The organism is Stenotrophomonas sp. YJH_SMC_48-3 (assembly GCF_059369375.1).
The window spans coordinates 1-56901 of the sequence record NZ_JCAFSQ010000015.1 but is presented as its reverse complement, the minus strand read 5'-3'; the positions used below and the strand labels follow the sequence as shown (position 1 = coordinate 56901).

Genomic DNA, 56901 nt, shown 5'->3' with positions numbered 1-56901 from the left:
CGCGTTGAGCGATTCACGGCGTGCCTGGCTGTGATCGCGCCAGCCATCGGTGCGGAAGTGATTGGCGGCGATGTTGTAGTCCAGTACTTGGCCGGCCCCCTTCAGCTGTGCACCGACGCTCAGCGTGTTGTCGGCACCGGCGCTGAGCCGCAACCGCCACGGGTCGCCGGCCTGGCCCTGTTCGCTCCAGACCTGCAGCACGCCCCCGGAGGAATTGCCGTAGAGCGCGGAAAACGGCCCACGCAGCACCTCGATGCGTTCGGCACCAAGCAGACTGGCATGCGACAGCTGCCCTTGGCCATCGGGCATGGTTGCAGGGACCCCGTCGATCAACACCCGTACCCCGCGCACCCCGAAGGTCGAACGCGCGCCGAAGCCACGGATCGACAGCTGGGTGTCCTGGGCGAAGTTCTGCCGGTCGCGCGCCAGCAGACCGGGTACCCCAGCCAGCGCTTCGGACAGCTGCGCGCCGGTGCCAGCGCGGCTGGCATCGATCCAGACCGTGTCCTGGCTGGCCGGCAGCGCGAACGGGTCGATGCCCGGCACCCGTGCAGCCTGTACCTGCACCGCCGGCAGGGCGGTGGGCGCAGGCGCGGCCATCACCGCCCAGGGCGACAGCAGCAGGGCGGAAAGCGGCAGGCTACGGCGGCGTGCGGCAGTTTTCATGATTCAGGTTGATGGGTCGGGCGGCAACGCACGCCATGGTACGGGGCCGTGGATGACGATGGCGGCGGCCAGCCCCCGGCAGGCTTTGTTACGATGGGCTGTTTCCGGCCGAAACGCCGCAGACCGCGTAGCGCACTTCCTCCCCCTTTCCGTCTACCGAACGAGTACCGCCGTGTCCTTCTTTGCAAACGTGGAACTGGTCCCAGGCGACCCGATCCTGGGCCTGACCGAGGCGTACAACGCCGACAGCCGCCCGACCAAGGTCAACCTGGGTGTGGGCATCTACTACGACGAGAGCGGCCGCATTCCGCTGCTGCGCGCCGTCAAGCAGATCGAGCGGCAGCTCGCCGCTGAAGCCAAACCGCGCGGCTACCTGCCGATCGATGGCCTGCCGGCGTACACGCAGGCCACGCGTGAGCTGGTGTTCGGCAAGGATTCGCCGCTGCTGGCCGCTGGCCGCGTGACCACCGCGCAGACCGTTGGTGGCAGCGGTGCGCTGCGCGTCGGCGCCGACGTGCTGAAGAAGCTGCTGCCGCACGCCACCGTTGCGCTGAGCAACCCGAGCTGGGAAAACCACCGCGCCGTGTTCAGCGCGGCCGGCTTCGAGGTGCTGGATTACACCTACTTCGATCCGACCACCCACGGCGTCAACTTCGACGGCCTGCTGGCGGACCTGGGCAAGCTGGAAGCCGGCACCGTGGTGCTGCTGCACGCCTGCTGCCACAACCCCACCGGTGCCGACCTCACGGTCACCCAGTGGAAGCAGGTCGCACAGCTGCTGAAGGACCGCCAGCTGTTCCCCTTCATCGACATGGCCTACCAGGGCTTCGACAAGGGCATCGAGCAGGACGGCGCAGCAGTGCGCATCATCGCCGAAGCCGGCATCGACAGCTTCATCGTCGCCAACTCGTACTCCAAGTCGTTCTCGCTGTATGGCGAGCGCGTGGGTGCGCTGTCGATGGTGGCGCCGACCGCCGCTGACGCCAAGGCCGTGCAGTCGCAGGTCAAGCGCGTGATCCGCACCATCTACTCCAGCCCATCCACCCACGGTGCTGCGCTGGTGGCCGGCGTGCTGACCCACCCGGAACTGCGCGCGATGTGGGAGCAGGAGCTGACCGAGATGCGCGAGCGCATCCATGCCCTGCGCCAGGGCCTGGTCGAGAAGCTGGCCGCTGCAGGTGCCCCGCAGTTCGGCTTCATCAACGAGCAGGCCGGCATGTTCTCCTACTCCGGCTTGAGCCGTGAGCAGGTCGAGCGCCTGCGCGACGAGTTCGGCATCTACGCCGTCGGCACCGGTCGCATCTGCGTGGCCGCGCTGAACCAGAACAACCTGGAATACGTCGCCAAGGCCGTGGCCACCGTCGCCAAGGGCTGAAGCGACCGCTTCGGGTGTTCGAAGACAGAGGCGCCGAAAGGCGCCTTTGTTTTTGGGTCGCGGTCTCTGTAGAGCCGAGCCTGCGCTCGGCTTGTGCGGCATGAAGGACGAAGAGCAGCCGAGCGCGGGCTCGGCTCTACAGAAGGAAGGCGCCACGAGCGCAACGCATCTGGAAACGATTACGCCTTCCCGCGCTCACGCACGCCCCCGCCATACGGGCGACAATAGGCGTTTTCCCGCTGCCGAGACCTGCCCGCCCATGTCCCGTACTTCGTTGACCCGCTTCCTGATCCAGGAACAGCACGCCGGCCGCATCAATGCCGACCTGCGCCAGCTGATCGCCGTGGTGGCCCGCGCCTGCACCAGCATCTCCATCGCCGTCAGCAAGGGCGCCCTCGGTGGCGTGCTCGGCGATGCCGGTACCGGCAACGTGCAGGGTGAAGCGCAGAAGAAGCTGGACGTCATCAGCAACGAGATCCTGCTTGAAGCCAACGCCTGGGGTGGCCACCTCGCCGCCTGCGCCTCGGAGGAAATGGACCACAGCCAGCCGGTGCCGGACATCTATCCGCGCGGTGATTTCCTGCTGCTGTTCGACCCCCTCGATGGCAGCTCCAACATCGACGTCAACGTCTCCGTCGGCACCATCTTCTCGGTGCTGCGTTGCCCGACCAATGTCGAACTGCCGGGCGATGACGCCTTCCTGCAGCCGGGCAGCAAGCAGATCGCCGCTGGCTACTGCATCTACGGGCCCAGCACCCAGCTGGTGCTGACCGTCGGCCATGGCACCCACGCCTTCACTCTGGACCGCGAGAAGGGCGAGTTCGTGCTGACCACCGAGAACATGCAGATTCCGGCGGCCACCCAGGAATTCGCCATCAACATGTCCAACCAGCGTCACTGGGAAGCGCCGATGCAGGCCTACGTCAGCGACCTGCTGGCGGGCAAGGAAGGCGCGCGCGGCAAGAACTTCAACATGCGCTGGATCGCCAGCATGGTGGCCGACGTGCATCGCATCCTGACCCGCGGGGGCATCTTCATCTACCCGTGGGACAAGAAGGATCCGTCCAAGGCCGGCAAGCTGCGCCTGATGTACGAGGCCAACCCGATGGGCCTGCTGGTCGAACAGGCCGGCGGTGCCGCCTCGACGGGCCGTGAGCGCATCCTCGACATCCAGCCCGACCACCTGCACCAGCGCGTGCCGGTGTTCCTGGGTTCGCGCGAGGAAGTGGCCGAAGCCGTGCGCTACCACCACGCGCACGACGACGCACAGGGCTGACGGCCTATCGCCTGACAGACGTCATGGCAGTTCGATGACATGACCGTGGGGTGACACCAAGGGCGGCAAACGGCACCATCAAGCCGTTGCCGCCTAAGGAATGCATGCATGCACGAGCAGGGCCCGGTCGATTTCATCGAAGTCATCCACAACGCGGTCCCCAGCGAGGTCTGCGCTGCGATCGTCGAGCGCATGCGCGCCGCACAGGGGCTGCAGCCAGGTGCGGTAGGCAGCGGCGTATTCCCGGAACTCAAGCACAGCAAGGATCTACGCATCAGCGGCCTGGACGGCTGGCGGGATGTGGACCATCAGCTGCAGCACGCGGTGTTCAACGGCCTGCTGACTTATCTACGCCGTTATCCACAAGCATTGATCGCGCCGCTGATGTTGCAGATCCAGGACAGCAACGGGCAACCGCGACGCCTGTCTGCCGAGGACTTCCCCGACATGCCGCCGCAGCAGCTGGCCGATCTGGCCCGTACCTGCCTGCGCCCGGGTGCGATCAACCTGCAGTGGTATGCGGCTGGCGAGGGCGGTTACCCGTACTGGCACTGCGAGCTGTACCCGAAGGACCCGCAGGCCGAGACCCTGCACCGGCACGTGCTGTGGACGCTGTACCTCAACGACGAGTTCGAAGAGGGAGAAACCGAGTTCCTGTTCCAGGGACGGAAGATCGCACCGCGCACCGGCAGCCTGCTGATTGCGCCGACGGCGTTCACCCATACCCATCGGGGCAACAGGCCGCAGGGTGGGGACAAGTTCATCGCCACCAGCTGGATCCTGTTCCAGAGTGCGCAGAAGTTGTTTGGGGGAGGGTGAGGGCATCGCGCCCCTTCCGACTGAAGCCGGTATCCAGGCAAGTTCGTTATGCCGTCGGTGGATTACCGGGCCTCAGGAGAGCAGTAGTAGTCGCCGCCCCTGTCCGAGTCCCAGTAGGTTCCTCCACAGAGCTTCACCGTACTGCCCCTTGTCGTCAGCTCTGCCGAGCGCGCCAGGCGATCCTCGCAGAAGACCATCAATCTGTAATCGCGCTGCCGTTTGTCTTTCTGCAGTCGCCACCGCTTCTCTGCGGCTTGTTTGATGAAGAAAGCGGCGATCTGCTCTGGATCAGATTCGAGTTCAGCGTCGAAGACGGCCCCCAGGAACGTGACCTTCGGTAAGAACGTAACGTTCGTGGGATGGACCCCTGAAGGGAGTTCAAAGGTATCGGTGGCAGCGCGCAGTTCTGCTTCTGTAGGCTTTCCGGTCCAATCGCCACGTCCGATGGATCCAAACATTGAAAGATAAGTACCGCTTGTCAGGGCCGCAATGACAGTGCACAGGAGCAGATGGCGCAACGGTACCTTTTTCAAGGCCCATTCCCCGACTGTCGTTGTTCGTCGCAACTTGAATCCCGCAAGGCCTCAGTCGTCTTTGCCCCGTGCACCGGATCATGGATGCTCGACGGAGCGAGGGGCTTGCGAGGACGACGGCGATACAGGATCCCTCCCGCTGCCCCACCAAATATGGCAGTGCCGAGGCCGAGCAGCTCTTCGCTGCCTAGCGAATCCGCTGACAGCAATTTGGCCACCGTCAGTAGAAGAAAGTTCCATGGGAGCATCCACAGGAACGCGATGCCCAGCCAGTAGATGAACTTCATTTCATGCGCTCAAGGATCCGGAAGCGTCGACTCGACCCGGTAGGCGGAGCTGTTCTGCATCCATGATGCTGAACTCCCCTCTCCCCAGTCCCCGCCTTTGCTGCGGATTGTTACCGTTGCGTGGCGCTGCGGTCCAGAGTTCTAGAACAGACTGCCCTGCGGTGACTCTTTCTTTGGCGGCAACGGCTTCTGGAACCGGCTGCAATCCAGCTTCGGCCAATGGCTGTTCTGCGCATTGAAGCCCAGCCGCTTGCGTGCCAGCTTGAAGCGGTTGCTCAACAATTCCGCATACACACCCTGGCCACGCATGCGCGTCCCGAACTGGCTGTCGTAGTCCTTGCCGCCACGCAGCTGCTGGATGGTGCTCATCACATGCGCGGCACGATCGGGATGATGGGTGTCCAGCCAGTCGCGGAACAACGGCGCCACTTCAAGCGGCAGGCGCAGCAGCACGTAACCAGCGGTACTGGCGCCAGCGTCGTGCGCAGCCTCCAGCACGGCTTCCAGTTCGCTGTCGTTGATCCACGGGATCACCGGCGCCACCATCACACCCACCGGAATGCCCGCTTCATGCAGGCGCTTCATCGCACGCAGCCGTGCATGCGGCGCCGACGCGCGTGGCTCCAGCTTCGCGGAGAGATGCGGGTCCAGCGAGGTCACCGAGAAATGCACGCTGACCAGGTTCTCCGCCGCCAGCGGTGCGAGCAGATCAATGTCACGCTCGACCAGCGCGTTCTTGGTGATCAGCGAGAACGGATGCTTGGTTTCCAGCATCACTTCGATCAGCTGGCGAGTCAGTTTGAACTTGCGCTCGATCGGCTGGTACGCATCGGTGTTGATGCCCAGCGCGATCGGCTGCGGCACGTAACCCGGCTTCGACAGTTCCTTGCGCAGCAACTGCGGCGCATTGGTCTTGGCGAACAGCTTGGTTTCGAAGTCCAGGCCCGGCGACAGGTTCAGATAGGCATGAGAGGGTCGCGCGAAGCAGTAGGAACACCCATGCTCGCAACCGCGGTACGGGTTCACCGACTGGCTGAAACCGACATCCGGCGAGGTGTTGCGGGTGATGATGCTGCGTGCAGTCTCGGCGCGTACTTCCGTGCGCAGGCGCGGGGCGAGGAATTCCTCGCTCTCATCGACCGCCCAGCCGTCGTCCACCGCCTCGCTGACGGTGCTTTCAAAGCGCCCGGCAAGGTGGGACGTGGAACCTCGGCCCTTGATCGCGATACCCATTGCGGCAGATTACGCCGCAGCCGTCTCAATGGCTGCGACGGCTGCCTGAAGGGTTCAGGGCAAGTCTGAGCCGAGCGTGGGCTCGGCTCTCCAGTGGATACGGATACCTTTTGTAGAGCCGAGCCTACGCTCGGCTGCAATACATCAAAGCAGCGCCAAGTACCCGCGCACGGTTGCATCCAACCCGTCATACAGCGCCTCGCCGATCAGCGCGTGGCCGATGGACACCTCCAGCACGCCCGGCACATGGGCCAGGAAATCGCGCAGGTTGTCCTGCGACAGGTCGTGGCCGGCGTTGACGCCCAGGCCCACCGCCTGCGCCCGCCGCGCCGCAGTGGCGAACAGTTCCAGCATCGCCGCAGCGTCGCCGGCCGCGTGCGCTTCGGCGTAGGGGCCGGTGTACAGCTCGACACGATCTGCACCGACTTCGGCGGCCTGCTCCAGCAGCGGATTACCGGCGTCGACGAACAGGCTGACCCGGCAACCCATTGCTTTCAGTTCGGCCACCAGTGGTCGCAGCCGCTCGGCATCCCGCTCGAAGTCGAAGCCATGGTCGGAGGTGATCTGTCCATCGCCATCCGGCACCAGCGTCGCCTGCGCCGGGCAGGTCTGCGCGCACAGCGGCAGCAGGCCTGGGTAGCCCTCGCGCGGCGGCGCGAATGGATTGCCTTCGATGTTGAATTCCACGCCACGCGCACGGGTCAACGTGGACAGCGCCAACACGTCCTCGGCGGTGATGTGGCGGCGGTCCGGTCGCGGATGCACGGTGATGCCATGCGCGCCCGCATCCAGGCAGGCCTGGGCGGCACGCACCACGTCCGGTTCGGCACCACCGCGCGAATTGCGCAGGACGGCGATCTTGTTGACGTTGACGCTGAGCTGGGTCATGGAACGGGACTACTTGGAAAGAGGGGATGGATCGTGGTCGATGGGGTCTTCATCACGGCGGGCCTGGGCCTGCTCACGCAGGCGGCGCAGTTCTTCGGCATCGACCAGCGTGGACGGATCGCGCTGCAGATCACCGAAGCGGGCCACGTAGCGGCCACGTACCCAGGCCAGCAGGAAGGCGAGGGCGGCCAGCAGGCACAGGCTCATCAGCCCGGCGCTGGGAGTCTTCAGCGCGAAGGCGAAACAGCCCAGCGCCAGCAGCAGGTACAACCAGTACATAGTCGGGCTCCCCGGGTGATCGCCGCAGTGTAGCGCTGCGTCAGAGCAGCGGCGAGGCCAGCCGGGCGAAGGCCTCGGGCAGGCGGTGCAGCCACAGCGAACGGCCGGCCTGGTCGTGCACCCGCGTGGAACGGTCGAATTCGCCCTGCAGCAGTTCGGCCAGGGCAGCCACCCGGTCACGGTCGCTGATCATCATCGACAGCTCGAAGTTGAGCCGGAAGCTGCGGTGATCGAAGTTGGCGCTGCCGACGATGCAGACATCATCATCGGCGATGAAGGCCTTGGTATGCAGCATGCGCGGGCCGTACTCGTAGATCTTCACCCCTGCGTGCAACAGTTCATCGAAGTAGGAGCGGGCGGCCTGGGTCACGAACCAGGAATCGCTCATCTTCGGTACCAGCAAGCGCACATCCAAGCCGCCGAGTGCAGCCGAGGTCAGCGCCATCCGCGCCGCTTCACCCGGCACGAAATACGGTGTGACCAGCCACACGCGCTCGTGCGCTTCCTGGATCGCCGCCACATGCAGGCGATGGATCGTTTCCCAGCCCGAGTCCGGGCCGGAGACCAGCACCTGGGCGTTGATCGCACCGTCACCGCGCAGCGGCATGTCGGCTGGCCACAGGCGGGAGATGTCCATGCGCGAGGGATCCTGCCCGCTGGCGTAGAGCCAGTCCTCGGCAAATACCAGCTGCAGGCTGCGCACTACATGGCCGCGGATGCGCATGTGCAGGTCGCGGTAGGCATCCGCCCTGCGGCTTTCATCCTCGTCGTCGGTGATGTTGATGCCACCGGTGAACGCCAGCCGGCCGTCGACGATCACCAGCTTGCGATGGGTACGCAGGTTCAACCAGGGGCGCTTGAACGGCTTCAGCAGCTGCCGTGGGTGGAACCAGATCGCTTCACCACCGGCGTCGAGCAGCGGCTGCAGGAAGCGGCGGGGCAGGGCCGAAGAGCCCACGGCGTCGAGCAGCAGGCGAACCTGCACGCCGGCCTGTGCGCGTTCCACCAGCGCGTCACGCAGGGCGGTGCCGGCATGGTCCGGGTTGAAGATGTAGTACTCCAGATGCACGTGGTCGCGTGCCTGTGCGACGGCCTCAAGCAGCGCCGCGTAGGTCGCCGCGCCGTCCACCAGCCATGTCACTTCGGTGGCGCTGCTCGGCGCAAGCCCGGTCGTGGCCTGGGCGATCTTGGCCAGCTCGGTGCAGTCGGCGTCGGGTGGGCAGACGTCGCTGTAGTGCTCCATGCCCGACCGCGCGCGGCCACGGCGCAGACGCTGCCGCTTCACCTTCTGCGGGCCCAGCAGGTAGTAGATGAACAAGCCGAGGTAGGGCAGCAGCGCCAACGACAGGATCCAGCTCAGCGTGGCGACCGGCTCACGCTTCTGCAGCATGATCCAGCCGGTCAGCGCGAGCAGGTACAGCAGGTAGGCCACCGCCAGGATCGAGCCAAGGTGGGCGATGCCGTCGAGCCAATGACGCAGGGAGTCGAAGAGGGCGAGCATCCGCCGATCATAGCGGTCCAGGCCGGCAGGCATAAAAAAAAACGCCCCTGTCTCCAGGGGCGTCTGCAGTCGCGTCATGACTGTTGTGTTGCGGTGTAGCGATTACTGCTGCACAAAACCGATCTTCTTCATCTGAGCGTTCTTCGCAGCGGCCAGAACCTTGGCCATCACGTCGTACTCGGAATCCGGGCTGGCGTCGATGCGCAGTTCCGGCTGGTTGGTCGGGTCACGCTGGACCTCCTGCTCCATCCGCTGCTGCAGCTCACTGGTATTGATCGGGCTGTTGTTCCACGAGACCTGGTTGCTGGCGTCGATCTTCAGTTCGATCGGCGGCGGCGGTTCGACCAGCTGCGGCGGTGGGTTGAGCACGCGCTGCGGCAGGTCCACGGCGATCGGGTACGTCATGATCGGCGCGGTCACGATGAAGATGATCAGCAGAACCAGCATCACGTCCACGAGGGGCGTGACGTTGATGTCTGCCATGGGGCCCTTGCCACCACCACTACTGAATGCCATGGCTTATTGCCCCTTTTCTTTGGTCGCGACGAAGCCGACGTCAAGCATGCCCTGCTCCTGCGCGACCTTGGTCAGGTCGTTGATGACACGCATCTTGGTGGTGCGGTCACCACGCAGGTTCAGCGGCGGCTGCGGGGTCTGCTGGGCGGCGGTCGCCAAGCGCGACTCGAGAGTCTGCTTGTTGATTTCTTCGTCGTTCCAGTAGATCGAGCCGTCTTCCTTGACTGCCAGGGTGATCGGTCCGGAACGCTTTTCAGCGTCTTCCGGCTTCTGGATCAGGTTGGCTTCCGGCAGATCCACCTTGACCTTGTGGGACATCAGGGGCGCCGTGATGATGAAGATGATCAGCAGCACCAGCATCACGTCCACGAGGGGCGTAACGTTGATGTCGGCCATGGGGCCGCCGCTGTTACCACTACTGAAAGCCATAACGGGCTCCGTCTAGATCTTGGTGACTACTTACGTTCGTCGCTGGGTGACGCGCGCCGCAATCAGCGGACGCGCGAGCCGGTGGCGAAGAAGTCGTGCAGGTCGTGCGCGAAGGTATCGAACTTGCTGATGGTCGCGCTGTTGATCTTGCTGAAGAAGTTGAAGGCGAACACGGCCGGGATCGCGACGAACAGACCGATCGCGGTCATGATCAGCGCTTCACCCACCGGGCCGGCAACGGCGTCGATCGAAGCGGAGCCGGTGGCACCGATCTTGATCAGCGCGCCGTAGATGCCCCACACGGTACCCAGCAGACCGACGAACGGAGCGGTTGCACCGACGGTGGCCAGCAGGGTCATGCCCGACTGCAGCTTGTTGCTTTCGCGGGTCACGGCCTGACGCAGGGCGCGGTCGACGAACTCCGAACGGCTCAGGTTCTCACCCACGCCGCCGGTGGCGCCGCCTTCAGCGCGCTGGTGGTGGGCAGCCGCCTGGGCAGCGTCCAAGGCGATCTTCGAGAACGGCTCGGAAGCCGGCTGTTCTTCCATCGCACGGATGGCGTCCTGCGCGTTCGGGGTGTCCCAGAACAGGCTGACGACGCGATCGGCGGCGCTCTTCAGGCGGGTAGCACGGAAGATGTTGATGACGGTCCAGTACCAGGACATGGCCGACATGACGACCAGGGTCAGCAGCACGACCCAGGAAACCGCGAAATCACCCGGCTTGGTGGTCATTTCGTGGATCAGGTGCTCGAAGCCCATCTGCGACAGGGCGTTGGACGGATTGCCCCCGGCAGCAGCGGCGATGAAAATTTCCTGCAGCATGACGCTTACCTTTGTTGTGTGTGGTGATAAAGGGTGTAGCTAAGCTAAACAATCGAACCGGGAGCGGGGGTGGCCGGCGGCCACCCGGGCGCATCAGTTCAGCGCAAAGTTGACCGGAACGCGAACGCGACCTGCCGTCTTCTTACCGCCTGCTTCAGCGGCGTTGAAGCGCCACTTGCGAGCCGCTTCCATCGCAGCACGGTCCAGGTCGCGGTTACGGCTGGACTTTTCCACCGTGACATTGGTGACGTTGCCGCTGGCATCGACATCAATGATCAGGATCACTTCGCCCTGGATACCCGCGCGGAAGGCTGCCGGCGGGTAGCGCGGCGGATTCATGGCCTTCGACGAGATGTCCACGCTGGCCTCGATCGAGGTCGGCGGTGCCGGCGGTGCCGGCGGCGACGGCGGGGTGACGATGTCGTTCGGGCGCGGCTCCGGCACGTCCACGACCGGCGCCTGCGGCGGCGGCGGGACCGGCGACGGCTTCGGCGGCGACAGATTCTTCACCGGCGGCGGTGGAGTATCCGTCGGCGGCGGCGGCGGCGGCGGCGGGGGCGGCGGCGGCGGTGCGTCGACGATGGTCACCATGACGTTGCGCTCCTTCTCCGCAACGGCCTTGGGAGCCACGGCGGGAATGAGGAGCATCATGAAGGCGGCCAGATGCAGGGCAATTACAAACGCGATGCCGACGATGCGAGGCCAGCTCAGCCCCTTGTCATCGGGTTGTTCGTACCGGTGAACGACTAGTTGTTCCGTCATGCGCCAAGAGCTCAATAGTGGGGCCGGGATGCCGGGGGCGGAATCCCTGATCAGCGGTGCATGACACCGCAGGAACCTCCAAGCTTATACCAATCCTGAGCGCCTGCGCATCAACTGTGCAGGCATTCAGGCGTTATTCCTACTTACTTCAGGTTGATGATTTTCTTGGCATCAGCCTGGTTCTTCACACCCTTCGCCAGCGCCTGCTGGGCGGCCTGCTTGGCCTCCGGGATACGACCTTCGGCATGCAGGACGCGTGCCAGGTTCAGGTAGGTCTCACCGTCCTTGGACAGCGGGGCAGCCTTCTGCCACGCATCGATCGCCTGCGGCACCTGGTCGGAGTAGTAGTAGGACTGGGCCAGCGCCAGGTAGACCTGGTAATCCGGCTTCAGGATGCCCTTCTGCAACCCTTCGTTGATGACCGCGATGACGTCCTTTTCCTTGTGTTCGGTGTTGGCATAGATCGAGTACAGCTGCTTGTACTCGCGCTCTTCGGTGAGCTGGCCGCTGCTGCGCAGCTTGTCCATCACCGCGGCGGCCTTTTCCATCTGGTCGGCCTGCATGTACATGCTGGCCAGATTCAGCTGGGCCTTCTTGTCGTTCGGGTTCTTGGCGGCCAGAGCCTCGGCTTCCTTCACCGCTTCGCCGGACTGGCCGGCTTCGGCGAGGGCCGCCATCAGCAGCTGGTTCCAGTTGTCCTTCGGTTCGGTGGCACCGGCGATGGCCTGCTTCAGCACCGGGATCGCTTCCTGGTAGCGCTCCAGCTGGTACAGCGCCTGGCCCTTGGCGATCAGCTCTTCCGGCTTGGTCGACTTGCTCTCGGCGAAGTACTTGTCCAGGGTCGCCAAGCCTTCGGCGGTCTGGTCTTCCTGCAGCTGCAACTGGCCCAGCATCAGCATGGACTGGAAGTGGCCGTTGTTGTCCAGGCCGTTGAACTGCAGGACCTGCTTCAGGTAGGCAATGGCAGCCGGGGTATCGTCGGTCTGGTAGGCAGCCTGCGACGCCAGCTGCGCGGCCAGCGACTTGTCATACTCGTTCGCGGCGCTGTCAGCCAGGATCGCGTCGGCCTGCGTGCGCGTCTCCGGGAACTTTTCCTTGTTGTAGCTGTCAATCATTTTCTGAAGCTTGCTGCCCAGCTTGGCCGATGCCTTGACGGTCGGCTCCTGGCGGGTCGCGTTGGGGTACAGCGCTTCGGCCTTGGCCTGCTTGCCGCCGCGGTTGCCACGCTCGGAGGAACGCGAGGATTGCGCGAAGGCATCAGTGACCACGGCGCCGGTCAGGGCGGTCGCGACGAGGACGGAAAGCACAGCTTTGTGGTTACGGAAAATCATCGTTCACCTCGATCGAACCGCCGGATAGCGGCAAAGTCGGACTGTCAGAAAAATCTGAGCCGCCAAACGTATCAGAAACAGATGGCGTGAGAAATCGTTTTATGTGCTGCAATACAGCATAGAACTGCGCACTCATCCGCACTTTGGCCGCAGCCCGGCGGCCTGCGCCTGCTGGTAGACCGGCGTCAGCCCCGGCGCATCGCGCCGCAGTTCCTGGATGCGGTTGGCCGGATCAGGGTGGGTGGACAGCCACTGCGGGCTGCGGCCACCACTGGCAGCCATCATGTTCTGCCACAAATCGACCGCCTGCGCCGGGTTGAAGCCGGCCTGGGCCATCAGTCGCTGGCCGATTACGTCGGCCTCACTCTCCTGGGTGCGCGAGCCGGGCAGCAGGAAGGCCGCCTGCGCGCCCATTCCGCCAAGCTGGTTGACCGTGCTGGCGGCACCTTCACCGTACGCCGCACCGGCCAACGCACCGAGCACGGCCAGTCCGGTCTGTGCGCCCATCTGGCGGGTGATGCGCTCTTCGTGGTGACGGGCAATGACATGCCCGATTTCATGGCCGATTACGGCAGCCAGCTGATCCTGGTTCTTGGCGACGGTGAAGATGCCGGTGTTCACGCCAACCTTGCCACCGGGCAGGGCAAAGGCGTTGGGCTCCTTGTCGACGAACACGGCCGTCTCCCACCGTACGCCACGGTATTGAGGCGGCAGCTGCGCGACCAGAGCGTTGACCACGCACTGCACATAACCGTTCTGGCGGCCGTCGGTGCTGATCTTTTCCTTCTGCTTGGTTTCGGCGAACGCCTGTGCGCCGAGCTGGTCCAGCTGTGCCTGCGACACACCGCCCACCATCTGCCGGCGGCCGGTAGGGGAGGTCGTGGTCGCGCAGGCGCTGACCAGGGTGGTGATGACAAGGGCCAGCAGCAGTTGTTTCATGGGTCCACCCCCGTGTTCATATGCGCAGTGTGTAGCGTAGCGGCTTAATCTTTCGTCAAGCGGACACGGCGTTACGTTGCCCCGAAAAACACAAGCGCGGCAAGCGCCACGCCGTTGTTCAGGGCGTGCGCGGTGATCGCGGCCCAGAGCGTGCCGGTGCGCTGGTACAACCAGCAGAACGCGGCGCCCATGCCGCCATAGACCAGCCACAGCTGTGCGATTTCGGCCGGGCCGTTTGCACTGGTGCCAGGGATTTCATGGATCAGGGCGAAAGCAAGGCTGCTCAGTACAACACCCAGCCACGGGCGCCCCGCCTTCCACAGGCGTCCAAACAGCACGCGGCGGAACAGCAGTTCCTCGTAGGCCGGTGCCAGTACCACCGCGAACAGCATCAGGAACAACGGGAAGCGCGCGATCGCGCTCTGCATCAGCGCCAGGTTGGTGGGGACCGGTTCGATGCCGAACTGCTTGGCCAGGAAGGCGATACCGTTGCTGCCCAGCACGATCAGGGTCGCCACCAGCAGGGTCCAGCCCCAGGTGGAGGGGCGGCGCAGTGCCTGGCGCGACGCATGACGTTCGGCGGCGTTGGCCGGCCGTCGCCAGAAGTACAGCAGCAGCGCGGCGCCGCCGGTGGCAAACAGCGCCATGAGAATCTGCGCAAGTGCGCCGGGCTGGCCCAATGACGCCGCCACCGAACTGGCGTCGGGTGCGCCAGCGCCGGCCTGCGCGGTCGCGTAACCGACCACCACGCCACGGTACAAGCCCCACAGCACGCCGCTGATCAGGCTCAGGCCGAACAACGTGACAGCGGCGATGCCCAGGTCGATGAAGAACCCCGCCAACGGCGAAACCGCACGCGGCGCGACAGAAGACGGCGGAACCGGGGGCGGAGCGGAAACCGGGGCGGATGCGGACATCAGGTACCTGCGTTCAAGAGTCGAAAGCCGGCGCGCCTCCCCGCGCGCCGGCCGTGTCCGGATTGTGTCAGATATCCAGGTTTGCGACCTTCAGCGCATTGTCTTCGATGAAGTCGCGACGCGGTTCGACGACATCGCCCATCAGCGTGCTGAAGATCTGGTCGGCAGCGACAGCGTCTTCGATGCGCACCTGCAGCAGTCGGCGGGTCTCCGGATTCACCGTGGTGTCCCACAGCTGCTCCGGATTCATTTCACCCAGGCCCTTGAATCGCTGGATCTGGCGGCCGCGCTTGGCCTCCTCGAGCAGCCAGTTCTGTGCCTTGGCAAAGCTGTCCACTTCGATCGACTTGGCGCCGCGGGAAATGGTGGCGCCTTCGCGGATCAGGCCGTGCAGCAGCTTCGAGGCTTGATGGATCGCGCGCAGTTCGCCGCTTTCAAACGCCGACATCGGCAGCACCTGGACGTGCTGTTCGCCCATGTGGCGACGGGTCACCAGCACAGCGGCCGGGCGCTCGTCGTTGGCTTCCTGCAGTTCCAGCGTAAAACGCGGGCTGCCCAGGCTGCCCTGGTTGAGCCGCTTGGCAAGTCCATCCAGCCCTTCGCCTTCACCCGCACTGCGCAGGCTCTCCAGGTCCATCGGCACGAAATCGACCAGCGCTTCAAGCAGGTTGCGGTCGTAACGATGTGCGTTGCGCTCGATCGAATCCAGCGCGGCCGCGTAGGCCAGAAGCAGCTTCTCCAGCGCAAGGCCTTCGATGCCCGGTTCGCCGGTGGCCGGCACCAGCGTGGCGTTTTCCACCGCGCTGCTGGCCAGGTAGCTGTCCAGCGCCGGGTCGTCCTTCAGGTACAGCTCCTGCTTGCCCTGCTTGATCTTGTACAGCGGCGGCAGGCCGATGTAGACGTAACCGCGCTCGATCAGTTCCGGCATCTGACGGTAGAAGAACGTCAGCAGCAGGGTGCGGATGTGAGCGCCGTCGACGTCGGCGTCGGTCATGATGATGATCTTGTGGTAACGCAGCTTGTCCGGGTTGTACTCGTCGCGGCCGATGCCGGTGCCCAGCGCGGTGATCAGCGTACCGACCTGGTCGGAGGACAGCATGCGGTCGAAACGCGCGCGTTCCACGTTGAGGATCTTGCCGCGCAGCGGCAGCACTGCCTGGTTCTTGCGGTTGCGGCCCTGCTTGGCCGAACCACCTGCCGAGTCACCCTCGACGATGAACAGTTCGGACAGCGCCGGATCCTTTTCCTGGCAGTCGGCCAGCTTGCCCGGCAGGCCGGCGATATCCAGCGCGCCCTTGCGGCGGGTCAGGTCGCGGGCCTTGCGCGCGGCTTCACGCGCGCGCGCGGCGTCGACGATCTTGCCGGCGATCGCCTTGGCTTCGTTGGGGTTTTCCTGCAGGAACTCTTCCAGGCGCGCACCAAAGGCGTTTTCCACCGCCGGACGCACATCGGAACTGACCAGTTTTTCCTTGGTCTGGCTGGAGAAGCTCGGGTCCGGCACCTTCACCGACAGCACCGCGATCATGCCTTCGCGCATGTCGTCGCCGGTCAGGTTGATCTTGGCCTGCTTGGCGATGCCGTTCTGCTCGATGTAGTTGTTGAGCACGCGGGTCAACGCACCGCGGAAACCGGCCAGGTGGGTACCGCCGTCCTTCTGCGGAATGTTGTTGGTGAAGCAGTACATCGTCTCCTGGTAGGAGTCGGTCCACTGCAGCGCCACCTCCACGACGATGCCGTTGTGCTCGCCAGTGACCGAGATGACGTTCGGATGCAGCGGGGTCTTCAGCTGGGCCAGATGCTCCACGAAGCTGCGGATGCCGCCTTCGTAGTGGAAATCATCGCGACGGCCATCACCACGCTCGTCGGCAAGGACGATCTTGACGCCGGAGTTCAGGAACGACAGCTCGCGCAGGCGACGGGCCAGGATGTCGTAGTGGAATTCCACGTTGTCGTGGAAGGCGACGGTCGACGGCCAGAAGCGCACCGTGGTACCGCGCTTGGTGGTGGTTTCCAGCTTGGCCAGCGAGGTCACGGCGGCGCCGTTGCTGAACTCCTGCTGGTAGTGGAAGCCGTTCTGGAACACATCCACCACCAGCTTCTGCGACAGCGCGTTGACCACGCTGACGCCGACGCCGTGCAGGCCGCCGGAAACCTTGTAGCTGTTGTCGTCGAACTTGCCGCCTGCGTGCAGGACCGTCATCACCACTTCGGCAGCGGACACTTCGCGACCAAGCTTGGCGCTCATCTGCTCGTGCTTGCCGGTCGGAATGCCACGGCCGTTGTCGGACACGGAGACCGAGCCATCGGCGTGGATGGTCACTGCAACGTGGTCGGCGTGGCCGGCCAGCGCCTCGTCGATCGAGTTGTCGACCACCTCGAACACCATGTGGTGCAGACCGGTACCGTCATGCACGTCACCGATGTACATGCCGGGACGCTTGCGGACAGCCTCCAGGCCTTCCAGGGCCGTAATGCTGTTGGCGTCGTAGTTGCCGTTGTTTGCCGGGGTGTTCTGTTCGTCGCTCATTGCGCTTGCCGTAGGCTCCGCAGGTCGGCCACCGCGTGGAGCGGTGTGCCGAGAATGAAAGGATTCCAACCCGAATTATACCAGCCGGGGTCGAGCGGCCCTGGTGTGCCCACTATGGCACAGCCACGATCTGTGCATGTTCCACGTGGAACCGGGCAATATGGGTCAGCGCCTGCAGCGCTGCCGGGGTTTCGGTGGCAGTGACAAAGATCTGTGCCGGTCCGCTGAGCAGGCGCTCCAGTACCCGCGCCTGGTGGGTGCGATCCAGCTCCGAAGCCAGATCGTCGAGGGCAATCACCGGCCACTCGCCGCGCTGCTCTGCGTAGTCCTCGGCCTGTGCCAGCAGGCACGCCAATGCCGTCAGCTTGGCTTGGCCGCGAGAGAGCGCGTCACGACCGGGAATGCTGTGGAAATCCACGCTCCAATCGGCCCGGTGCGGCCCGACCGAGGTGTAACCGGCCTGGCGGTCACGTTCCCGTGCCAGAAGCAGGGCATCGGCCAGAGGAAGCTCATGCCGACGCCACCCCGCACTGAGTTCCAGGCCCTGGATGCCGAGCTGCGGCGCCAGGCTGGCAGCCAGCGCCACGGTGCGCTGCTGCAAGCGCTCCAGGTAGTGCTGGCGACGACTGGTCAGCGGTTCTCCGGCCTCGGCGAGCTCATGATCCCAGGTATCGAGCATCCGTGGCGGCCCGCCTTGCTTGAGCAGGGCGTTGCGCTGCTTCAGCGCCCGGGAGTAGCGGCGCCACAAGGACAGAAAATCCGGTTCCACGTGGAACAAGCCCCAATCGAGGAAGCGGCGGCGGGGTTCGCCACCACCACTGACCAGTGCGTGGCTTCCGGGCTCGAACGTCACCACGGCCAGTGCTGCGCAGAGATTGCCCAGCTGCGCGACATCTTCCCCGTCCAATCGCCCCTTCCAGTCCTGGCCACTGTGGCGCAACCCGGCCTTCCGGCGGTGCGGCGGGTGGTTCGCGCGTTGTTCGTCCCATTCGACGAAGATTTCCAGGGCTTCCTGGCCCTGGCGCACCAGACCATCGCGTACCCGGCCTCGGAAGCTCCGCCCATACGCCATCAGATGCAGGGCTTCGAGCACGCTGGTCTTGCCGGCACCGTTGTCACCGGTCAGCAGGTTCAATCCCGGCTGGGGCGACAGGTCCACTGCACTGAAGCGACGCAGTTGATGCAAGGCGAGGCGGCGGATCTGCATGGGGCGCGAAAGACCATCCGCACGAGGCGGTAGAGGGGCAGGGAATCCATCAGCTTACTGCATCGGTCAAGCCGGGCGCGGTGGCAGGCCGGTCGAGCCGAAGGTGCAGCTTCTGCACCCATCGATGGACGCGTTCCACGTGGAATGCGGATGACGCGCTCGCACGTTCCGGGCTGCAAAGGCCCGAAATTTCTTCAAATCTGCGCGAGGTTCCAGCGTCCAGGCCCTCGGATTTCGCCGATTTCGCGAGCACTGCAGGGCCGCCCGCTGGACACCTCGCGGGTGGCTCCGACGGATGACCCCGCCGATTCCTTCAAATCTGCGATCCGATGCCTTGGAGGGTTCCACAGATTTCAAGAAATTCAGGACGCTCGTTCCACGCTGTCCACAGCAGGAATGTATGACTTATACACAAGGTATGGGCAATCTGTGGATAAAAAAGCCCTTTTGTTAAGCGCTCAAAACTATCCACAGGTTCCCCCCCAGCCCGAGGACCCTCTATACAGGGGGTTTCAGACTCATAAACTCCTTAAAAAACAACTAGATAATACATTTTTCCACGAAATCTGGCTCTACCATCACCACCACGCTTTAGATTTATACCCAGATTTAGAAGCTAGGATTTCCCCAAATTGCCCCCGAGCCGGTCTGTGGACAGTGCCGTTTGCAGAAGCGCAGGACCTCCTCCAGGAAGAGGATCTGCTGCTTCCAGCAGTGAAGATCAGGACAGCGAAGTGGGATATGCGAAGAACTCGCTGCCAGAACCCCAAAAACATGGAGCCCGACGAGCACTGCAAGGCGCCCCCCCAGGGTCCTGGATCCTGAGTTGCTTCGAGCAAGCGAGATCGAGTTGGTCTGGAGCCAAGCAGGGCGCGTCCGGACTTTCTCCGATCTGTTTCGACAATGCTCCACGTGGAACATAAAAAAACGCCCGGGAGGTCCCGGGCGCTTCTGGGTTCCACGTGAAACAGCGTTTCCGTCAGAGACGCAGCGGCATCACCACGTGGCGCGACTTCTCGCTGCTGGACTCACGCACCAGCGCCGAGGAGTTGGAGTCGCGCAGCTGGATGATCACTTCCTCGTCGCGCAGGGCGGAGAGGGCATCCAACAGGTAGTTCACGTTGAAGCCGATGGCCAGATCGCTGACCGTGGTGTCGGCCTCGATCTCTTCCTGGGCTTCTTCCTGTTCCGGATTGTGCGCGCTGATCTTCAGGTTGCCCGGCGAGACTTCCACGCGAATGCCGCGGTACTTCTCGTTGGACAGGATCGCAGCGCGCTGCAGCGAGGCACGCAGGGCTTCGCGGTCCACCTTCACTTCGCGGTCGGCGCCGATCGGGATCACCGCTTCGTAGTCCGGGAAACGGCCATCGATCAGCTTCGAAGTGAAGGTGACATCGTCGCGCTTGACGCGGACGTGGCTACGGCCAACTTCCAGCTCGATCTCGCGATCGCCGCTTTCCAGCAGGCGCTGCAGCTCGGTCACGCCCTTGCGCGGCACGATGATCTGGCGCTTGGAACCGCTGGGCTTGGCCAGGTCGGTTTCGCAAAGGGCCAGGCGATGACCGTCGGTGGCGACGGTGCGCAGCGCATCGCCGCGCAGGTCGAACAGCAGGCCGTTGAGGTAGTAGCGCACGTCCTGCTGGGCCATCGCGAACGCGGTGCGCTCGATCAGCTCCTTCAGGGTTGCTTCGCCGATGGCCACGCGCTCGGTGGCTTCCACCTCGTCCACCGACGGGAAGTCATTGGACGGCAGGGTGGCCAGGGTGAAGCGGCTGCGACCGGCCTGCACGGTGATCTTGTCACCGGTCTGCGAGACGGTGATCCGGCTGCCGTCGGGCAGGGCGCGGATGATCTCGAACAGTTTGCGGGCGGGAATGGTGGTTTCGCCGTCCTGGGCATCTTCAACCGCGATCCGCGACACCATCTCCACTTCCAGGTCGGTACCGGTCAGCGACAGCTGGCCGTTCTGCACCTGGACCAGGAAATTGGCCAGAACCGGAAGGGTCTGGCGGCGTTCGACCACGTTGACGACCTGTGCCAACGGCTTGAGAAAGGCTTCGCGCTGCAGTGTGAAACGCATGTGGTTCCGTGCCCCTATGCTTTAAAAAATGTGGAATAAATCAAAAGCTTGGTGGTGCTGGTAGAGACAGAATCGCTGGAAAACAACGCTAAGTCTTTGTAAATAAAAGAGTTTCTGGCCTCGAAACCCTCTGTATTACCGACCCCCAGAGGGTGGGGAAAGCTGTGGATAACTCCAGCGCGATTTCAAACGCCATTTTTATCCACAACGTGTCCCGCGCTTGCTACCGGATTCTGCACCGTTTTGTGCGATGACGCCTCATCGGCATCCGTGCATCATTCGCTCAGCTTCCGGATCAGCTTGTCCCAGTCCTCGCGAAGCTTGCCGTCGGTTTCCATCAGGGTCCGGATCTGGCGGCAGGCATGCAGCACCGTGGTGTGATCGCGACCGGCAAAGGCGTCGCCGATCTCGGGCAGGCTGTGCTCGGTCAGTTCCTTGGTCAGGGCCATGGCGACCTGGCGCGGGCGGGCCAGCGAGCGGGTCCGACGCTTCGACAGCAGATCCTTGATCTGCAGGCCGTAGTAGTCGGCAACGGTTTTCTGGATGTTGGGAATGCTGATCGCCTGCTGCTGGGCGCGCAGCAGGTCGCGCAGGGTTTCCTGGGCGAATTCGGTGGTGATCGCGCGGCCGGTGAAGTTGGCGCGGGCGGTCAGGGTATTGAGCGCACCTTCGAGGTCGCGCACGTTGGAGCGCATCTTCTTGGCGATCAGGAACGCAACATCATCGGGAATCTCGGCGCCACGTTCGCGCGCCTTGGCCAGCACGATCGCGGCGCGGGTCTCGAAGTCCGGCGGTTCGATCGCGACCGACAGGCCCCAGGCAAGCCGCGACTTCAGGCGCGCTTCCAGGCCTTCGACCTCGCGCGGATAGCGGTCGCAGGTCAGGATGATCTGCTGCTTGCCATCGAACAACGCGTTGAAGGTGTGGAAGAACTCTTCCTGGGTGCGGTCCTTGCCGGCGAAGAACTGGATGTCATCGATCAGCAGCGCGTCGACCTGCTGGAACTGGCGCTTGAACTGATCCATGGTCTTTTCCTGCAGGGCCCGGATCATCGCGCTGAAGAACTGTTCCGAACGCAGGTACAGCACCTTCGCGCCCGGATTGGCCTGGCGCATGGCGTTGCCGGCGGCGAACATCAGGTGGGTCTTGCCCAGGCCGGTGCCTCCGTACAGCAGCAGCGGGTTGTGCGCGCGGTCGCCCGGCTTCTGCGCTGCCTGGAAGGCGGCGGCCAGGCCCAGCTGGTTGCTGCGGCCTTCGACGAAGTTGGCGAAGGTGTAGTGATTGTCCAGATTGCCGGCAAACGGCACCTGCGGTTCGCTGGACACAGGCGCCGACGACGTGGAAACCGGCGCGTTCTGCGTCTCTACAGGGCGCGGGCGCGAGCCGATTTCAAGAAAAACGTCGCTGAAACCGGCGAAGTGAGCCAGCAGTTCGCGGATCCGGGCCAGGTACAGCTCGCGGACCTGGTCGACGATGAAGGCATTGGGTGCATACAGCACCAGGCTGTCCACGCGCAGATCGGCCTGCAGCGGCTTCAACCAGGTATGAACGTCTTCCGGCGGGAACTCCGCTTCGAGGCGCTCGAGACTACGGGACCAGGCATCCATCAGCAATAATCGTCCGGTGGCCGGTGCATGGACGCGACAAGGCGCCCAGACACAGGCCGGAAAGGGGGGAAATGGATGGCTCAGACTACCACCGAGCGCCCGCCTTCGGAATGCTTGTCCCCTACTTATTCACAAAAACATCCACAGCTATTGCACAGCCCGGTGAATTCGCGTAGTCCCCAGGGGTTGACGTGAGGGGGGAGACCTCTCTAGAATTTCCGGTTCTTTCCGTCCCATTCATACGAGAGGCCCCCAATGGCCACGAAGCGCACCTACCAGCCCAGCAACCTCAAGCGTAAGCGCGACCACGGCTTCCGTGCCCGTATGAAGACCGCTGACGGCCGCAAGATCCTGTCGCGTCGCCGCGCCAAGGGCCGCAAAGTCCTGAGCGCCTGATTGCCATGCCGCACATCGCGGCAGACGCAATCCCTTCGACAGTGAATACTGCAGACCCGCGCAAGCGATTCCCTCGCTCTGCGCGGGTTCGCACGCGTGCCGAATACTCAACGGTCTTCAACGGCGCCCGCCGTGTGTCCGATCCGCTGATGACCCTGCACTGGCTGCCGGCTGACCGGCCGGCCAGGCTGGGTCTGGCGGTTTCCCGCAAGGTCGATCCGAACGCCGTCGGGCGTAACCGGATCAAGCGCGTCCTGCGCGACATCCTGCGTCAGACACGTACCGACATCCAGCCAGGCGACTTTGTCGTCGTGGCTCGTAGTGCTGCGCGTTCCGCCAGCAACGACGAGATCCGCCAGGCCTTCCTGCGCCTGCTGCGTCGCCTGCGTGCATTGCCCACGCCGGGCGTGGACGGCACAATGCCGCCGCCTGATGGCATCGCAACTCCTTCTTTGACCGAGCCGGCATCGCGTCCCGGCCCCGCCGAGCCTGTCCGCTGATGAACCAGACCCGCGTATTCCTCATTTTTGCCTGGCTGATGGTGGCCGTGCTGCTGTGGATGGAGTGGAGCCGTGAAAAGGCTGCTCCGACCCCGGCACCAACCACCACGTCGGCCCCGGCCGCCGCACAGAGTGTTCCGGGCGCGAACCCCGGCGCCATCCCCAGCGCCCAGGTGCCGGGCGCCCCCGGCCAGGCCGCCGCACAGGCCCAGGCCAGCGCTACCCCGGCCAGCCAGCGCGTGACGGTCACCACCGACGTGCTGCGCCTGGTGCTCGACGGCGGCCGCGTGCTCGACGCCGAGCTGCTGCAGTTCCCGCAGACCAAGGACGAAGGCAGTCCGCCGGTCCGCCTGCTGACCGAAGACCCCGCCCACCCGTACAGCGCGATCAGTGGCTGGGCCAGCGAAGACAAGAACACCCCGGTTCCCGGCGCCGACGGCTTCAAGCTGGTGGGTGACACCACCGACTTCGTGCTGGCCAAGGGCCAGAACGAACTGCAGATCCCGTTCGTGTGGACCGCCGACAACGGCGTGACCATCAAGCGCACCCTGACCGTCTCGCGCAACGAGTACGCCGTGCGCTTCAAGGACGAAGTCAGCAACGCCGGCACCGCGCCGTGGAACGGCTACGTCTACCGCACCCTGGACCGCACCCCGACCATCCTGTCGCGGAGCATGACCAACCCGGATTCCTTCAGCTTCAACGGTGCCACCTGGTACGACAATGACAAGAAGTACCAGCGTCGTGCGTTCAAGGACTACCTGGAAGACGGCACGCTGAACCAGAACATCACCGGCGGCTGGCTGGCGATGCTGCAGCACCACTTCTTCACCGCCTGGATCCCGCAGAAGGACCAGACCGCACACTACGTGCTCTCGCAGGTGGCCGGTCGTGACCTGATCGAAGCGCGTGGCCCGGCCTTCACCGTGGCGCCGGGCCAGTCGACCAGCACCGAAGCCCGCCTGTGGGTCGGCCCGAAGCTGGTCAACCTGATCGCCAAGGAAGATGTGCCGGGCCTGGACCGCGTGGTCGACTACAGCCGCTTCTCGATGATGGCGGTGATCGGCCAGGGCCTGTTCTGGGTGCTCAACCAGGTGCACAAGCTGGTCGGCAACTGGGGCTGGGCGATCGTCGGGCTGGTGGTGCTGCTGAAGCTGGTGCTGTACCCGCTGTCGGCAACCCAGTACAAGAGCGGCGCCAAGATGCGTCGTTTCCAGCCGCGCATCGCGCAGCTGAAGGAACGCTATGGCGATGACCGCCAGAAGTTCCAGACCGCGATGATGGAGCTGTACAAGAAGGAAAAGATCAATCCGATGGGCGGCTGCCTGCCGATCCTCATCCAGATGCCGATCTTCTTCGCCCTGTACTGGGTGCTGGTGGAATCGGTCGAACTGCGCCAGGCGCCCTGGTTCGGCTGGATCCAGGACCTGACCGCACGCGACCCGTACTTCATCCTGCCGGTCATCAACGTGGCAGTGATGTGGTTCACCCAGAAGCTGACCCCGGCACCGGGCATGGACCCGATGCAGCAGAAGATGATGCAGTTCATGCCGCTGGTGTTCGGCGTCATGATGGCCTTCATGCCGTCCGGCCTGGTCCTGTACTGGGTGGTCAACGGCGGCCTGGGCCTGCTGCAGCAGTGGTGGATGACCAAGCGCCATGGCGGCGAGCCGGTCCCGGCCACCACCGCTCCGGCCCCGGTCAAGAAGAAGTAATCCCGACCGCAGGTCACCTGCTCTGTAGAGTCGACTGTTAGTCGACTGGCGGATGAGCAGTCGACCCACAGTCGACTCTACCGCCCCGATCGACGCGAAAAGCCCGCCGCAAGGCGGGCTTTTCGCATGCGGCGTTAGAATCGCCGGCACATCGTCCCTCCCGCCCTCGAGTCCGCCATGCCGCGTGCGTCGTCGTTCCGCCTGTTCCTGCCCTCGCTGTTGTTGACCCTGGTCGTTGCCGGTTGTGGCGACAAGGATGCGAAGGCGCCGGCGACCACCGTCACCCAGGCGAGCGCGCAGGCCGCGGCCGCCGCCGATCCCGCGGCCGCACCGATGCTGGTGGCCCTGCAGAAACAGCTCGACGGTTACCGCCGGATCATCGTGCTGCTGGCAGACGAGGAACAGCAGTCGGCCGCCGACCGCGGCACCTCCACGCGTGTGGGCCAGCAGCTGTTCCACGATGGCCTGGAACAGCGCACGGCGATCGCCGCGCAGTTCGACACCCTGCTGCGCGGCTCCAGCCCGCAGCGCTTCGCCACCCTCGGCACCGTGCTGGACTACATCGAGTCGGCGCCGGAACTGTTCGACGCCGACCGCCTGGCCTTCCGCGAAGTACTGCGTGATCTGCATGAGCGGGTCAGCACCGATTCCTCGCTGCCGGCGGTGAAGCTGCACCAGCGCATCGGCGAGGACCTGGAGGCGCTCGATGAGATCGAGCGCAACTACAACCAGGAACTGACCCGCATCTTCAGCCGCTTCGAGCGCACCCGCGCCATTGCGCTGAAGCGCGAGAAGTGGGAGGACTACATCGCCCACCTGCACAAGGACTACAGCCGCGAAGCGATCCTGCGCGACTACGGCGTGATCGAGCCATACCCGATGTCGATGAAGGACAGCGACCGCGAGATCTTCGGCCGCGACCTGCCGGCCAAGACCGTGGTGCTGACTTTCGACGACGGTCCGCACAAGGCCTATACCGATGAAGTGGTGGCCATCCTCAAGCGCTATGACGTGCCGGGTGTCTTCTTCGAAGTGGGCCGCAACCTGGGCAAGGTCGAGGCCGACGGCAAGGTCAGCCTCGGCCCGATGGCGAAGATCAGCCGCAACCTGATGGAAGAAGGCTATGCGGTCGGCAACCACAGCCTGACCCACGCCCAACTGTCGCGCACCACCGGTGACGCGCTGCGCCAGCAGGTGCTCGACACCGACACGCTGCTGAAGGATGTCGACAGCAAGCGCGCGCCGCTGTTCCGCTTCCCCTATGGCGCGCGCAACGCCGAAGGCCTGCAGCTGCTCAACGAGGCCGGACTGAAGTCGATCATGTGGAACATCGATTCGATGGACTGGGCCGACCCGGTGCCGGAATCGATCGTGCAGCGCGTGCTCGACCAGGTGAACAAGGAACAGCGCGGCATCATCCTGTTCCATGACATCCACGATCGTGCGGTAAAGGCGCTGCCGCAGATCCTCGACCGGCTGATCGCCGATGGCTACCAGTTCGCCGGCTGGAATGGCCGGGACTTCACGGTCGCCCGTGCGCGCAAGGGTGACGCCAGCGCCGCCACCGTCACCACCGGCTACGAGAAGTCGTGGGCGATCGTGGTCGGCATCGACAACTACGCCAAGTGGCCGAAGCTGGAATACGCCAGCCACGACGCGCAGGCGGTGGCCGATACCCTGACCGGGCAGTTCGGCTTCCCGTCCTCGCAGGTGATCGTGCTGAGGAACGAGCAGGCCACCCGAAACAACATCCTGGCCGCCTTCCACGACCGCCTGGCCGATGACCGCACTGGCAGGAACGACCGCGTGTTCGTGTTCTTCGCCGGCCACGGCGCGACCCGCCAGCTCGCCTCAGGGCGCGACCTCGGCTACATCATCCCGGTTGATTCGGACCCGAAGGAATTCGCTACCGATGCCATCGCGATGACCGATATCCAGAACATCGCCGAGAGCATGCAGGCCAAGCACGTGATGTTCGTGATGGATGCCTGCTACAGCGGCCTGGGCCTGACCCGTGGCGGCCCGTCGTCGTCGTCGTTCCTGCGCGAGAACGCGCGTCGCAGCGCGCGGCAGATGCTGACCGCCGGTGGCGCCGACCAGCAGGTGGCCGATGCCGGCCCCAACGGCCACTCGGTGTTCACCTGGGTGCTGCTGCAGGCGCTGGCCGGCAAGGGTGACCTCAACGGCGACGGCCTGATCACCGGTACCGAGCTGGCCGCCTACGTGGCGCCGGCCGTATCGGCGGTCTCGCACCAGACCCCGGCCTTCGGCAGCCTGCCCGGTTCGCAGGGCGGCGAGTTCGTGTTCCAGGTGCCGGACAGCCAGGAATTCCTCAATGCCGATACGCGCCAGCTGACCGCCGATGCAATCGCACTGAACAACAAGGTGGATGCCGCCAGCGAGGCCAAGGGCAGCCAGGCGCCGGTGACGGTGGCTGACCTGCAGGGCGGCAAGGCCAAGCTGGTAGTGCCCTCCGCCGGCCCGGCGTCCGACCGCCAGCGCGCGCAGCAGGCCAACGACCGTGGCCTGCAGCTGTACCGCGAGAAGCAGTACGACGAGGCAGTCGCGCAGTTCACCGAAGCACTGAAGCTGCGTCCGGACTTTGCCCAGGCCGCCAACAACCTCGGTTTCGTCTACTACCGCCAGCAGCGCTATGCCGAAGCGGCGCGCTGGCTGGAGAACACGCTGAAGATCGACCCATCGCGCGCCGTGGCCTATCTCAACCTGGGTGATGCCTACTTCAACGCCGGCGACAAGGCCAAGGCGAAGCAGGCCTACACCACCTACCTGGCGCTGCAGCCGCAGGGCAGCGGTGCCGCGCAGGCACGCACGCAGCTGGAGAAGCTCTGAGCCATGAACGACGCGATCCGCACCGACACCATTGTGGCCATCGCCAGTGCCCCCGGCGCGGGCGGTGTCGGCCTGGTGCGCCTGTCCGGTCCGCGCGCAGCGGCGATTGCCAATGCGCTGGGGGCGCCCGCGCTGCGGCCGCGCCACGCGCACTACGCGCGCCTGCGTGATGCCGACGGCGAGGTCATCGACGATGGCATCGTGCTGTGGTTCCCGGCACCGAACAGCTTCACCGGCGAAGAGGTGGTGGAACTGCAGGGCCATGGCAGCCCGGTGCTGCTGCAGCAGCTGGTCGCGCGCTGCATCGCGGTCGGTGCGCGCCAGGCGCGGCCGGGTGAGTTCAGCGAACGCGCGTTCCTCAACGGCAAGCTCGACCTGGCCCAGGCTGAGGCCATCGCTGACCTGATCGCCGCCGGCGACAACCGTGCCGCACGCGCTGCACGACGCTCGCTGGATGGCGTGTTCTCGCGCCGCATCGAGGCCGTGGTCGAGCAGCTGGTCATGCTGCGCATCCACGTGGAAGCGGCCATCGACTTCGCCGACGAACCGCTGGATACGCTCGGTGGCGCACAGGTGCGGCGCGGGCTGGAACAGGCGCGCAGCGACTTGGCCCTGCTGCGCCGCGATGCCGAACGCGGTCGCCGCCTGCGCGATGGCCTGCACGCGGTGCTGATCGGTCCGCCCAATGCCGGAAAGAGCTCATTGCTCAATGCGCTGGCCGGCAGTGAACGCGCCATCGTCACCGACATCGCCGGCACCACCCGCGACACGCTTCGCGAGACCATCCGCCTGGACGGGCTGGAACTGACCCTGGTCGATACCGCTGGCCTGCGCGACGGCGGCGACGCCATCGAACGCGAAGGCATGCGCCGCGCCCATGTGGAGATCGAGCGAACCGACCTGGCCCTGATCGTCTTGGACGCGCGCGATCCGGCGGCGGGTGAAGCGGCGCTGGGCGAGGCCGTGGCAGCGGTGCCACACAAGGTCTACATCCACAACAAGTCGGACCTGCTGGATGCGCTGCCGATGCTGGACGACCCGGACCGTGTGTTCGTCTCGGCTGCGACCGGTGCCGGCCTGGAGGATCTGCACGCGCGCCTGCGTTTGATCGCTTCGGCCGGGGCAGGCGAGCAGGTGGACGGTGAGTTCTCCGCGCGCACGCGGCATGTGGATGCAATCGAGCGTGCGCAGGAACACGCGCAGCGCGCCGATGGCGAGCTGGCCCACGAACACCTGGAACTGGCCGCCGAGGAACTACGGCTGGCACATGACGCGCTGGGCGAGATCACCGGGCAGATGAGCGCCGATGACCTGTTGGGACGGATCTTCTCCAGCTTCTGCATCGGGAAGTAACTGTAGAGCCGAGCCCATGCTCGGCTGTTCTTCCAATCAGCCGAGCATGGGCTCGGCTCTACAGGTGCGGGCTTCCCCCACCTGTCACATTGCCGCCGCATACTGGCGCCCATCACATACCGCTTGGGGAAGTCGCAGTGAAGTCGTGGGGTTGTGCGTTGCTGTTGTCGCTGGCCGTGGCACCATCGGTGGCCATGAGTGCTGAATCCTCCACCCCGGCCGCGCACAAGGTGTCGGTCTATGGCCATCGCGGGGCGAGCGCGTTGCTGCCCGAGCACACCCTGGCCGCCTATGCGCAGGCAATCGCCGATGGCGCCGACTACATCGAGCCGGACCTGGTGATGACCAGGGACGGAATGATGGTGGCCCGCCACGAGAACGAGATCAGCGGCACCACTGATGTGGCCTCGCATCCGGAGTTCGCCAGCCGCCGCACCAGCAAGGTCATCGACGGCCAGAAGGTCGATGGCTGGTTCACCGAAGACTTCACCCTGGCCGAGCTGAAGACCCTGTATGCGCGCGAGCGCCTGCCGGAGCTGCGCAGCACCGCCTACGACGGTCAGTTCCGCATCGCCAGCCTGGACGAGATCCTGGCCTTCCTGGTGCAGCAGGCCGGGCGTGCCAACCGTGGCATCGGCCTGGTGCCGGAGATCAAGCACCCGACCTACTTCCAGTCGATCGGCCTGCCGATGGAAGACAAGCTCCTGACCGCGCTGCGTGGCAATGCCTATACCAACGTCGGCCCGGTCACCATCCAGTCGTTCGAGACCGCCAACCTGCGCTACCTGCGCGGCAAGATCCCGCGCGGCAGCAACATCCGCCTGCTGCAACTGCTGTGGAAGGGCGGCACCCAGCCGGCCGACATCGCCAAGGCCGGTGGCACGCTGACCTACGCGCAGATGATGACCCCGGCCGGACTGAAGGACATCGCCAGCTACGCCGACGGCATCGGCCCGGAACTGCGCTCGATCATTCCGCTGGATGCCAAGGGCGCGCTGAGCACGCCGACCACGCTGGTACAGGACGCACATGCAGTGGGGCTGATGGTGATTCCGTACACCTTCCGTCCGGAGAACCACTTCCAGGCCAGCAACCTGCGCAAGGGCGCCGACACCGCGCGCAATCCCGAAGGTTCGATTGCCGAGATGCACGCCTATCTGGCGACCGGCATCGATGCGTTCTTCACCGATGATCCGGCGCTGGGCCGGCAGGCGGTGGATGGCATGGGTGCGGCCGGGAACTGACGCAGCAACGCGTCGCCGGGCATGGCCCGGCGCTACCCCGGACGCCCACACACGGTAGCGCCGGGCCATGCCCGGCGGCCCCCCGTTTCAACCGCGCGGTTCGTCCGGCCGGCGGAACGGAATCACCACGTAGTCCTGGCCCTCGCGCGGCTGCCACAGCACCGGTACGCGCTGTGGCGACGGCGGTTCCAGCTCGTCGTCGGCCAGCGGTTCTGCCTCGTCTTCTTCGTCTTCCCAGCTGTAGCGCGGGCGCGGCGGCAGCGGGTCGGCGTTGCGGAACAGCAGCGCGGCGATGATGCCGGCGAAGGCGCCGCCCATGTGCGACTGCCAGGACACGCCATCGGCGTGTGGCAGGATGGTCATCAGCATGCCGCCGTAGAACAGCATGCCGATCAGGCCGGTGGCGATGGCCGTGCGGTCGCGGCGCAGCAGGCCCAGGCTGGCCAGCAGGAACATCAGGCCGTGGGTCACGCCGCTGGCGCCCAGGTGCACGCTGCCCGGATTGCCCAGCATCCACGCGCCGATGCCCGAGCCCAGCCACAGCAGGGGCAGGGCGCGTACGGTTGCTTTCGGGTAGACACTTCCAGCCAGCGTGCCGAGGATCAGGATCGCGATGCTGTTGGCGGCGATATGCTCGACCGAGGCATGCAGCATCGGCCCACCGATCAGGCCAAGCAGGCCCTTGGCTTCCAGCGGTGCGACCGCCCACGGCCGCCAGTCGAAGGTGCCCTGCAGGGCGAACACGGCCACCAGCACCAGCACAGCGGCAAGGCTGAGATTGAACGCCCGCAGGATGCGCGAGCGGTCATCGCGAGGGGCCGGCACGTCGCCGGCGGGCAGGGGCGCGTTGTTGTCCATACCTCAGCAATGGCGGTGACTGGCGCGAAACCAAGGCCACCGCTGCGGGAGAGTGGGTGCGGCCGGCGGGACAATCCCGCCGGCCGGCCATGATCAGGCGTGGCCGGAGCCTTCCTTCGGCGGGTACTTCAGGCTCAGTACCACGGTGGCGGCGATGATGACCGCGACCACGCCCAGCGACACCGGGGTCGGGATCTTGAACAGGTCGATGATCATCATCTTGATGCCGATGAAGCCCAGCACCAGCGCCAGGCCATACGGCAGCAGGTGGAAGCGGTCGGCCATGCCGGCCAGCAGGAAGAACATCGCGCGCAGGCCCAGCACCGCGAACACGTTGGAGGTGAGCACGATGAACGGGTCGGTGGTGATCGCGAAGATCGCCGGGATGCTGTCCACCGCGAAGATCACGTCGGTGACCGCGATCAGGATCAGCACCGCGAACAGCGGGGTGAACCAGCGCACGCCGTCGCGCTTCACGCTCAGCGCGTTGCCGGCGTAGTCCGGCAGCAGGCGCAGGTGCTTGCGCATCCAGCGCAGGGCCGGGTTGGTCTCCAGGTCCGGCTCCTGGCCGGCGGCAAACCACATTTTCCAACCGGTGAAGAGCAGGAAAGCACCGAATACGTAGAGCAGCCAATGGAACTGGCTGATCAGCACGCTGCCGGCGAAGATCATGATCGTACGCAGCACGATCGCACCCAGAATGCCGATGATCAGCACCTTCTGGCGCTGCTCATCCGGCACCGCGAAGTAGCTCATGATCATCAGGAACACGAAGATGTTGTCGACAGCCAGCGCCTTCTCGACCAGGTAGCCGGTCAGGAATTCGAGGCCGACTTTGTTCGCTACCACCTGGCCGGCGGTCTCATTCAGGTAGTACCAGAGGCCGGCATTGAACAGCAGGGCCAGCGCGACCCAGCCGATGGACCACCACAGGGCCTCCTTGAAGGTGACCTTGTGCGGTCCACCATGGCGCATCAACACGAGGTCGACCAGCAGGGCGATGACCACCACCGCTGCGAAGCCGCCCCACAACCACACGTTACCGATCGTCTGCATTGGGAATGTCCGTTGGAAAGATGAATGCCAGGCCGGACGGCGAGGATCTGCAACGGAGGATCGGGAGGGGGATCCAGGGACAGAGCTTCGCCAGTACGGCGAAGGTCTCGCTCGCAGTTCCAGTCGGCTGGAACTGCCGTTGCACCGGAGCCTGCGGGCTCGAAATGACGGCGACAACGTCTGGGAGCTACTCCCCTTCTGCTGCCGATTCTGCGGCCTGGCCGGGCCGCCGTCAAATGCCGCGCCGGGCCCTGGATTTCCGGCCCCCGGTGCCCCCCGGCTACAATGACCGGATGAATACCCCCCTTCCGATTGTCCGCCTCAAGAATGCGTGGCGTTCCAGCCACCCGTGGATCTTCCAGAAACTGGTCGAGAAGCCGACCGTCCGGCCCAAGCCCGGTTCCATCGTCGACGTGGTCGGCATCGATGGCGAGTTCATTGGCCGCGGGTTCTACAACGGGCACTCGCGCATTGCCGTGCGCATCCTTGAGACCGACCAGAACGTGCCGGTCGATGCCGGCTGGTTCTCGCGCAAGATCGCCCAGGCGGTGTCGCTGCGCCGTGAGGTGCTGAAGCTCGACGCGGTCTCCGACGCCTGGCGCGTGGTGCACAGCGAAGGCGACGGCCTGTCCGGCCTGGTGGTGGATCGCTACGGCGACCTGGTGGTGGTCGAGTTCTTCGCCGCCGGCATGTTCCGCCACCGCGAATGGATCTACGACGCCCTGCGCGAGCAGTTCCCGGGCTGCCGTTTCCACAGCTTCGCCGACGAACACGTGCAGAAGCAGGAGAGCTTCGACTTCCACGGCAACACCACCACCGAAGCGGCGGTGATCACCGAGTACGGCATCAAGTTCCGCGCCGACCCGGCCGGTGCACACAAGACCGGCTTCTTCGCCGACCAGCGCGAGAACCGCGAGTGGCTGAGCCAGCAGGTGGAAGGCAAGAGCGTTCTGGACCTGTGCTGCAACACCGGTGGCTTCGCCGTGTACGCAGCAGCGCGTGGCGCCTCGGAAGTGGTCGGCATCGACATTGATGAGGACGTCATCCAGATCGCCAAGGGCAATTCGCGCCTGAACAACGTGCGCCCGAAGTTCATCCAGTCCGATATCTTCCCGTGGCTGCGCGACGCCGCCAACCGCGGTGAGCAGTATGACGTGGTGATCCTGGACCCGGCGAAGATGACCCGCGACCGCGACCAGGTCATCACCGCACTGAAGAAGTACCTGGACATGAACAAGCTGGCGCTTGGCGTGGTGAAGCCGGGCGGCCTGTTCGCCACGTTTTCCTGCACCGGCCTGGTGGCCGAGGACCAGTTCCTCGACATGCTGCGCCGCGCGGCCTATTTCTCCGGCCGCACGATCCAGATCCTGAAGGTCGCCGGCGCCGGCCCGGACCATCCGTTCATGGCCCACGTGCAGGAATCGCGTTACCTCAAGGCCGTGTTCTGCCGCGTGGTGGATTGACCGCGTGACTGCCGATCTCTGTAGAGCCGAGCCCACGCTCGGCTGATCTGTCTGGCAGCCGAGCCCATGCCCGGCGCTACAAAACGGCGGGCCGCAGCGCTATGGTCGGGCTCTTCCCAACACCGGTGAGAGCCCATGCCATCGTTGCGCCACCTGTCCTTCGTGCTTGCCGTGGCGCTGTGCGCGCCACTGTCCGCCCACGCCATCGAGTTCAGCACGCAGGAGCTGGCCCGCGCCAAGGCCCTGCAGCAGCGCCTGGTCACCCTCGACAGCCATCTGGATACGCCGGCCAATTTCGGCCGCACCGGCTTCGACATCGAACAGCGCCACGACCGCAACGCACTCTCGCAGGTGGACTACCCGCGCATGGTCGAAGGCGCGCTGGACGGCGGGTTCTGGGCGATCTACACCGACCAGGGCGACCGCAGCCCCGCCGCTCACCTGGCCGAACGTGACCACGGGTTGCAGCGGTTGCTGGAAATACGCGAGATGCTGGCCGCCAACCCCGAGCGGTTCGCGCTGGCACTGACCGCCGATGACGCGGCGCGGATCAAGGCGGCCGGCAAGCGTGTGGTCTACATCAGCATGGAAAACGCCAGCCCGCTGGTGGCCGATCCCAGCCTGCTCTCGTTCTACCACCGCGCCGGCCTGCGCCTGCTCAGCACCGTGCACTTTGCCAACAACGAGTTCGCCGATTCGGCCACCGATCCCAAGGGTGCGGAATGGAAAGGACTTAGCCCGGCCGGCAAGGAGCTGGTGCGGCAGGCGGTGAAGCTGGGCATCGTGATCGACCAGTCACATGCATCGGATGCGGTGTTCGACGATCTGCTGGCAATGATGCCGGTACCATTCGTGCTGTCGCACAGCTCGGCCAAGGCGGTCTACGACCACCCGCGCAATCTCGACGACGCGCGCCTGCGCAAGCTGGCCAAAGCCGGCGGCGTGATCCAGGTGAACGCCTATGGCGGCTACCTGATCGACACCGCGAAGACGCCCGAGCGCAAACAGGCCGAGGAAGCGCTGAGCAAGCAGCTGGGCGGCTGGGAAGGCATGGGCATCGAACAAGGCGTTGCCCTGCTGAAGGCCGAACAGGCACTGGACCACGAGCACCCGGTGCGGCACGCCAGCCTGGACGACTTCTTCGCCCACTTCGACCACATCCTCACGGTGGTCGGCCCTGAGCACGCGGGCATCGGCCTGGACTGGGATGGTGGTGGCGGACTGAGTGACCTGCCCGATGTCAGCCAGCTGCCGAAGATCACCGCGTGGCTGCTGCGCAAGGGCTATACCGAGAAGCAGATCGCCGGCATCTGGGGCGGCAACCTGCTGCGGGTGATGCGCCAGGCGCAGGACTACGCCGCAAAGCAGGGCGGTTGAAACGCCCTGCGGTGGTGCCGGCCAGCGGCCGGCACTACCGGTGATCGGTCTATTTCGCGATCAGCGCATGGCGTCGGCTGTACAGCAGGTACAGCACCAGGCCGGCCACGTTCCACAACAGGAAGTACAGCTGGGTGGTGTGCGGCAGGCTGATGAACAGGTAGATGCAACCCAGCGCGGCCAGCGGGCCAACCACGAAGGCCAGCGGCGTGCGGAACGTGCGCGCGCGGTCCGGCTCGCGCAGCCGCAGCACCACCAGGCAGATGCCTACCGCAGTGAACGCGGCCAGGGTACCGGCGTTGGCCAGTGCGGCAATCTCGTCCAGGCGCGCCACGCCGGCCAGCGCGGAAACCACGACCGCAGTGAACAGCGTGGTTGCCACCGGCGTGCCGGTACGTGCGTTCACCTTGGACAGGCGACGCGGCAGCAGGCCGTCGCGGCTCATCACGAAGAAGATGCGGCTCTGGCCGTACAGGAAGGCCAGCAGCACGGTCGGCAGGGCGATGATCGCGATCACGCCGATCACCATCGCCGCGGTCGGATGGCCCAGCTGGCGCATGATCAGCGCCAGCGGCTCGGCGCTGTGGCCGAACACCGCGTAGCTCATCGCACCCACGGCGGCCAGCGCCACCAGCACGTAGACGATGGTGCAGCCGATCATCGAACCGATGATGCCGATCGACAGGTCGCGGCCCGGGTTCTTGGTTTCCTCGGCGGCGGTGGAGATCGCATCGAAGCCGTAGAAGGCGAAGAAGATGATCGCCGCTGCCGCCATCACGCCGTGCTCGACGCCGTCGGGGCCCATCGACTTGGCGAAGCCGTACGGCATGAACGGCTGCAGGTTGGCGCTGTCGAACGCGGGCAGGGCCACGGCCACGAAGATGGCCAGCGCGATCAGCTTGAACACCACCAGGATGGCGTTGAGTGTGGCGCTTTCCTTGGTGCCGGCCATCAGCATGCCGGCCACCAGCCAGGTGATGATGATCGCCGGCAGGTTGATCATGCCGCCTTCCACGTGCGGGCCGGCCGCCAGCCAGGCCGGCAGGTGCACGTTCCAGCCGAACTGGGTGTGGACCCATTCGAGGAAGCCGACGAAGTAGCCGGACCAGCCCACCGCCACCGTACTCACCACCAGCGAGTACTCCAGGATCAGGCTCCAGCCCACCACCCAGGCGAACACCTCGCCCAGCGCACTGTAGCTGTAGGTGTAGGCACTGCCGGCGGCGGGCATCATCGTCGACAGCTCGGCGTAGGACAGCGCCGCGCAGGCACAGACCGCACCGGCGATGGCGAAGGAGATCAGCACGGCCGGGCCAGCCAGGTTGGCACCGACGCCGATCAGCGTGTAGATGCCGGTACCGACGATGGCGCCGATGCCCAGCGCGATCAGGTGCGGCCAGCTGAGCGTCGGGATCAGGCGCCTGCCGGCTTCGTGGACGGTGACGGAATCTAGGGACTTGCGCCGGAACAGGGACATGCAGGCCTCGGAAGGGGTGACTTAGAACGACAAGTTCCCGAGTGTGACCGAACGCAGCGCAGCATTACCACTGACGGGGGTCATGATTGCCGGCGCGCGCGCTGCACCGCGACCAGACTGCCGGAATCGGCATAAAGCAGGCCGGGTCGCCAGAGGCGGTGCCGGCGAACAGCAGGGCCAGGCCGAGCAGCGGCAGCCGCCCGTTCACCCGTTCAACCCGAGCCGGATGCCGAACCCCACCAGGAACAGGCCGGCCACGCGGCGCAGCGCATCGCTGATCCGCGGGTGCTGGATCAACCGGCGACGGGCCAGGTTGCCCACGCCGATCAGCATCGAGCAGTAGGCGATACTGACCACCAGGATGATGCCGGCCAGCGCGGCGAAGGTGGCGATGCCCTGGTGTGCCTTCGGATCGATGAACAACGGCAGGAAGGCCATGTAGAACAGGATCGCCTTCGGATTGAGCAGGCTGACCAGGATCGCCTGCTGGAAATAGCGGCCGGGCTGCATGCGGATCGGGCCAGCGTCGCCACCCTCGTGCTTGGGCGTGCGCAGCAGGCTGATGCCCACCCACACCAGGTAGGCCGCACCCAGGTACTGCACGGCGTGGAACACCAGCGGGTTGGCCTTGAGCAGTGCGGCCACGCCGGCCAGCGCCAGCCACATCAGGATCTGGTCGCCGACCAGCAGGCCGGCCAATGCAGTGTAGCCGCCACGCACGCCGCCACGGCCGGTGGCGGTCAGCAGGGTGAAGGTGCCGGGGCCGGGCAGGGCGAGAAACACCAGCACGGCGACCAGAAACGTCCACAGGTCCTGGATGCCCATCCACGGCATGGCGGTGTTCTCTCTTACGCGGGGCCGCCATTGTCGGCCAGCACCACGGCGGAGGACAGGGGGCCGGTGGGGCCAACCGGCATGCCAGACAGCAGCGGTTGCAGGTGCTGGCGCAGCTGCGCGTGCAGCTGCCGCACCGCGGGTGAGAACTGCTTGCGGTGCGGGCACACGAGATGCAGTGGAATGTGGCTGCCGACGCCGTCGAGCAGCAGCTGCAGGCGCCCGGCCAGCACGTCTTCGCGCAGGTCCAGCCAGGATTTGTAGGTGATGCCTTCGCCGGCCACGGCCCAGCGCCGCACCACATCGGCGTCATCGCAGACCAGCGGGCCGCGCACCGGTATCACCGCCCGGCGGCCGTCGACGTCGAATGACCAGCGATCGTAGGCACGACCGCTGAGCTGGTAGACCAGGCAATCGTGCTCACGCAGATCTTCCAGGCGCGTGGGCGTGCCACGCCGCTGCAGGTAATCGGGCGAGGCCGCCAGTACGCGCCGATTGCCTTCCAGCAGGGGCAGGGCGACGTAGTTGGCGTCGTCGAAGTGGCCGATGCGGATGGCCACGTCGACCGGGTCGCGGAACACATCGGCCACTTCATCGGACAGGCGCAGGTGCAGGCGCAGCCGGGGATGGGACGCGCGGAACGCGCTCAGCCAGGGCAGCAGCAGGTTGCGGCCCAAGTCCGACGGCGCCGACAGCTGCAGGGTGCCGTGCAGTTCGGCGTCCTCGGCCTGCACGCGCGCCTGGCCCTCGCGCAGGGTGGCCAGCACGTCCTGTGCGTAGGGCAGGTACAGCGCGCCCTCGCCGGTCAGGCGCAGGCTGCGGGTGGTGCGCACGAACAGGCGCAGGTCCAGCTCGCGTTCCAGCCGCGCCACTGCCGCGGCGACCTGCCCCGGCAGCAGGTCGGCCTCGCGGGCCGCTTGCGAAAAGCTGCCCAGCGCAGCAGTGCGGACGAACAGCTGCAGATCGTCGAAGCGGATCATCTTCATCGCCAGAGTGAAAGTGCTGCCCGATTCTCCGCCTTTCTGCGAGACCGCGTGCGGCGCAACCTGTCGCCTCCTCCCCCACTGGACCGCTGCCATGCGCGCCATTGCCTACACCCAAGCCGGCCTGCCGATCGATGATCCCCAGGCCCTGATCGACCTCGAACTGGAGTTGCCGCAGCCCGGCCCGCGCGACCTGCGCGTGGCGGTGCGCGCGGTGGCGGTGAACCCCGTCGACACCAAGGTCCGCCGAGGCGTGGCCACCGACGGCCCGCGCGTGCTGGGCTGGGATGCGGTCGGCATCGTCGATGCGGTGGGCAGCGAGGTGACCCTGTTCCAGCCCGGCGATGCGGTCTACTACGCTGGCGTCATTGATCGCCCGGGCAGCAATGCCCAGTACCAGTTGGTGGACGAACGCAGCGTCGGCCGCAAGCCGGCCAGCCTCGATGACGCCGCTGCCGCCGCACTGCCGCTGACCGCGATCACCGCCTGGGAGCTGCTGTTCGACCGCCTGCGCATTCCCGAGGACGGGGGCGAAGGCCAGACCCTGCTGGTGATCGGCGCTGCCGGTGGTGTCGGCTCGATCCTGGTGCAGTTGGCGCGGAAGCTCACCAGGCTGACCGTGATCGGCACCGCCTCGCGCCCGGAGACCCAGGACTGGGTGTATGCGATGGGCGCCCACCATGTGATCGACCACCGCCTGCCACTGGCCGAGGGCCTGGCGCGGCTGGGCATCGGCGAGGTGCAGCACGTGGCCAGCCTGACCCATTCCGACCAGCACTACGCGCAGATCGTGGAGCTGCTGGCGCCGCAAGGGCAGTTCGGCCTGATCGATGACCCGGGCCAGGTGGATGTGATGGCGCTCAAGCGCAAGGCGTTGTCACTGCACTGGGAATCGATGTTCACCCGCCCGCTGTACCGGACGGCGGACATGCAGCGCCAGCACGACCTGTTGAACCGGGTGGCCGAGCTGGTCGACACCGGCGTGCTGCGGACCACCCTGGGCGAGCATTTCGGACGCATCGACGCAGCCAACCTGCGCCGTGCCCATGCGCTGCTGGAGAGCCATCGCGCCAAGGGAAAGATCGTGCTGGAAGGCTGGTAAGGCTCCTGTAGAGCCGAGCCCACGCTCGGCTGCCGTTCGCGCGTGGGCGTCAGCCGAGCATAGGCTCGGCTCTACGGAGCTTCATCCACGCATGGCGTGGATCAGCCGTGTCGACCAGGGGCGACACCTACCAACAGCTGCGGGAGCCACCGCTCACGCCACGCCGTTGTCGACGTGTTCGGCGAAACCGGGCTGCTCTCGCAGGCGCTCGAACCATGCGACGAGGTGGGGCAGCGCGGGCTTGCTGCCCGGCGTGCTGCGCCAGCGTTGGGTCGACAGCCCCAGCACGATATCTGCAAGGGTGAAGGTGCTGCCCGCCACATAGGCATCGGTGGCGGCCAGCTGGGCTTCAAGCACACCCATCAGCCGGTTCCACTGCGCCAGGCTGGCCTCGGCGCGGGCATCGTCCGGATAGTCCGGATGCTGGCGCACGCGCGCCATGAACACGTGGCGCCAGGCACTGTTGAGATCGCTGGCCTGCCAGTCCATCCACTGCTCCACCCGCGCACGGGCCTGCGCCGCACGTGGCAGCAGATCCTCGCGTCCGGCGCGCGCGGCAAGGTAGCGGCAGATGCTGTTGGATTCCCACAGTACGAAGTCGCCATCGCGCAGCACCGGCACCTGCCGGTTGGGGTTCAGCGTGGCCAGCAGGTCCGGCGGGGGGGCCGGTTCGTGGTGCAGGGGCAAGTCCAGACCGGCGCACAGCCATAGCACCTTGCGCACATTGATGGAGGTGGGCTTTCCGTACAGAGCGAGCATGGTCCTGACGCAGCAGCTGAGACTCGGCCAGCCTACACTTGCCCCATGCAAACCGAATACCTGCTCATTGCCGGCCTTCTATTGGCCGTGCTCATCCTGCAACTGGTCGCCCTGCTGCGCCGTCCGCCGCATGACCGCCTGGAACAGGCCGTGCGCGAGGAGGCCCGCGCCGGGCGCAGCGAACTGCGCGAACAGCTCGATGGCTTCGCCCGCGCGCTGACCGATCTGTCCACCCGCACCGACCAGCGCCTGGACCTGCTGCGCGAAGCGCTGGGCGAAGATGCCCGCAAAGCCCGCGCTGAAGTGGCCGACAGCCAGCAGCGCGGCGCAGCGTTGATGGGGCAGCGGCTGCAGGAACTGCGCGGCCAGCTGGAGACCTTCGGCCAGCAGCAGGAGGCACGCATCCATGCGTTTGGCCAGCAGCTGCAGGAGCTCACTGCGCGCACCGATACCCAGCTCGGGGCACTGCGCCAGACCCTGGTGGACGATGCACGCAAGGGCCGCGAGGAGGGCGCGCAGTCGCAGCAGCGCCTGACCGACAGTCTGGGCCTGCGCCTGCAGGAACTGACCCAGCGCAACGAGCAGCGCATCGCCGAGATGCGTGCCACGCTGGAGGAACAGCTGCGCGCGCTGCAGAACGACAACGCCCAGAAGCTGGAGCAGATGCGCCACACCGTGGACGAGAAGCTGCAGTCGACGCTGGAAACGCGGCTGGGCAACTCCTTCAAGCTGGTCTCCGAGCGCCTGGAACAGGTGCAGCGTGGCCTCGGCGAGATGCAGCAGCTGGCCACCGGCGTGGGCGACCTCAAGCGCGTGCTGACCAACGTCAAGAACCGCGGCAGCTGGGGCGAAGTGCAGCTGGAGAACATCCTCGAGCAGACACTCACCCAGGAGCAGTACGCGCGTGCGGTGAGGGTGCGCCCGGATAGTGGCGAGATGGTCGATATCGCCGTGCGCCTGCCGGGCCGCAGCAGCGACGACACGCCGGTGTGGCTGCCGATCGACTCCAAGTTCCCGCGCGAGGATTACGAGCGCCTGCTGGACGCACAGGAACAGGGCGATGCCGAGGGCGTGCGCCTGCAGGGCATCCAGCTGGAGCGCGCGGTGCGTGTGCAGGCCAAGTCGATCTGCGACAAGTACATCGTGCCACCGCACACCACGGACTTCGCGGTGATGTTCCTGCCCACCGAAGGCCTGTATGCCGAGGTGATCCGGCGCCCGGGCCTGGTCGACCTGCTGCAGCGCGAGCACCGTGTGGTGGTGGCCGGACCGACCACGGTCACCGCGTTGCTCAACAGCCTGCAGATGGGCTTCCGCACCCTGGCCATTGAAAAGCGATCCAGCGAAGTGTGGGGCCTGCTGGGTGCGGTCAAGAGCGAGTTCGGGAAGTTCGCCGGCATCCTGGAAAAGGCCGAGAAGCAGATCACTACCGTTGGCCGCAGCATCGGGGAGGCCAGCCGCAAGACCCGTACCATCGAACGCCGCCTGCGTGGCGTGGAGTCGCTGGCGTCCGAACAGGCGCAGTCGCTGCTCGGCGACCTGGCCGAGGGTGATGCGGTGGCCGAGGAGGAAGGCAGTGACGGCGAGGGCGACGAGGCCTGAGCCACACTGACACGCCGCCTGCATCGCCGATGGGTATGCTGGCGGCCTGTCCGCTTCGACCAGGTACCGCCATGCGCCTGCCCCGCTTCACCAGCCTTGTCCTGACCGCGCTGCTCGCCGCCTGCAGCAGCACGCCAACGACCGTGGACACGACCACGCAGGCCGCCTCCAGCACCCCCGAAGCGGACGAGGCGTACCGCGAAGCGCGCGACGTGGACTGCCAGGCCGCCGGTGGCACCCTGCAGCGGCTCGGCCGGCTGCAGCGCGAGCAGTGCGTGATTCCCTATGCCGACGCCGGCAAGGCCTGCAGCCGCAAGAGCGACTGCAGCGGCCAGTGCCTGGCCACGGGCGACGTGGCCGCCGGCAGTGCCGTCACCGGTACCTGCCAGCGCGACGTGCGCCAGAACTTCGGTTGCCGCCAGCGCATTGATGACGGCAAGGCGCAGGGCACGATCTGCGTGGATTGAATCCTGCCTGTAGAGCCGGGCCCACGCTCGGCTGATGCCACAGCAGCCGAGCGTAGGCTCGGCTCTACAACCGCGCGCACAGCGCTATGCTGGTGGGCCATTTCCCGCTGTTGCCGGAGCCCCACGTGAGCACCCCGATCCAGGACATTTCCCTCACCACCATCGACGGCCAGCCGTCCTCGCTTGCCGACTACCAGGGCAAGGTGCTGCTGCTGGTCAACGTCGCCTCCAAGTGCGGCCTCACTCCGCAGTACGAAGGCCTGCAGGCGCTGTATGCGGAAAAGCACGCGCAGGGCCTGGAAGTGCTGGGCTTCCCCGCCAACAACTTCCTCGGCCAGGAGCCGGGCAGCGAGGCGGAGATCCAGCAGTTCTGCCAGCTCACTTACGACGTCAGTTTCCCGATGTTCTCCAAGATCAGCGTGGCCGGTGACGACACCCACCCGCTGTATCAGCAGTTGACCGCCGCCCAGCCGCAGTCGATCGGCGAGGGTCCGCTGCGTGAGCGCCTGGCGAGCAAGGAGATTCCGATCCACGCAGCGCCGGCAGTGCTGTGGAACTTCGAGAAGTTCCTGGTTGGCCGCGACGGCAAGGTCATCGCCCGCTTCGCCCCGGACGTGGCTGCCGATGACGCGCGCCTGCGCGACGCCATCGAGGCCGCGCTGGCGGCTTGAGGAAAGCGTGCCAACCGAGGTTGGCATCTGCCGGAAAGAAAAACCCCGCCGAGGCGGGGTTTTTTCATGCGCGGGCTGCAGCGATCAGTTGCTCCAGTTCGGCATCGGCATGGCATCGACCGGGATCGGAGAATTGGCATCGTCGTGGCCACGGTCGCGCTTGCTGCGCAGATCGTTCTCGATCTGGTAGTTGCGGCGCTGCATCCACGCATCGCGTACCAGCGAGTACTCGTCCACGGCGGTGTCACGCAGGTCGTCGACCGCCAGCAGCTGCGCGCGGGTATCCACCAGCTGCAGGCCCTGCAGGCCGATGCGGACCTTGTCCTCCTCGATGCGGCGGATCGGCGACAGCGGAATGTCACCGGCCAGGCCGAATACATCGCGTACGGTGCGCGGGCCGAAGAACGGCAGTTCCACGTAGCGCGAACGCCGCCAGCCCCACGCACCCAGGGTCTGGCCGAAGTCTTCATTGCGGCGCGGCACCATCGCCTTGCTGGCCGGATCGAACAGGCCACCGATGCCCAGCGTGCTGTTCATCAGAAAGCGGCCGAGGCTGTCCCAGGCATCGGCACCGCGGCCCTGCAGCAGCTGGTTGGTGATGGTCACCGGTGCCCGCAGGTTGCTGAAGAAGTTGCTGACGCCGGTGCGGGCGAAGCGCGGCACTACGTGGGTGTAGGCCGTGGCCAGCGGACGGGCAATGCCGCGGTCGACCGCGTTGTTGAACTTGTGCACCTTGCGGTTGAACGGTTCCCATGGGTCGTAGGCTGCCGCACTGCCGGTGTTGCCGCTGCCGCCATAGAGGGCATCGAAGTCGTCATCACCACCGGGGGCGGTCGCCGCTGCGGCCCTGGCCGCATCGGTGTCGGCGCCGCGGGCCGGTACGGAGGGTGGCGTGGCCGGTGCAGGGGCGGCAACCACGGCTGCGGCCGGCGCGGCATCAATCGTAGCGGTATCGGCGGTGGGGGCGGAGGCCTCGGCGACGGTGCTGGCCGGGACCACGGTACTGGCTGCCGGTGCATCGCTGCGTGCGGGCTTGCCGGCGCAGGCGGTCAGCGCGGCGGCCAGGACGATCAAGGGGAGAGTGCGTACGACGTTCATGTCAGCTCGCAGCAGAAGTAGCGTTGAAATCCAGATCGGGCGACAGCCGGTAGGCTGCGCTCAGCTCGTTGTAGCCGGCCGGCGCGCCGGAGACGACCAGTGGGTGACCGCTCCTGCGCGCGCGTGCCGCCAGCTCGGCCAGCAGCGCCAGGCCGGCGCTGTCCACGCGGTCCACCTCGCCCAGCTCCAGCCGTGACAGCTTTGCCGGCAGGGCCTGCAGCTGCGGCCACAGCGAGATCACCGCGGCACGGTCGAGCACCCCGCGCAGGCGCAGGGTGTCGCCTTCCAGCAGTGCCAGTGCGTTACTTGCCATTGCCCGCGGGCCCGGCCTGCATGCTGCCGCTGTGCAGTTCGCTGGCCACCTGCTTGATGCCCTTCTGGCGCAGCGGGGTATCGAACTGGTTGCGGAAGGTCTGCACGTAGGAAATGCCTTCAATGTTGACGTCGAAGATCTTCCACTGGCCGTTCACGTTGCGCATCCAGTACTCGACCGGAGTCGGCTCGTTGCCGGCGCGCACCAGTTCGGTGCTGACACGCACGCCACGATTGCCCGGCAGCGGGCTTTCACCCTTCAGGCGGAAGCTTGGCTTGCCCTGGATGTTGAGCAGGGTCGAGCCGTAGCGCTGCATCAGGCTGTCGGCCATCGCATCGGCGAACAGCTTGATGTCGGCGTCGGAAGCGCCGCGGGCGTGCGGGCCCAGCACCAGACGCGCGGCGTAGTCGCGGTCGAAGGTGCGGGTCAGTTCGCTGTCGATGTAGCTGCGCAGGCTGGCCGGGTTGCTGGTGAACTCGCTCTTGCGCTGCTGCAGCGTGGACAGGATGCGGCTGCTGGCATCGATCACCACCTTGCCGGCCTGGCTCTGCGTTGCGGCAGCGGCAGGTGCGGCGGCCTGGGCCTGGGCCAGGAACGGGGTGGCCGCCAGCAGCGCCGAGGCGAGCAGGGCCGGGATCAGTTTCATTTTCATGGTTGCGGTTCCGTTGCAGGCGCCTGCGCGCCATCGTTGGGCTTCTGAGCAGTGCCGCCACCGGCGCCGCCACTGAACATGTACTTGCCGACCAGCTGGATCAGGTCCACGGCCGGCTGGGTGAAGACGATCTCGTCGCCGGCCTTCAGCACGTCCGGGTCACCGCCCGGCTGCAGACCGATATAGCTCTCGCCGAGCAAACCACTGGTGAAGATGCCGGCCGAGGTGTCCGCCGGCAGGTCCTTGACCTTGCTGTCCATGCGCAGCGTCACGATGGATTCGAACTTCACCGGGTCCAGGTCGATCGAAGCGACCTGGCCGACGGTCACGCCGCCGATCTTCACCGGCGCCTGCTTGCGCAGCTGGCCGACCTGGGAGAAGCGCGCCTTCAGGTCATAGCCCTCACTGCCCCAGCTCCAGCGCTGGTTGGTCGAGGCCACGGCCAGCACCAGCAACGAGGCCAGAGCCAGCAGCAGGAAGGCGCCGACAGAGAATTCAAGTCTGGGACCGCGGATGGCCATGTGGATTACCTGATCGAGTCGTGGTGGCCGCGCGCGCCTGCGCACCGCCGGTGGAGGGGTTAGGTGAACAACATTGCCGACAGCACGAAGTTGAACATCAGCACCAGCAGCGAGGCGTTGACCACCGCACGGGTGGTCGCCACTGAAGTGCCTTCAATGGTCGGCTCGGCGTGGAAACCAACATAGGCGGCCACCAGCGCGGCAGTGCCGCCGAAGATCGCCGACTTCAGCATCGCCACGCCGAAGTCGTCCCAGAAATCCACGCTGTTGCGCAGCGCCGACCAGAACACGCCGTTGTCCAGGCCCAGCACGTGCACGGCTTCGAAGTAGCTGGCGCTGATCGCCAGCGAACAGAAGATGCCGGTCAGCAACGGCACGGTCAGCACCGCCGCCCAGAAGCGCGGCGCTACCGCCTTGGCCACTGGGTCGATCGCCATCAGCTCCAGCGCCTTGATCTGGTCGGTGGCACGCATCAGGCCCAGTTCGGCCGCGATCGAGCTGCCGGCGCGGCCGATGAACAGCAGCGCGGTCAGCACCGGTGCCAGCTCGCGATACAGCGACAGGCCGAGCAGGGTCGACAGCGCGTCGGCCGCACCGAAGGTGGTCAGCGTGCGGTAGCCCTGCAGCGTCAGCACCAGGCCGACGAAGGCACCGCCGACGGCGATGATGGGCAGCGAGCGCGCGCCGATCTTGTAGATCTCGCGGGTCAGCTCGGCAAGGAAATCACGCGTGGGCAGCGAACCGCGCAAAACGGTCAGCGAGAACAGGCCGGCGCGGCCAAGCGAACGGGTGGCTTGGACGAACGGCATCAGGCGACCCTCGCGCGCGGCGCGGCATCGAACGGGATGGGGCCATCGGGCTGGCCATGCAGGAACTGCCGCAGCAGCGGGTCCTGGCTGGACTGCAGCGCCTCGGGCGTGCCCTGGAACACGATGCCGCCATTGGCAATCGCGATCACCTGGTCGCAGATCGGCAGGGTCTCGTGCACGTGGTGGCTGACGATGATGCTGGTCAGGCCCAGGCTGTGGTTGAGGCGCTGGATCAGGCTCATGATCACCCCGGAGGCGATCGGATCCAGCCCGGTCAGCGGCTCGTCGTAGATCATCAGTGGCGGGTCCAGCGCCAGCGCACGGGCCAGCGCCACACGGCGCGCCATGCCGCCGGACAGCTCGCGCGGCCAGGCATCGGCGGCGGCCAGCAGGCCCACCGCATGCAGCTTCATTTCCACCAGGCGGCGCAGCACGGCGGTCGGCAGGCGGGTGTGCGTGCGCAGCGGCAGGGCGACGTTTTCGGCCACAGTGAGGTCGGTCAGCAGGCCATTGCCCTGCAGCAGCACGCCCACGCTCTTGCGCATTTCCAGCAGTGCGCCGCTGTCATGCGGGATCGGCTTGCCGAACAGGGTGACCTCGCCGGCGACCGGGCGCAGTTCGCCGGTCAGCGCCGCCAGCAGGGTCGACTTGCCGCTGCCGGACGGACCGAGCACGGCAGTGATGCTGCCCTTGGGCACCTGCAGCGACACGTCGCGCAGGATCGTGCGCCCGCTCCGGTCGATGCGGACGTTGGATAACTGCACCAGACTGGAGGTGGAAGCCGACATGGGCACCATTAACGTTTTTTAGACATCGAAGGATCGGGCCCGTCGGCTGAACATAAGCAGACTGGACGGTCCAGTATTGTTGCACGGCAAGGCCTCGCGTAGGCCGGGACAATCGGCCGGCGGGCCGGAACAATCCGTACCGCTGGCGTGCCAACCATTGAATACTGCCTGCCGTGCTGCACACTGTGCATGATGAGTGACCCGGGCAGCGATTTCCGCCTCTACCATTCCAATTCCCTGGACGTGCTGGCCGCGCTGCTGGCGCGCAACGTGCGTGTGCCGGTGCAGGGCCAGCCGCTGCTGGCGCCGGAAGTGGTGCTGATCCCGCAGGTGGCGATGCGGCGCTGGCTGCAGGCGACACTGGCCGCGGAATTCGGCGTCGCCGCCAACCTCCAGTTCCTGACCCCCGGCGAGTTCGTGGCGCGCGCGCTGAAGGCCAACGTCAGCGGTGAGCAGGACGATCTGGACGCCGCCGGCCTGCACTGGAAGCTGTACCAGGCGCTGCGCGATCCGTCGCTGCTGGCGCAGCCACCGATGCGCGCGCTGCAGTCGTATCTTGCCGGCGATGATGCTCTGAAGCCGTGGGCGCTGGCCGGCGAGCTGGCCTCGGTGTTCGAGAAGTACCAGGCCTGGCGGCGTGACTGGCTGCTGCGCTGGGCGGCGGGGGCCGATCCGGCCGATCCGCAGGCAATCCTGTGGCGCACCATCACCCGGGGCCACAACTACCGCGCCCGCCGCATCCAGGAGTACCTGGACCGCTTCGAAGGCGCCGGCCAGCCGCTGCCGCAAGGCCTGCCGCCGCGCATGTCCGCGTTCGCGACGCTCAACATCTCGCCCGACGTGCTGCGGGTGATGGCCACCCAGGCCCGGGTGGGCGAGCTGCACTTCTACATGCCCACCCCGGTGCAGTCGTACTGGGGAGATCTGCAGACGCTGGCCGAGCGCCTGCGCAGTGGCGCACCGGATCCCTTCGGTGAAGCGGCCGGCGAGAACCGGCTGCTGGAAGCGTGGGGTGCGGCCGGGCGCGACTTCATGGCGGTGCTGGGCAGTTACGAGGTGGTGCATCCGGCCGGCGAAATCGCCGCCTATTCCGATCCGGAGGAGGACACCGGGCCAAGCCTGGACGAAGGTGGCCTGTCCGACAGCCTGCTGCATCGCCTGCAGCGTGACCTGTTCCACCGTCGCGCGCTGCCCTCGGGTGAACTGCGCGACGGCCTGCGCAGCGACGACCCCAGCCTGCAGGTACACGCCTGCCACACCCGCCTGCGTGAGTTGCAGGTACTGCACGACCAGCTGCGCAGCCTGCTGCAGGACCCGCGCTTCGACCCGCCGCTGCAGGCGCGCGAGATCGCGGTGCTGGCGCCGGACATCGATCCCTATGTGCCGTACCTGGAAGCGGTGTTCGGCGGTCGCGGCGGCGAGGAGGAACACATTCCGTATGCCCTGGCCGACAGCAGTCCGCTGGCGGGCGAGCCGCTGGCCGATGTGTTCGTGCATCTGCTGGGCCTGCCGGTCTCGCGCTTTGGCCTGAACGAAGTGCTGGACCTGCTGGCCAGCGCGCCGCTGGCCGAAGCGGCCGGGCTGGAAGCGGTGGACTTCGACCGCCTGCATGGCTGGCTGCAGCAGGCCGGCGCACGCTGGGGCCTGGACGCAAGACACCGCAACCAGCACCAGGCACCGGCCGACGACGCCTACACCTGGCAGTTCGCGCTGGATCGCCTGGTACTCGGCCATGCCACCGGCAGCGAGGCCGACGTGGCCGGCGTGGCGCCGTGGATCGAACTGGAAGGCGGCGCGCTGGACGCGCTGGACCGGTTGCTGCGCCTGCTGCGCGTGCTGGCGATCTATCAGCGTCGCCTCGGCGAGCTGCTGACCCCGGCGCAGTGGCGGCAGCGCCTGCTGTCGCTGCTGGACGCACTGCTGCCCACCGCGCCCAGCTCGCCCAACAGCCAGCGCGCGCTGGAGCGCCTGCGCAAGCTGCTCAACCAGTTCGCCGACGATGCCGCCAAGGCCGGTTTCGAAGACGGCGTGCCGCCGGAGGTGGTGCGTTCGCACTTCGCCGGCGTACTGGGGGAGGCCGATACGCGCGCACCGCTGCTGACCGGTGGCATCAGTTTCGGCCGCATGGTGCCGATGCGGCTGCTGCCGTTCCGGGTGATCTGCGTGCTCGGCCTCAACGATGGCGATTTCCCGCGCCGGGACCCGGCCGCGGGCCTCAACCAGCTCACCGCCGAGCAGGATACGCCGCGCCGCCGTCCGGGCGACCGCTCCACCCGCGAGGATGACCGCTTCCTGTTCCTGCAGCTGTTCGCGGCCGCGCAGGAGGTGTTCTATCTCAGCTATCTCGGCGCCGATCCGCGCGATGGCAGCGTGCGTGAGCCGTCGGTGCTGGTCAGTGAACTGATCGATGCCGCCGCCGGGTATCACCTCGATCCGCCGGCGGCGGTCCGCGATTTCACCGTGCGCCACGCACTGCAGCCGTTCTCACCGGCTGCCTTCGGCGATGGCGATCCACGTCGCTTCAGCTATCGCCGCCAGTGGCATCCGGCTGCCGGGCGCCTCAGCGGCCAGCGGGGCGACCTGCAGCCGTGGTTCGATGCACCGTTGCCGCCGCCGCTCGACGATGCGGTGGAAGACGAGGTCGCACTCGATACCCTGCGTCGTTTCCTGTGCGACCCGGCCGGGCAGTTCCTCGCTCAGTCGCTGGGCCTGCGCCTGGCCGACGAGGTGGAGGAGGTGGATGACCTGGAACCGCTGGTGCTGTCCGCGCGCGGACCGGAAAAGCGCAGTGTGCAGGCGGCGGTGGTACGCGCCACGCTCAGCGGCGATGCCGAGCCGTTGTACCCGCGGTTGCGCGCGCGTGGCCTGCTGCCGTCGGGTCCATTGGGCGAGCGCCAGTTCGAGGTGGAGCAGTTGAAGACACGCCCGTATGCCAGTGCGCTGCTGGGCTGGATGCAGGGCGAACCACTGGAAAGCCGTCGCTACGAAGTGGATATCGATGGCGTGCGCCTGCATGGCCGCGTGGCCGATCGGCATCCCGAAGGGCTGGTGCGCCTGCGTGCCGGCACGCTCAATGGCAATGCAGTGATCCGCCAGGGCCTGGACTGGCTGCTGGCCAACGCCGCTGGCGACGCGCTGCCCCTCGTGCAGTTCCACGATGGCGGCGATGCCGGCCCCGGCCCGCATGTGCTGCCGGCATTGAGCGTTCCGGCGGCGCGCGCGGCGCTGCGTGCGCTGCTGCAGCTGCGCCAGCGTGGCCTGCGCGAGCCGCTGCGCTTTGCCCCGTACACCGGCTGGGTGCTGTACAACGCGCCGGCAGAAAAGCAGCGCAGCGAAGGCTGGAAGCAGTGGCACGGCAGCGACCGCAGTTGGGGTGAATCCAGCAGCGACGCCTGGCAGCTGCTGCTGCGCGGTGCCGATCCATTTGCCACCGACGCCGGCTATGCCGACCTGCTGCGCAACAGCCAGGTGGTCTTCAGCGCGGTGCGCGAAGGCCGCACCCTCGGCGCCGAAACGCGCCAGGAGGGCAGCGCATGAGCCCCGCCTTCATCGATGAGCGAGCCCAGTGCATGGCGGTCGATCCCTATCTGGCCCTGCCGCTGGATGGCATCCGCCTGATCGAAGCCAGTGCCGGTACCGGCAAGACCTTCACCCTGGCTACGCTGTTTACCCGCCTGGTGGTGGAACAGGGCCTGCGCATCGGACAGATCCTGGCGGTGACCTTCACCGATGCGGCTACCCAGGAACTGCGCAAGCGCATCCGCGAGCGCCTGGCGCTGGCGGCGCGACTGGTCGATCTGGAACCGGTCGAAGGCGAAGCGCCGGACGTGCGGCTGACCCGCGAGGTGCTGCTGCGGCATCTGCAGGGAGGTACCGAGCGCGCCGCCGCACTGAAGCGCCGCCTGCAGGTCGCCGCCGATGAGATCGACCTCGCGTCCATCTTCACCATCCACGGTTTCTGCACCCGCGTGCTGCGCGAGCACGCGCTGGAAAGCGGCCACACGTTCGATCCACCGGAGCTGCTGGCCAGCGACCGTGAGTTGCTGGAAGCGCTCGCGGCCGACCTTTGGCGGGTACATGCCAATGACCCGGCCACGCTGGAACCGCTGACCTGGCTGTGGTCCACCCCGGACGCACTGGCCGCCGATCTGCGCGCGCTGCTGGCCGCGCCGCCGCTGCACCCGTTGCCACAGGCGGTGGCGCTGCCCGATCCGCAGGCCGCCCTGCAGAGTGTTGCCGAAGAGCTGTCCGCAAGCGTGCGCGAGCATGGCGAGCAGTTCTTCATCGACCTCTGCGATGCGGTCGACAACAAATGGATCAACGGCGTGTCCTACAAGCTGGGCTGGCTGCACCCGCTGGGCCGGCAACTGCTGGGCTGGGCCGAGCGCGCCGACCCGCGCGAGCTGCTGACCAGCGAGCGCCTGCCGGCACTGCTGCCGGAGGCGCTGGCAGCCAAGACCAACAAGAAATTCGCCGAGCGCACGCCATCGTCGCCATTGCAGGCGCCGTTGGCCCGCTATGTCGCGCTTCTGGCCGAACGCGATGCCTGGCTGCGTGCCACCGCGTTGAACTTCCTGCACGTGCTTCGCGACGAAGCCAGACAGCGCCTGCAGGCGCTGAAGCGCACCCGCCGGGTGCAGACCTACGACGATCTGATCGATGGCGTGGCACTGGCCCTGGAAGGCCCGCAGCGGCTGGCACTGATCAAGCAGCTGCGCGCGCAGTACCGCATCGCGCTGGTCGATGAGTTCCAGGATACCGACGACCGTCAGTGGGGCATTTTCCACACCGTGTTCGGCGATTCACCGGAGGTGCGCGAGCTCGGCCTGGCACCGGCGCTGTTCCTGATCGGCGATCCCAAGCAGGCGATCTACGGTTTCCGCGGCGGTGATATCCACACTTACCTGAAGGCCAAGCGGGTAGCGCAACAGGCGCCGGTGCTTGACCAGAACTTCCGCTCGCGACCGGCCGTGCTGCGCGCGCTGCAGGCGCTGTACGACAACGGTGGCGAAGACGCCTTCCTCGAGCGTGGCATCCAGTTCGAGCCGGTGCGGCCCGGTGGCGTGCGCAGCGATGCGGACTACCAGCGCGATGGCCATGCCGCCCCGGCACTCACCCTGCGCGTGCTGCGCAGTGGCGGTGACAAGGCGATGAGTGCCGATGCCTCGCGCGAAGCAGCGACCCAGGCCTGTGTGGCGGCGATCCACCAGATCCTGGTCGCGGCACGTGCAGGCAGTGCTGTTCTGCGTGGGCGCCCGGTACAGCCGGGTGACATCGCGGTGCTGGTGCGCTCGCATCGCGAGGCCACGCTGGTGCAGCGCGCGCTGGCCGCGGTCGGCATTCCTGCCGTGGCAGCGGGCAAGCAGAGCCTGTTCGCCACCAGCGAAGCGCGTGATCTGCGTGCACTGCTGCTGGCGCTGCTGCAGCCGGCTGACGAAGGTCGCCTGCGCGCAGCGCTGGCCACGGTACTGCTCGGCCAGCGCGCCAGTGCGATCGCGGCGATGGAGCGCGAGGGCGACCTGCAACGCGGGTTCCAGGCGCAGCTGCTGCATTGGCGCGAGCGCTGGCAGCGCGGCGGCCCGTTCGCGGTGATCGCCGACGTCTGCGCCGCACAGGGCGAACGCCTGCTGGCGCTGATCGATGGCGAGCGCCGCCTGACCAACTACCTGCAGCTGGGCGAACTGCTGCAGGAAGCCTCGGCGCAGGCGCTGGGCATGCACGGCCTGCTGGACTGGCTGCAGGGGCAGATGGCCAGCGCCGACCAGGATGACGAGCAGCAGTTGCTGCGGCTGGAATCGGATGCGCGCCGCGTGCAGATCATCACCCTGCACAAGAGCAAGGGCCTGGAGTACCCGCTGGTGTTCCTGCCCTTCGTGGGCATCGACGGCGGTGCGCCCAACACCGCCTCGCACTGCACGGTCCATGTGGGCGGCCAGCGCCAGCTGCACTGGAAGCTGGGCAAGGACGAGGCCTGGGAAGCGGCCACTGCGCAGCGCGAGCGCGAGCAGCGCGCCGAGGATGCGCGCTTGCTGTATGTCGGCCTGACCCGCGCCGAGCACGCGCTGTGGATCGCCGTGGGTGATCTGGCCGGGCTCGGCAGGACGCGGCTGGCACCGCTGCTGGGTGACCTGCAGGCGCTGCGCGCGCATGCCGATGTGCGCATCGATGACAGTGAGGTACCGGCTGCGCTGCCGCAGCTGGCGGCCGAAGTGGAAGGGGATCTTCCGGCGGTGCGTGCACTGACCCGGCGCGTTCCGCACGACTGGTGGGTGTACAGCTTCACCCAGCTGGCCCACGCCGATGCCGGCGCGGGCAGTGACATCGAAGCCGCTGCCACCGCGCTGCCGGCGCCGGCAGCCGACGAACCCACCGGCCCGGAGCTGCCGCTGGAACCGGCACTGCCGGAAGCCGCCGCGGCGGCCGAGGACAGTGCGCCGCTCGACCCGCGTTTCATGGGCAGCCGCTTCGGCAACGTGCTGCACGAGGCAATGGAGAACGTCGACTTTGCTGCATGGGCTGACTGGCAGCCGGGCCTGGAAGCGCCCGAGGGGCAGGCCGAGGTACTGCGCAAGGCGCTGCACGACGAAGGCTATGCCGACGTCGACCTGGACGACGGCGTGGCGGTGCTGGTGCCGCTGGTTGGCCACACCCTGACCGTGCCGCTGCCCGAAGGCGGCGCGCTGCACAGCCTGGGAGAAGGCGAGCGCCGCGCCGAAATCGACTTCCATTTCGCCATCGAACCAACCACGGTGCCGGCCCTGCTGCAGGTGCTGCATGCGCATGGTGTTTCCAGTGGCCGCCGCGGCTTCGGCCAGCGCCGCCGCCTGGAGGGGCTGATGACCGGCATGATCGACCTGACCTACGTGCGTGATGGCCGGTGGTACGTGCTCGACTACAAGTCCAACCGCCTGCCCGGCTACAGCCCGGACCTGCTGGCCATTGCCATGCGCCACAGCGAATATGATCTGCAGGCGCTGATCTACACCGTGGCCCTGCATCGCTGGCTGCGCTTCCGCTTGGGCGCCGCCTACGACTACGAGCGCGACATGGGCGGCATCCGTTACCTGTTCTGCCGCGGCCTGGATGGCACGGGCAACGGCGTGCACGTGGATCGTTTTCCGTTCGCGCTGGTGGATGCACTCGACGCGCTGTTCGCCGGCGGCGAGCAGGCCCAGGCCCAGCTCGCCGCGCGTGCCCGTGGAGCCAGCGCATGAGCCTGCTGAAGGAACTGCATCAGAAGGGCCTGCTGCGTACCCTCGACCACGCATTGGCGACCAGCCTGCAGCGGCTGCGCGACGACACGCCCGACAGTGTGGCACTGGCGGCGGCGCTGGCTTCGCTGGCGGTGTCCCAGGGCCACGCCGCGTTCGATCCGGCACAACCGCAGCGGTTGCTGGAAGGCGTGCCCGAGTGGCCCGCCGCGCAGGCCTGGCTGGCGCAGCTGCGCGCATCGCCATGGGTGGCCACACCGGAGCAGGCTGACGCCATCGCCGGGGATGCCCCCTTGGTGCTGGAGAACGGGCTGCTGTACCTGCGCCGCTACCGCGAGTACGAGCGCCAGTTGGCCACCGGTCTGCAGCGCATCGGCCGGCATCCGCTGCCGGCGCCGGACATGGCAGCGTTGGCGCCATTGTTCGCGCAGCTGTTCCCGCACGCATCGCACGGCGAAGATCACCAGGCACGCGCAGCCGGCGTGACGTTGCGCCATCCGCTGGCGCTGGTCACCGGCGGCCCCGGCACAGGCAAGACCACCACCATCGCACGCCTGTTGCTGCTGCTGGCCGCGCAGGCCCGGCACGCCGGCCAGCCGCTGCCCGAGGTGGCGCTGGCCGCGCCCACCGGTCGCGCCGCCGAGCGGATGGCCGAGAGCCTGCGGCAGGCCGTGCAGCGCTTGCAGGAGCACGGCGTGGACCCGGCGCTGTGCGCGGCATTGCCCAGTACCGGCACCACCCTGCATCGCCTGCTCGGCGTGATCCCGGATTCGCCGCGCTTCCGCCACCACGCCGACAATCCGCTGGCGGTGGACGTGGTGGTGGTCGACGAAGCGTCGATGATCGATCTGCCGATGATGGCCAAGCTGGTCGATGCAATTGCCAGCGGCACCCGCCTGATCCTGCTCGGCGATCCCGATCAGTTGCCGTCGGTCGAAGCCGGTGATGTGCTCAGCGCGATCCTGCGCGCCAGCGGCGAAGGCATCGGCACCCGCGCCGACGATGCGCTGGCGCTGCATGGCCTGCTGGCACAGGCCACCCTGCAGCCGCAGGCCGCACCACGCGCCTTCGCCGGCCGTCGCGTGCAGCTGCAACGCGGCTACCGGCAGAGTGATGCGCTGGACCTGGCACCGCTGGCGCATGCCGTGCGTGAAGGTGACAGCCGCACTGCATTGCAGCTGCTGCGCGGTGGTGGATTGGCTGGCGTGCACTTCCACGAAGGTGAGGCGGACCCGCTGCGTGGCCAGCGTGAGCACCTGCTGGGCCACTGGCGTGCACTGGCCGAGGCCGCGGATCCGGTACGTGCCCTGCAGCAGGCCGGTCGCCTGCGCGTGCTGACCGCGCTGCGCGAAGGCCCGCAAGGTGCGCGCGGGCTGAACAGCCGTATCGAGCAGCTGCTGGCCGGCAATACCCCGGGCTACTTCCAGGGCCGCCTTCTGCTGGTCACCGAGAACAGCTACCGGCACCGCCTGTTCAACGGCGACATCGGTATCTGCCTGCGCGACGACAGCGGCGCGATCGTGGCCTGGTTCCCGGGCGACACCGTCGAGCAGCCACGCGCCTTCCACCCGGCCGCACTGCCCGCGCACGAAAGCGCCTTTGCGATGACCGTGCACAAGGCACAGGGCTCGGAGTTCGATGAAGTGTGGTTGCAGCTGCCACGCCAGGACAGCCGCGTGCTGTCGCGCGAGCTGGTCTACACCGGCCTGACCCGTGCCCGCCAGGTGCTGCATGTGGCGGGCAGCGCAGAGGTGCTGCAGGCAGCGTTGAAGCGGCATGCCAGTCGCCTCGGTGGATTGGCCTGGCGGCTGGGTGCGGAAGAGGTGGCCGAAGCACCGGCACGCATCGAACAGCCTACGGTGCAGGGCACGTTGTTCTGACCCCCGTCGTCCGTTGTCGCATTTGCCCTTTGATGACGCCGTCGGCGCTACCTATCCTGCGTTGCTACCCCACGACACAGGAACCGGCACATGGCGCTTATCGCCCTGGATGACCCACGCTGGGCCGAACTGCAGCACGCATACGGTGCAGCGGATGACATTCCGGAGCTGCTCGCCAATCTGAGTATTCCGAAGGGTGAAAGATCGGAAGACGATTCGATTGAAGACACCTGGGAGGAATTGTGGAGCAGCTTGTGCCATCAAGGGGATGTCTACAGCGCTTCGTTTGCAGCGGTGCCGCATATTGTTGACGTGCTTCTGCAGCAGCCAGAGCTCTTGATGTTTGACTTTGTTGGGCTGCCGGTCAAGATCGAAGTCGAGCGGAGGGAGGCTGGAATCTCAATTCCTGAATCCGTGGAGCCTCAGTACTCAGAAGCGCTCCAGAACCTTGCATGCTTCGCCGCAAGCGTAATCCTCGATAAACATGACAAGAGTATGAGTTCAGCGTTGCTGACAGCGCTTGCCCTGGCCCATGAGAACACGGGTGTCGCGCGGATGCTTGGGCAGATAACCGCCTACGAGGCTGATGAAGCGGTCGATCTGTTCCTGAATCGCTAGCCAGAAGCAGTCGAGCATGGCTCGACTCTACAAAAGCGTACTTCGATCATTTCCACGCTCATCCACGCATGGCGTGGATCTACTGCAGACCGCAGGAAACTGTCGAAGGCGGGGTGGGTCCGGTTGAGGGGGTGTGAGCGGCATGGATGCCGCGACCAAGCCCCCATTGGTGAAGTGACCCCCGGGAGTTGGACGCCAGATCCAACCCCGAGGAATACATGCACAGATACGACGCTCGTTTCAAACTGCAGGTCGCCAAAGAGGCCTGCAAGACCTCCACATCAGTCAAAGCCGTTGCTCGTCGCCAC

The 56901-nt window shown here is 66.4% G+C and carries 50 protein-coding genes (1 of these 50 only partly in view); 20 read left to right on the top strand and 30 right to left on the bottom strand.

Going from position 1 to position 56901, the window contains the following annotated elements:
* Positions 1-666 carry the 5' end (the start) of a TonB-dependent receptor family protein gene (locus AC5P65_RS19260; RefSeq protein WP_021204614.1) on the bottom strand. The gene continues 1425 nt to the left of window position 1, outside the view, so 666 of the gene's 2091 nt are visible here — the first part of the coding sequence; the start codon lies at positions 664-666; its stop codon lies beyond the left edge, outside the window.
* A gap of 172 nt (positions 667-838) precedes the next feature.
* Between AC5P65_RS19260 and AC5P65_RS19255 the strand changes: the two genes are divergently transcribed.
* The 3 genes from AC5P65_RS19255 (at position 839) to AC5P65_RS19245 (ending at position 4136) form a co-directional block, all read left to right on the top strand.
* Positions 839-2041, top strand: a complete 1203-nt coding sequence (locus AC5P65_RS19255) for an amino acid aminotransferase (RefSeq protein ID WP_495215797.1) — start codon at positions 839-841, stop codon at positions 2039-2041.
* Between the two features lie 259 nt (positions 2042-2300).
* Entirely contained in the window at positions 2301-3317 is a 1017-nt protein-coding gene (locus AC5P65_RS19250) for a class 1 fructose-bisphosphatase (RefSeq protein WP_021204612.1), read from the top strand.
* A gap of 108 nt (positions 3318-3425) precedes the next feature.
* Complete coding sequence (locus AC5P65_RS19245) at positions 3426-4136, top strand: 2OG-Fe(II) oxygenase (protein ID WP_111099268.1); 711 nt, start codon at positions 3426-3428, stop codon at positions 4134-4136.
* Between the two features lie 62 nt (positions 4137-4198).
* On the opposite strand, the gene AC5P65_RS19240 is transcribed toward AC5P65_RS19245, so the two are convergent.
* From AC5P65_RS19240 to dnaA, 17 genes are all read right to left on the bottom strand, one after another.
* Positions 4199-4669 (bottom strand): hypothetical protein, encoded by a 471-nt coding sequence (locus tag AC5P65_RS19240; protein ID WP_258014323.1) that lies wholly within the window; start codon positions 4667-4669, stop codon positions 4199-4201.
* On the bottom strand, positions 4666-4956 hold the full coding sequence (locus AC5P65_RS19235) for a hypothetical protein (protein ID WP_111099269.1): 291 nt from the start codon (positions 4954-4956) through the stop codon (positions 4666-4668). Before AC5P65_RS19235 ends, AC5P65_RS19240 begins: the two co-directional genes overlap by 4 nt.
* A 141-nt stretch (positions 4957-5097) precedes the next feature.
* Entirely contained in the window at positions 5098-6189 is a 1092-nt protein-coding gene (locus AC5P65_RS19230; RefSeq protein ID WP_111099270.1) for a PA0069 family radical SAM protein, read from the bottom strand.
* 144 nt (positions 6190-6333) lie between these two features.
* Positions 6334-7077 (bottom strand): pyridoxine 5'-phosphate synthase, encoded by a 744-nt coding sequence (locus AC5P65_RS19225; protein ID WP_021204597.1) that lies wholly within the window; start codon positions 7075-7077, stop codon positions 6334-6336.
* A gap of 9 nt (positions 7078-7086) precedes the next feature.
* Positions 7087-7356: a hypothetical protein gene (locus AC5P65_RS19220; RefSeq protein ID WP_019658804.1), complete on the bottom strand. Its 270-nt coding sequence runs from the start codon at positions 7354-7356 to the stop codon at positions 7087-7089.
* 40 nt (positions 7357-7396) lie between these two features.
* Positions 7397-8857, bottom strand: coding sequence for a cardiolipin synthase (gene cls / locus AC5P65_RS19215; RefSeq protein ID WP_031270835.1), 1461 nt, complete (start codon positions 8855-8857; stop codon positions 7397-7399).
* A gap of 102 nt (positions 8858-8959) precedes the next feature.
* Positions 8960-9373, bottom strand: coding sequence for an ExbD/TolR family protein (locus AC5P65_RS19210; RefSeq protein WP_005411740.1), 414 nt, complete (start codon positions 9371-9373; stop codon positions 8960-8962).
* Between the two features lie 3 nt (positions 9374-9376).
* The gene (locus AC5P65_RS19205; RefSeq protein ID WP_005411739.1) at positions 9377-9802 is read right to left on the bottom strand and encodes an ExbD/TolR family protein; all 426 of its coding nucleotides are present in this window, start codon (positions 9800-9802) and stop codon (positions 9377-9379) included.
* A 62-nt stretch (positions 9803-9864) separates the two neighbouring features.
* Positions 9865-10626 carry a TonB-system energizer ExbB gene (exbB, locus tag AC5P65_RS19200; protein WP_004132614.1) on the bottom strand — a complete coding sequence of 254 codons (762 nt, stop codon included), beginning with the start codon at positions 10624-10626 and terminating at the stop codon, positions 9865-9867.
* A 93-nt stretch (positions 10627-10719) separates the two neighbouring features.
* On the bottom strand, positions 10720-11388 hold the full coding sequence (locus AC5P65_RS19195; RefSeq protein WP_010487418.1) for an energy transducer TonB: 669 nt from the start codon (positions 11386-11388) through the stop codon (positions 10720-10722).
* 143 nt (positions 11389-11531) lie between these two features.
* Positions 11532-12719 carry a tetratricopeptide repeat protein gene (locus AC5P65_RS19190; protein ID WP_021204595.1) on the bottom strand — a complete coding sequence of 396 codons (1188 nt, stop codon included), beginning with the start codon at positions 12717-12719 and terminating at the stop codon, positions 11532-11534.
* Between the two features lie 132 nt (positions 12720-12851).
* Entirely contained in the window at positions 12852-13658 is an 807-nt protein-coding gene (locus tag AC5P65_RS19185; protein ID WP_019658801.1) for a M48 family metallopeptidase, read from the bottom strand.
* A gap of 71 nt (positions 13659-13729) precedes the next feature.
* Complete coding sequence (locus tag AC5P65_RS19180) at positions 13730-14575, bottom strand: CPBP family intramembrane glutamic endopeptidase (RefSeq protein ID WP_021204594.1); 846 nt, start codon at positions 14573-14575, stop codon at positions 13730-13732.
* Between the two features lie 67 nt (positions 14576-14642).
* Positions 14643-17102 carry a DNA topoisomerase (ATP-hydrolyzing) subunit B gene (gene gyrB / locus AC5P65_RS19175; protein WP_180832945.1) on the bottom strand — a complete coding sequence of 820 codons (2460 nt, stop codon included), beginning with the start codon at positions 17100-17102 and terminating at the stop codon, positions 14643-14645.
* Positions 17103-17214: 112 nt separating this feature from the next.
* Complete coding sequence (recF, locus tag AC5P65_RS19170; RefSeq protein WP_180832944.1) at positions 17215-18309, bottom strand: DNA replication/repair protein RecF; 1095 nt, start codon at positions 18307-18309, stop codon at positions 17215-17217.
* Between the two features lie 979 nt (positions 18310-19288).
* Positions 19289-20389, bottom strand: a complete 1101-nt coding sequence (gene dnaN, locus AC5P65_RS19165) for a DNA polymerase III subunit beta (RefSeq protein ID WP_005411731.1) — start codon at positions 20387-20389, stop codon at positions 19289-19291.
* Positions 20390-20664: 275 nt separating this feature from the next.
* A complete protein-coding gene (gene dnaA, locus AC5P65_RS19160) occupies positions 20665-21996 on the bottom strand; it encodes a chromosomal replication initiator protein DnaA (RefSeq protein WP_019658797.1) in 1332 nt (443 codons plus the stop codon).
* Between the two features lie 255 nt (positions 21997-22251).
* On the opposite strand from dnaA, the gene rpmH reads away from it, so the two are divergent.
* From rpmH to AC5P65_RS19130, 6 genes are all read left to right on the top strand, one after another.
* Entirely contained in the window at positions 22252-22392 is a 141-nt protein-coding gene (rpmH, locus tag AC5P65_RS19155; protein ID WP_005411729.1) for a 50S ribosomal protein L34, read from the top strand.
* Positions 22393-22397: 5 nt separating this feature from the next.
* Positions 22398-22892 carry a ribonuclease P protein component gene (rnpA, locus tag AC5P65_RS19150; RefSeq protein WP_021203275.1) on the top strand — a complete coding sequence of 165 codons (495 nt, stop codon included), beginning with the start codon at positions 22398-22400 and terminating at the stop codon, positions 22890-22892.
* Positions 22892-24607 carry a membrane protein insertase YidC gene (gene yidC, locus AC5P65_RS19145; RefSeq protein ID WP_021203276.1) on the top strand — a complete coding sequence of 572 codons (1716 nt, stop codon included), beginning with the start codon at positions 22892-22894 and terminating at the stop codon, positions 24605-24607. Before rnpA ends, yidC begins: the two co-directional genes overlap by 1 nt.
* A gap of 177 nt (positions 24608-24784) precedes the next feature.
* The gene (locus AC5P65_RS19140; RefSeq protein ID WP_180832943.1) at positions 24785-27457 is read left to right on the top strand and encodes a polysaccharide deacetylase family protein; all 2673 of its coding nucleotides are present in this window, start codon (positions 24785-24787) and stop codon (positions 27455-27457) included.
* A 3-nt stretch (positions 27458-27460) separates the two neighbouring features.
* Positions 27461-28810, top strand: a complete 1350-nt coding sequence (gene mnmE / locus AC5P65_RS19135) for a tRNA uridine-5-carboxymethylaminomethyl(34) synthesis GTPase MnmE (RefSeq protein ID WP_180832942.1) — start codon at positions 27461-27463, stop codon at positions 28808-28810.
* Between the two features lie 137 nt (positions 28811-28947).
* Positions 28948-30054: a glycerophosphodiester phosphodiesterase gene (locus tag AC5P65_RS19130; RefSeq protein ID WP_111099191.1), complete on the top strand. Its 1107-nt coding sequence runs from the start codon at positions 28948-28950 to the stop codon at positions 30052-30054.
* 87 nt (positions 30055-30141) lie between these two features.
* Here AC5P65_RS19130 and AC5P65_RS19125 read toward each other — a convergent pair whose 3' ends face one another.
* Complete coding sequence (locus tag AC5P65_RS19125) at positions 30142-30912, bottom strand: rhomboid family intramembrane serine protease (protein ID WP_021203280.1); 771 nt, start codon at positions 30910-30912, stop codon at positions 30142-30144.
* A gap of 93 nt (positions 30913-31005) precedes the next feature.
* Entirely contained in the window at positions 31006-31968 is a 963-nt protein-coding gene (locus AC5P65_RS19120; protein WP_019658790.1) for a TerC family protein, read from the bottom strand.
* 293 nt (positions 31969-32261) lie between these two features.
* Between AC5P65_RS19120 and AC5P65_RS19115 the strand changes: the two genes are divergently transcribed.
* Positions 32262-33431 (top strand): class I SAM-dependent rRNA methyltransferase, encoded by a 1170-nt coding sequence (locus tag AC5P65_RS19115; protein ID WP_019658789.1) that lies wholly within the window; start codon positions 32262-32264, stop codon positions 33429-33431.
* A gap of 135 nt (positions 33432-33566) precedes the next feature.
* Positions 33567-34808 (top strand): dipeptidase, encoded by a 1242-nt coding sequence (locus tag AC5P65_RS19110; protein WP_019658788.1) that lies wholly within the window; start codon positions 33567-33569, stop codon positions 34806-34808.
* A 49-nt stretch (positions 34809-34857) separates the two neighbouring features.
* On the opposite strand, the gene AC5P65_RS19105 is transcribed toward AC5P65_RS19110, so the two are convergent.
* The 3 genes from AC5P65_RS19105 to AC5P65_RS19095 form a co-directional block, all read right to left on the bottom strand.
* Positions 34858-36285, bottom strand: coding sequence for an amino acid permease (locus AC5P65_RS19105; protein WP_019658787.1), 1428 nt, complete (start codon positions 36283-36285; stop codon positions 34858-34860).
* A gap of 204 nt (positions 36286-36489) precedes the next feature.
* Complete coding sequence (gene leuE, locus AC5P65_RS19100) at positions 36490-37119, bottom strand: leucine efflux protein LeuE (RefSeq protein WP_005411716.1); 630 nt, start codon at positions 37117-37119, stop codon at positions 36490-36492.
* A gap of 14 nt (positions 37120-37133) precedes the next feature.
* Positions 37134-38105, bottom strand: coding sequence for a LysR family transcriptional regulator (locus tag AC5P65_RS19095; RefSeq protein WP_111099192.1), 972 nt, complete (start codon positions 38103-38105; stop codon positions 37134-37136).
* A gap of 91 nt (positions 38106-38196) precedes the next feature.
* Here AC5P65_RS19095 and AC5P65_RS19090 point away from each other — a divergent pair, with 91 nt between their 5' ends.
* A complete protein-coding gene (locus tag AC5P65_RS19090) occupies positions 38197-39204 on the top strand; it encodes a zinc-binding alcohol dehydrogenase family protein (protein ID WP_111099193.1) in 1008 nt (335 codons plus the stop codon).
* A gap of 153 nt (positions 39205-39357) precedes the next feature.
* Here the strand turns inward: AC5P65_RS19090 and AC5P65_RS19085 are convergent, their stop codons facing one another.
* Positions 39358-39963: a glutathione S-transferase family protein gene (locus tag AC5P65_RS19085; RefSeq protein WP_111099194.1), complete on the bottom strand. Its 606-nt coding sequence runs from the start codon at positions 39961-39963 to the stop codon at positions 39358-39360.
* A 45-nt stretch (positions 39964-40008) separates the two neighbouring features.
* On the opposite strand from AC5P65_RS19085, the gene AC5P65_RS19080 reads away from it, so the two are divergent.
* From AC5P65_RS19080 to AC5P65_RS19070, 3 genes are all read left to right on the top strand, one after another.
* Positions 40009-41565, top strand: coding sequence for a DNA recombination protein RmuC (locus AC5P65_RS19080; RefSeq protein WP_019658781.1), 1557 nt, complete (start codon positions 40009-40011; stop codon positions 41563-41565).
* A gap of 71 nt (positions 41566-41636) precedes the next feature.
* Positions 41637-42032, top strand: coding sequence for a hypothetical protein (locus tag AC5P65_RS19075; RefSeq protein ID WP_019658780.1), 396 nt, complete (start codon positions 41637-41639; stop codon positions 42030-42032).
* Between the two features lie 125 nt (positions 42033-42157).
* Positions 42158-42703: a glutathione peroxidase gene (locus tag AC5P65_RS19070; protein ID WP_111099196.1), complete on the top strand. Its 546-nt coding sequence runs from the start codon at positions 42158-42160 to the stop codon at positions 42701-42703.
* 84 nt (positions 42704-42787) lie between these two features.
* On the opposite strand, the gene AC5P65_RS19065 is transcribed toward AC5P65_RS19070, so the two are convergent.
* From AC5P65_RS19065 to AC5P65_RS19040, 6 genes are read right to left on the bottom strand one after another with little or no spacing between them, the layout of a single operon-like run.
* Complete coding sequence (locus tag AC5P65_RS19065) at positions 42788-43801, bottom strand: MlaA family lipoprotein (protein WP_180833046.1); 1014 nt, start codon at positions 43799-43801, stop codon at positions 42788-42790.
* A gap of 1 nt (position 43802) precedes the next feature.
* The gene (locus AC5P65_RS19060) at positions 43803-44114 is read right to left on the bottom strand and encodes an STAS domain-containing protein (RefSeq protein WP_021203287.1); all 312 of its coding nucleotides are present in this window, start codon (positions 44112-44114) and stop codon (positions 43803-43805) included.
* Entirely contained in the window at positions 44104-44766 is a 663-nt protein-coding gene (locus AC5P65_RS19055) for an MlaC/ttg2D family ABC transporter substrate-binding protein (RefSeq protein ID WP_021203288.1), read from the bottom strand. The genes AC5P65_RS19060 and AC5P65_RS19055 overlap by 11 nt, the downstream gene beginning before the upstream one ends.
* A complete protein-coding gene (gene mlaD, locus AC5P65_RS19050) occupies positions 44763-45287 on the bottom strand; it encodes an outer membrane lipid asymmetry maintenance protein MlaD (protein ID WP_021203289.1) in 525 nt (174 codons plus the stop codon). The genes AC5P65_RS19055 and mlaD overlap by 4 nt, the downstream gene beginning before the upstream one ends.
* Positions 45288-45346: 59 nt before the next feature.
* Complete coding sequence (locus AC5P65_RS19045) at positions 45347-46096, bottom strand: MlaE family lipid ABC transporter permease subunit (protein WP_005414955.1); 750 nt, start codon at positions 46094-46096, stop codon at positions 45347-45349.
* Positions 46096-46884, bottom strand: coding sequence for an ABC transporter ATP-binding protein (locus AC5P65_RS19040; protein ID WP_014039019.1), 789 nt, complete (start codon positions 46882-46884; stop codon positions 46096-46098). The genes AC5P65_RS19045 and AC5P65_RS19040 overlap by 1 nt, the downstream gene beginning before the upstream one ends.
* Before the next feature lie 189 nt (positions 46885-47073).
* On the opposite strand from AC5P65_RS19040, the gene recC reads away from it, so the two are divergent.
* The 5 genes from recC to AC5P65_RS19015 all read left to right on the top strand — a co-directional run.
* Complete coding sequence (gene recC, locus AC5P65_RS19035) at positions 47074-50421, top strand: exodeoxyribonuclease V subunit gamma (RefSeq protein WP_111099171.1); 3348 nt, start codon at positions 47074-47076, stop codon at positions 50419-50421.
* Positions 50418-54098, top strand: coding sequence for an exodeoxyribonuclease V subunit beta (recB, locus tag AC5P65_RS19030; protein WP_180833045.1), 3681 nt, complete (start codon positions 50418-50420; stop codon positions 54096-54098). Before recC ends, recB begins: the two co-directional genes overlap by 4 nt.
* Positions 54095-55975 carry an exodeoxyribonuclease V subunit alpha gene (gene recD, locus AC5P65_RS19025; protein WP_111099173.1) on the top strand — a complete coding sequence of 627 codons (1881 nt, stop codon included), beginning with the start codon at positions 54095-54097 and terminating at the stop codon, positions 55973-55975. The genes recB and recD overlap by 4 nt, the downstream gene beginning before the upstream one ends.
* A gap of 90 nt (positions 55976-56065) precedes the next feature.
* Positions 56066-56593 carry a hypothetical protein gene (locus AC5P65_RS19020; protein ID WP_111099174.1) on the top strand — a complete coding sequence of 176 codons (528 nt, stop codon included), beginning with the start codon at positions 56066-56068 and terminating at the stop codon, positions 56591-56593.
* A gap of 218 nt (positions 56594-56811) precedes the next feature.
* Positions 56812-56901 (top strand): transposase (locus AC5P65_RS19015; RefSeq protein ID WP_288037469.1); only part of this gene is annotated, 90 nt, incomplete at its 3' end.

Excerpts from the sequence above, each read along its gene's own strand:
- AC5P65_RS19105 (WP_019658787.1), bottom strand. The coding sequence starts at position 36,285 with ATGTCCCTGTTCCGGCGCAAGTCCCTAGATTCCGTCACCGTCCACGAA.
- gyrB (WP_180832945.1), bottom strand. The coding sequence starts at position 17,102 with ATGAGCGACGAACAGAACACCCCGGCAAACAACGGCAACTACGACGCC.
- exbB (WP_004132614.1), bottom strand. The coding sequence starts at position 10,626 with ATGCTGCAGGAAATTTTCATCGCCGCTGCTGCCGGGGGCAATCCGTCC.
- AC5P65_RS19185 (WP_019658801.1), bottom strand. The coding sequence starts at position 13,658 with ATGAAACAACTGCTGCTGGCCCTTGTCATCACCACCCTGGTCAGCGCC.
- AC5P65_RS19110 (WP_019658788.1), top strand. The coding sequence starts at position 33,567 with ATGCCATCGTTGCGCCACCTGTCCTTCGTGCTTGCCGTGGCGCTGTGC.
- AC5P65_RS19235 (WP_111099269.1), bottom strand. The coding sequence starts at position 4,956 with ATGAAGTTCATCTACTGGCTGGGCATCGCGTTCCTGTGGATGCTCCCA.
- AC5P65_RS19065 (WP_180833046.1), bottom strand. The coding sequence starts at position 43,801 with ATGAACGTCGTACGCACTCTCCCCTTGATCGTCCTGGCCGCCGCGCTG.
- mlaD (WP_021203289.1), bottom strand. The coding sequence starts at position 45,287 with ATGGCCATCCGCGGTCCCAGACTTGAATTCTCTGTCGGCGCCTTCCTG.
- AC5P65_RS19080 (WP_019658781.1), top strand. The coding sequence starts at position 40,009 with ATGCAAACCGAATACCTGCTCATTGCCGGCCTTCTATTGGCCGTGCTC.
- AC5P65_RS19075 (WP_019658780.1), top strand. The coding sequence starts at position 41,637 with ATGCGCCTGCCCCGCTTCACCAGCCTTGTCCTGACCGCGCTGCTCGCC.
- AC5P65_RS19180 (WP_021204594.1), bottom strand. The coding sequence starts at position 14,575 with ATGTCCGCATCCGCCCCGGTTTCCGCTCCGCCCCCGGTTCCGCCGTCT.
- recB (WP_180833045.1), top strand. The coding sequence starts at position 50,418 with ATGAGCCCCGCCTTCATCGATGAGCGAGCCCAGTGCATGGCGGTCGAT.
- recD (WP_111099173.1), top strand. The coding sequence starts at position 54,095 with ATGAGCCTGCTGAAGGAACTGCATCAGAAGGGCCTGCTGCGTACCCTC.
- AC5P65_RS19210 (WP_005411740.1), bottom strand. The coding sequence starts at position 9,373 with ATGGCATTCAGTAGTGGTGGTGGCAAGGGCCCCATGGCAGACATCAAC.
- recF (WP_180832944.1), bottom strand. The coding sequence starts at position 18,309 with ATGCAGATCCGCCGCCTCGCCTTGCATCAACTGCGTCGCTTCAGTGCA.
- mnmE (WP_180832942.1), top strand. The coding sequence starts at position 27,461 with ATGAACGACGCGATCCGCACCGACACCATTGTGGCCATCGCCAGTGCC.
- rpmH (WP_005411729.1), top strand. The coding sequence starts at position 22,252 with ATGGCCACGAAGCGCACCTACCAGCCCAGCAACCTCAAGCGTAAGCGC.
- yidC (WP_021203276.1), top strand. The coding sequence starts at position 22,892 with ATGAACCAGACCCGCGTATTCCTCATTTTTGCCTGGCTGATGGTGGCC.
- AC5P65_RS19190 (WP_021204595.1), bottom strand. The coding sequence starts at position 12,719 with ATGATTTTCCGTAACCACAAAGCTGTGCTTTCCGTCCTCGTCGCGACC.
- AC5P65_RS19230 (WP_111099270.1), bottom strand. The coding sequence starts at position 6,189 with ATGGGTATCGCGATCAAGGGCCGAGGTTCCACGTCCCACCTTGCCGGG.
- AC5P65_RS19040 (WP_014039019.1), bottom strand. The coding sequence starts at position 46,884 with ATGTCGGCTTCCACCTCCAGTCTGGTGCAGTTATCCAACGTCCGCATC.
- AC5P65_RS19055 (WP_021203288.1), bottom strand. The coding sequence starts at position 44,766 with ATGAAAATGAAACTGATCCCGGCCCTGCTCGCCTCGGCGCTGCTGGCG.
- AC5P65_RS19095 (WP_111099192.1), bottom strand. The coding sequence starts at position 38,105 with ATGAAGATGATCCGCTTCGACGATCTGCAGCTGTTCGTCCGCACTGCT.
- AC5P65_RS19020 (WP_111099174.1), top strand. The coding sequence starts at position 56,066 with ATGGCGCTTATCGCCCTGGATGACCCACGCTGGGCCGAACTGCAGCAC.
- AC5P65_RS19195 (WP_010487418.1), bottom strand. The coding sequence starts at position 11,388 with ATGACGGAACAACTAGTCGTTCACCGGTACGAACAACCCGATGACAAG.
- leuE (WP_005411716.1), bottom strand. The coding sequence starts at position 37,119 with ATGCCGTGGATGGGCATCCAGGACCTGTGGACGTTTCTGGTCGCCGTG.
- dnaA (WP_019658797.1), bottom strand. The coding sequence starts at position 21,996 with ATGGATGCCTGGTCCCGTAGTCTCGAGCGCCTCGAAGCGGAGTTCCCG.
- AC5P65_RS19090 (WP_111099193.1), top strand. The coding sequence starts at position 38,197 with ATGCGCGCCATTGCCTACACCCAAGCCGGCCTGCCGATCGATGATCCC.
- AC5P65_RS19125 (WP_021203280.1), bottom strand. The coding sequence starts at position 30,912 with ATGGACAACAACGCGCCCCTGCCCGCCGGCGACGTGCCGGCCCCTCGC.
- AC5P65_RS19225 (WP_021204597.1), bottom strand. The coding sequence starts at position 7,077 with ATGACCCAGCTCAGCGTCAACGTCAACAAGATCGCCGTCCTGCGCAAT.
- dnaN (WP_005411731.1), bottom strand. The coding sequence starts at position 20,389 with ATGCGTTTCACACTGCAGCGCGAAGCCTTTCTCAAGCCGTTGGCACAG.
- AC5P65_RS19120 (WP_019658790.1), bottom strand. The coding sequence starts at position 31,968 with ATGCAGACGATCGGTAACGTGTGGTTGTGGGGCGGCTTCGCAGCGGTG.
- AC5P65_RS19205 (WP_005411739.1), bottom strand. The coding sequence starts at position 9,802 with ATGGCTTTCAGTAGTGGTAACAGCGGCGGCCCCATGGCCGACATCAAC.
- rnpA (WP_021203275.1), top strand. The coding sequence starts at position 22,398 with ATGCCGCACATCGCGGCAGACGCAATCCCTTCGACAGTGAATACTGCA.
- AC5P65_RS19045 (WP_005414955.1), bottom strand. The coding sequence starts at position 46,096 with ATGCCGTTCGTCCAAGCCACCCGTTCGCTTGGCCGCGCCGGCCTGTTC.
- recC (WP_111099171.1), top strand. The coding sequence starts at position 47,074 with ATGATGAGTGACCCGGGCAGCGATTTCCGCCTCTACCATTCCAATTCC.
- cls (WP_031270835.1), bottom strand. The coding sequence starts at position 8,857 with ATGCTCGCCCTCTTCGACTCCCTGCGTCATTGGCTCGACGGCATCGCC.
- AC5P65_RS19085 (WP_111099194.1), bottom strand. The coding sequence starts at position 39,963 with ATGCTCGCTCTGTACGGAAAGCCCACCTCCATCAATGTGCGCAAGGTG.
- AC5P65_RS19060 (WP_021203287.1), bottom strand. The coding sequence starts at position 44,114 with ATGGCAAGTAACGCACTGGCACTGCTGGAAGGCGACACCCTGCGCCTG.
- AC5P65_RS19115 (WP_019658789.1), top strand. The coding sequence starts at position 32,262 with ATGAATACCCCCCTTCCGATTGTCCGCCTCAAGAATGCGTGGCGTTCC.
- AC5P65_RS19220 (WP_019658804.1), bottom strand. The coding sequence starts at position 7,356 with ATGTACTGGTTGTACCTGCTGCTGGCGCTGGGCTGTTTCGCCTTCGCG.
- AC5P65_RS19245 (WP_111099268.1), top strand. The coding sequence starts at position 3,426 with ATGCACGAGCAGGGCCCGGTCGATTTCATCGAAGTCATCCACAACGCG.
- AC5P65_RS19250 (WP_021204612.1), top strand. The coding sequence starts at position 2,301 with ATGTCCCGTACTTCGTTGACCCGCTTCCTGATCCAGGAACAGCACGCC.
- AC5P65_RS19140 (WP_180832943.1), top strand. The coding sequence starts at position 24,785 with ATGCCGCGTGCGTCGTCGTTCCGCCTGTTCCTGCCCTCGCTGTTGTTG.